The organism is Azorhizobium sp. AG788, assembly GCF_004364705.1.
Classification (GTDB): Bacteria; Pseudomonadota; Alphaproteobacteria; order Rhizobiales; family Xanthobacteraceae; genus Azorhizobium; species Azorhizobium caulinodans.
Window position 1 is genome coordinate 338,998 of record NZ_SOBM01000002.1, and the last position, 54,688, is coordinate 393,685.

At 66.9% G+C, this 54,688-nt stretch carries 57 protein-coding genes, 1 tRNA gene and 1 pseudogene (2 of these 59 running past the window's edge); 28 read left to right on the forward strand and 31 right to left on the reverse strand.

Features of this window, described 5'->3' with window-relative positions; genetic code table 11:
- The 3 genes from DFO45_RS05570 to DFO45_RS05580 all read left to right on the forward strand — a co-directional run.
- Positions 1–228 carry the 3' end of an NAD-dependent epimerase/dehydratase family protein gene (locus tag DFO45_RS05570; RefSeq protein ID WP_133864103.1) on the forward strand. The gene continues 780 nt to the left of window position 1, outside the view, so 228 of the gene's 1,008 nt are visible here — the last part of the coding sequence; its start codon lies off the left edge, out of view; it ends in the stop codon at positions 226–228.
- 499 nt (positions 229–727) lie between these two features.
- Entirely contained in the window at positions 728–1,576 is an 849-nt protein-coding gene (locus DFO45_RS05575) for a VOC family protein (protein ID WP_133864104.1), read from the forward strand.
- 111 nt (positions 1,577–1,687) lie between these two features.
- Positions 1,688–2,128, forward strand: coding sequence for a YqaA family protein (locus DFO45_RS05580; protein WP_133864105.1), 441 nt, complete (start codon positions 1,688–1,690; stop codon positions 2,126–2,128).
- A gap of 81 nt (positions 2,129–2,209) precedes the next feature.
- Here DFO45_RS05580 and DFO45_RS05585 read toward each other — a convergent pair whose 3' ends face one another.
- Positions 2,210–3,004 carry an MBL fold metallo-hydrolase gene (locus tag DFO45_RS05585; RefSeq protein ID WP_133864106.1) on the reverse strand — a complete coding sequence of 265 codons (795 nt, stop codon included), beginning with the start codon at positions 3,002–3,004 and terminating at the stop codon, positions 2,210–2,212.
- A gap of 194 nt (positions 3,005–3,198) precedes the next feature.
- On the opposite strand from DFO45_RS05585, the gene DFO45_RS05590 reads away from it, so the two are divergent.
- Together DFO45_RS05590 and DFO45_RS05595 are read left to right on the forward strand one after the other, a co-directional pair.
- A complete protein-coding gene (locus tag DFO45_RS05590; RefSeq protein ID WP_133864107.1) occupies positions 3,199–5,055 on the forward strand; it encodes an AI-2E family transporter in 1,857 nt (618 codons plus the stop codon).
- 66 nt (positions 5,056–5,121) lie between these two features.
- A complete protein-coding gene (locus DFO45_RS05595; RefSeq protein WP_133864108.1) occupies positions 5,122–5,748 on the forward strand; it encodes a LysE family translocator in 627 nt (208 codons plus the stop codon).
- A gap of 10 nt (positions 5,749–5,758) precedes the next feature.
- Here the strand turns inward: DFO45_RS05595 and DFO45_RS05600 are convergent, their stop codons facing one another.
- From DFO45_RS05600 to DFO45_RS05625, 6 genes are all read right to left on the reverse strand, one after another.
- Positions 5,759–6,907 carry an alpha-hydroxy acid oxidase gene (locus tag DFO45_RS05600; protein ID WP_133864109.1) on the reverse strand — a complete coding sequence of 383 codons (1,149 nt, stop codon included), beginning with the start codon at positions 6,905–6,907 and terminating at the stop codon, positions 5,759–5,761.
- A gap of 118 nt (positions 6,908–7,025) precedes the next feature.
- Positions 7,026–8,333 (reverse strand): MFS transporter, encoded by a 1,308-nt coding sequence (locus DFO45_RS05605; protein ID WP_133864415.1) that lies wholly within the window; start codon positions 8,331–8,333, stop codon positions 7,026–7,028.
- Positions 8,334–8,441: 108 nt separating this feature from the next.
- On the reverse strand, positions 8,442–9,191 hold the full coding sequence (locus DFO45_RS05610) for an SDR family NAD(P)-dependent oxidoreductase (RefSeq protein ID WP_012170796.1): 750 nt from the start codon (positions 9,189–9,191) through the stop codon (positions 8,442–8,444).
- A complete protein-coding gene (locus DFO45_RS05615; RefSeq protein WP_133864110.1) occupies positions 9,191–10,045 on the reverse strand; it encodes a fumarylacetoacetate hydrolase family protein in 855 nt (284 codons plus the stop codon). The genes DFO45_RS05610 and DFO45_RS05615 overlap by 1 nt, the downstream gene beginning before the upstream one ends.
- A 15-nt stretch (positions 10,046–10,060) precedes the next feature.
- Positions 10,061–11,242 carry an L-rhamnonate dehydratase gene (gene rhmD / locus DFO45_RS05620; protein ID WP_012170798.1) on the reverse strand — a complete coding sequence of 394 codons (1,182 nt, stop codon included), beginning with the start codon at positions 11,240–11,242 and terminating at the stop codon, positions 10,061–10,063.
- On the reverse strand, positions 11,242–12,555 hold the full coding sequence (locus tag DFO45_RS05625; protein WP_133864111.1) for an MFS transporter: 1,314 nt from the start codon (positions 12,553–12,555) through the stop codon (positions 11,242–11,244). The genes rhmD and DFO45_RS05625 overlap by 1 nt, the downstream gene beginning before the upstream one ends.
- Positions 12,556–12,663: 108 nt before the next feature.
- Here DFO45_RS05625 and DFO45_RS05630 point away from each other — a divergent pair, with 108 nt between their 5' ends.
- The 6 genes from DFO45_RS05630 (at position 12,664) to DFO45_RS05655 (ending at position 18,049) form a co-directional block, all read left to right on the forward strand.
- Positions 12,664–13,485 carry an IclR family transcriptional regulator gene (locus DFO45_RS05630; RefSeq protein ID WP_133864112.1) on the forward strand — a complete coding sequence of 274 codons (822 nt, stop codon included), beginning with the start codon at positions 12,664–12,666 and terminating at the stop codon, positions 13,483–13,485.
- Between the two features lie 122 nt (positions 13,486–13,607).
- The gene (locus DFO45_RS05635; RefSeq protein WP_133864113.1) at positions 13,608–14,180 is read left to right on the forward strand and encodes a carboxymuconolactone decarboxylase family protein; all 573 of its coding nucleotides are present in this window, start codon (positions 13,608–13,610) and stop codon (positions 14,178–14,180) included.
- Positions 14,177–15,265, forward strand: coding sequence for an acyl-CoA dehydrogenase family protein (locus DFO45_RS05640; RefSeq protein ID WP_133864114.1), 1,089 nt, complete (start codon positions 14,177–14,179; stop codon positions 15,263–15,265). Before DFO45_RS05635 ends, DFO45_RS05640 begins: the two co-directional genes overlap by 4 nt.
- Positions 15,262–16,029 carry an ABC transporter ATP-binding protein gene (locus DFO45_RS05645; protein WP_133864115.1) on the forward strand — a complete coding sequence of 256 codons (768 nt, stop codon included), beginning with the start codon at positions 15,262–15,264 and terminating at the stop codon, positions 16,027–16,029. The genes DFO45_RS05640 and DFO45_RS05645 overlap by 4 nt, the downstream gene beginning before the upstream one ends.
- 11 nt (positions 16,030–16,040) lie before the next feature.
- The gene (locus tag DFO45_RS05650; RefSeq protein ID WP_133864116.1) at positions 16,041–17,231 is read left to right on the forward strand and encodes an ABC transporter substrate-binding protein; all 1,191 of its coding nucleotides are present in this window, start codon (positions 16,041–16,043) and stop codon (positions 17,229–17,231) included.
- The gene (locus tag DFO45_RS05655) at positions 17,228–18,049 is read left to right on the forward strand and encodes an ABC transporter permease (RefSeq protein ID WP_133864117.1); all 822 of its coding nucleotides are present in this window, start codon (positions 17,228–17,230) and stop codon (positions 18,047–18,049) included. The genes DFO45_RS05650 and DFO45_RS05655 overlap by 4 nt, the downstream gene beginning before the upstream one ends.
- 58 nt (positions 18,050–18,107) lie before the next feature.
- Here the strand turns inward: DFO45_RS05655 and DFO45_RS05660 are convergent, their stop codons facing one another.
- On the reverse strand, positions 18,108–18,872 hold the full coding sequence (locus tag DFO45_RS05660) for an AraC family transcriptional regulator (RefSeq protein ID WP_133864118.1): 765 nt from the start codon (positions 18,870–18,872) through the stop codon (positions 18,108–18,110).
- A 290-nt stretch (positions 18,873–19,162) separates the two neighbouring features.
- Between DFO45_RS05660 and DFO45_RS05665 the strand changes: the two genes are divergently transcribed.
- The 3 genes from DFO45_RS05665 (at position 19,163) to DFO45_RS05675 (ending at position 21,770) form a co-directional block, all read left to right on the forward strand.
- Positions 19,163–20,629, forward strand: coding sequence for an ATP-binding protein (locus DFO45_RS05665; protein ID WP_133864119.1), 1,467 nt, complete (start codon positions 19,163–19,165; stop codon positions 20,627–20,629).
- Positions 20,629–21,282: a response regulator transcription factor gene (locus DFO45_RS05670; RefSeq protein WP_133864120.1), complete on the forward strand. Its 654-nt coding sequence runs from the start codon at positions 20,629–20,631 to the stop codon at positions 21,280–21,282. Before DFO45_RS05665 ends, DFO45_RS05670 begins: the two co-directional genes overlap by 1 nt.
- 104 nt (positions 21,283–21,386) lie before the next feature.
- Entirely contained in the window at positions 21,387–21,770 is a 384-nt protein-coding gene (locus tag DFO45_RS05675) for a response regulator (RefSeq protein ID WP_133864121.1), read from the forward strand.
- A 12-nt stretch (positions 21,771–21,782) separates the two neighbouring features.
- Here DFO45_RS05675 and DFO45_RS05680 read toward each other — a convergent pair whose 3' ends face one another.
- Positions 21,783–22,100, reverse strand: coding sequence for a hypothetical protein (locus DFO45_RS05680; protein ID WP_133864122.1), 318 nt, complete (start codon positions 22,098–22,100; stop codon positions 21,783–21,785).
- 149 nt (positions 22,101–22,249) lie between these two features.
- On the opposite strand from DFO45_RS05680, the gene DFO45_RS05685 reads away from it, so the two are divergent.
- From DFO45_RS05685 to DFO45_RS05705, 5 genes are all read left to right on the forward strand, one after another.
- Positions 22,250–22,789 carry a DUF4142 domain-containing protein gene (locus DFO45_RS05685; protein WP_133864123.1) on the forward strand — a complete coding sequence of 180 codons (540 nt, stop codon included), beginning with the start codon at positions 22,250–22,252 and terminating at the stop codon, positions 22,787–22,789.
- Positions 22,786–23,931 (forward strand): DNA topoisomerase IB, encoded by a 1,146-nt coding sequence (locus DFO45_RS05690; protein ID WP_133864124.1) that lies wholly within the window; start codon positions 22,786–22,788, stop codon positions 23,929–23,931. The genes DFO45_RS05685 and DFO45_RS05690 overlap by 4 nt, the downstream gene beginning before the upstream one ends.
- Positions 23,932–24,043: 112 nt before the next feature.
- Entirely contained in the window at positions 24,044–24,535 is a 492-nt protein-coding gene (locus DFO45_RS05695) for a ferritin-like domain-containing protein (RefSeq protein WP_012170812.1), read from the forward strand.
- A gap of 72 nt (positions 24,536–24,607) precedes the next feature.
- A complete protein-coding gene (locus tag DFO45_RS05700; protein ID WP_133864125.1) occupies positions 24,608–24,814 on the forward strand; it encodes a hypothetical protein in 207 nt (68 codons plus the stop codon).
- A 3-nt stretch (positions 24,815–24,817) separates the two neighbouring features.
- Positions 24,818–25,435 carry an isochorismatase family cysteine hydrolase gene (locus DFO45_RS05705; protein ID WP_133864126.1) on the forward strand — a complete coding sequence of 206 codons (618 nt, stop codon included), beginning with the start codon at positions 24,818–24,820 and terminating at the stop codon, positions 25,433–25,435.
- Positions 25,436–25,691: 256 nt separating this feature from the next.
- Here the strand turns inward: DFO45_RS05705 and DFO45_RS05710 are convergent, their stop codons facing one another.
- Both DFO45_RS05710 and DFO45_RS05715 read right to left on the reverse strand, forming a co-directional pair.
- Entirely contained in the window at positions 25,692–25,928 is a 237-nt protein-coding gene (locus DFO45_RS05710) for a helix-turn-helix transcriptional regulator (RefSeq protein ID WP_133864127.1), read from the reverse strand.
- A gap of 9 nt (positions 25,929–25,937) precedes the next feature.
- Positions 25,938–26,492 carry a DUF2975 domain-containing protein gene (locus tag DFO45_RS05715; protein WP_133864128.1) on the reverse strand — a complete coding sequence of 185 codons (555 nt, stop codon included), beginning with the start codon at positions 26,490–26,492 and terminating at the stop codon, positions 25,938–25,940.
- Between the two features lie 132 nt (positions 26,493–26,624).
- Here DFO45_RS05715 and DFO45_RS24890 point away from each other — a divergent pair, with 132 nt between their 5' ends.
- Positions 26,625–27,002 carry a chlorophyllide reductase gene (locus tag DFO45_RS24890; RefSeq protein WP_166657053.1) on the forward strand — a complete coding sequence of 126 codons (378 nt, stop codon included), beginning with the start codon at positions 26,625–26,627 and terminating at the stop codon, positions 27,000–27,002.
- Entirely contained in the window at positions 26,999–28,210 is a 1,212-nt protein-coding gene (locus DFO45_RS05720) for a serine hydrolase domain-containing protein (protein ID WP_166657054.1), read from the forward strand. Before DFO45_RS24890 ends, DFO45_RS05720 begins: the two co-directional genes overlap by 4 nt.
- 144 nt (positions 28,211–28,354) lie before the next feature.
- On the opposite strand, the gene DFO45_RS05725 is transcribed toward DFO45_RS05720, so the two are convergent.
- A tRNA-Pro gene (locus tag DFO45_RS05725) sits at positions 28,355–28,432 on the reverse strand.
- A 297-nt stretch (positions 28,433–28,729) separates the two neighbouring features.
- On the opposite strand from DFO45_RS05725, the gene DFO45_RS05730 reads away from it, so the two are divergent.
- Both DFO45_RS05730 and DFO45_RS05735 read left to right on the forward strand, forming a co-directional pair.
- Positions 28,730–30,391 (forward strand): Na/Pi cotransporter family protein, encoded by a 1,662-nt coding sequence (locus tag DFO45_RS05730; protein ID WP_133864130.1) that lies wholly within the window; start codon positions 28,730–28,732, stop codon positions 30,389–30,391.
- 330 nt (positions 30,392–30,721) lie between these two features.
- Complete coding sequence (locus DFO45_RS05735) at positions 30,722–31,108, forward strand: septal ring lytic transglycosylase RlpA family protein (protein ID WP_043879272.1); 387 nt, start codon at positions 30,722–30,724, stop codon at positions 31,106–31,108.
- A 1,973-nt stretch (positions 31,109–33,081) separates the two neighbouring features.
- On the opposite strand, the pseudogene DFO45_RS05740 reads toward DFO45_RS05735, so the two are convergent.
- From DFO45_RS05740 to DFO45_RS05765, 6 genes and pseudogenes are all read right to left on the reverse strand, one after another.
- Positions 33,082–33,354 (reverse strand): annotated as a pseudogene (locus DFO45_RS05740) (MerR family transcriptional regulator); the annotation flags it as partial.
- Between the two features lie 15 nt (positions 33,355–33,369).
- Positions 33,370–33,687: an integration host factor subunit alpha gene (locus DFO45_RS05745; protein ID WP_133864131.1), complete on the reverse strand. Its 318-nt coding sequence runs from the start codon at positions 33,685–33,687 to the stop codon at positions 33,370–33,372.
- 102 nt (positions 33,688–33,789) lie between these two features.
- Positions 33,790–34,764, reverse strand: a complete 975-nt coding sequence (locus DFO45_RS05750; RefSeq protein WP_133864132.1) for a beta-ketoacyl-ACP synthase III — start codon at positions 34,762–34,764, stop codon at positions 33,790–33,792.
- Positions 34,761–35,828 carry a phosphate acyltransferase PlsX gene (gene plsX / locus DFO45_RS05755; RefSeq protein WP_012170822.1) on the reverse strand — a complete coding sequence of 356 codons (1,068 nt, stop codon included), beginning with the start codon at positions 35,826–35,828 and terminating at the stop codon, positions 34,761–34,763. Before plsX ends, DFO45_RS05750 begins: the two co-directional genes overlap by 4 nt.
- Positions 35,829–35,925: 97 nt before the next feature.
- Complete coding sequence (locus DFO45_RS05760; protein WP_133864133.1) at positions 35,926–36,450, reverse strand: DUF177 domain-containing protein; 525 nt, start codon at positions 36,448–36,450, stop codon at positions 35,926–35,928.
- Complete coding sequence (locus tag DFO45_RS05765; RefSeq protein WP_133864134.1) at positions 36,447–37,004, reverse strand: ubiquinol-cytochrome C chaperone family protein; 558 nt, start codon at positions 37,002–37,004, stop codon at positions 36,447–36,449. The genes DFO45_RS05760 and DFO45_RS05765 overlap by 4 nt, the downstream gene beginning before the upstream one ends.
- 284 nt (positions 37,005–37,288) lie before the next feature.
- Here DFO45_RS05765 and DFO45_RS05770 point away from each other — a divergent pair, with 284 nt between their 5' ends.
- Entirely contained in the window at positions 37,289–37,741 is a 453-nt protein-coding gene (locus DFO45_RS05770) for an outer membrane protein assembly factor BamE (protein ID WP_052286083.1), read from the forward strand.
- Positions 37,742–37,817: 76 nt separating this feature from the next.
- Here the strand turns inward: DFO45_RS05770 and DFO45_RS05775 are convergent, their stop codons facing one another.
- Genes DFO45_RS05775 through DFO45_RS05785 form a run of 3 tightly spaced genes read right to left on the reverse strand, consistent with a single transcriptional unit; the run spans position 37,818 to position 40,680 of the window.
- Positions 37,818–38,810 carry a threonine/serine dehydratase gene (locus DFO45_RS05775; protein ID WP_133864135.1) on the reverse strand — a complete coding sequence of 331 codons (993 nt, stop codon included), beginning with the start codon at positions 38,808–38,810 and terminating at the stop codon, positions 37,818–37,820.
- Positions 38,807–39,874 (reverse strand): glycosyltransferase family 1 protein, encoded by a 1,068-nt coding sequence (locus DFO45_RS05780; protein WP_012170827.1) that lies wholly within the window; start codon positions 39,872–39,874, stop codon positions 38,807–38,809. The genes DFO45_RS05775 and DFO45_RS05780 overlap by 4 nt, the downstream gene beginning before the upstream one ends.
- Complete coding sequence (locus DFO45_RS05785) at positions 39,874–40,680, reverse strand: UDP-2,3-diacylglucosamine diphosphatase (RefSeq protein ID WP_012170828.1); 807 nt, start codon at positions 40,678–40,680, stop codon at positions 39,874–39,876. The genes DFO45_RS05780 and DFO45_RS05785 overlap by 1 nt, the downstream gene beginning before the upstream one ends.
- 231 nt (positions 40,681–40,911) lie before the next feature.
- Between DFO45_RS05785 and DFO45_RS05790 the strand changes: the two genes are divergently transcribed.
- Entirely contained in the window at positions 40,912–41,760 is an 849-nt protein-coding gene (locus DFO45_RS05790; RefSeq protein WP_133864136.1) for a fumarylacetoacetate hydrolase family protein, read from the forward strand.
- Between the two features lie 69 nt (positions 41,761–41,829).
- Here DFO45_RS05790 and DFO45_RS05795 read toward each other — a convergent pair whose 3' ends face one another.
- The 8 genes from DFO45_RS05795 to DFO45_RS05830 all read right to left on the reverse strand — a co-directional run bounded on the left by DFO45_RS05795 (position 41,830) and on the right by DFO45_RS05830 (position 49,152).
- Complete coding sequence (locus DFO45_RS05795; protein WP_043879273.1) at positions 41,830–42,951, reverse strand: carboxylate-amine ligase; 1,122 nt, start codon at positions 42,949–42,951, stop codon at positions 41,830–41,832.
- A gap of 234 nt (positions 42,952–43,185) precedes the next feature.
- Complete coding sequence (locus tag DFO45_RS05800; RefSeq protein WP_133864137.1) at positions 43,186–43,938, reverse strand: 16S rRNA (uracil(1498)-N(3))-methyltransferase; 753 nt, start codon at positions 43,936–43,938, stop codon at positions 43,186–43,188.
- A gap of 328 nt (positions 43,939–44,266) precedes the next feature.
- Positions 44,267–44,662, reverse strand: a complete 396-nt coding sequence (locus tag DFO45_RS05805) for a c-type cytochrome (protein ID WP_133864138.1) — start codon at positions 44,660–44,662, stop codon at positions 44,267–44,269.
- 144 nt (positions 44,663–44,806) lie between these two features.
- Complete coding sequence (gene folD / locus DFO45_RS05810) at positions 44,807–45,676, reverse strand: bifunctional methylenetetrahydrofolate dehydrogenase/methenyltetrahydrofolate cyclohydrolase FolD (RefSeq protein WP_208299756.1); 870 nt, start codon at positions 45,674–45,676, stop codon at positions 44,807–44,809.
- A 147-nt stretch (positions 45,677–45,823) separates the two neighbouring features.
- Positions 45,824–46,960, reverse strand: a complete 1,137-nt coding sequence (tgt, locus tag DFO45_RS05815; protein ID WP_133864140.1) for a tRNA guanosine(34) transglycosylase Tgt — start codon at positions 46,958–46,960, stop codon at positions 45,824–45,826.
- A gap of 60 nt (positions 46,961–47,020) precedes the next feature.
- Positions 47,021–48,085, reverse strand: coding sequence for a tRNA preQ1(34) S-adenosylmethionine ribosyltransferase-isomerase QueA (gene queA, locus DFO45_RS05820; protein WP_133864141.1), 1,065 nt, complete (start codon positions 48,083–48,085; stop codon positions 47,021–47,023).
- 82 nt (positions 48,086–48,167) lie between these two features.
- The gene (locus tag DFO45_RS05825) at positions 48,168–48,785 is read right to left on the reverse strand and encodes an exopolysaccharide biosynthesis protein (protein ID WP_012170836.1); all 618 of its coding nucleotides are present in this window, start codon (positions 48,783–48,785) and stop codon (positions 48,168–48,170) included.
- Positions 48,786–48,882: 97 nt separating this feature from the next.
- On the reverse strand, positions 48,883–49,152 hold the full coding sequence (locus DFO45_RS05830) for an usg protein (RefSeq protein ID WP_012170837.1): 270 nt from the start codon (positions 49,150–49,152) through the stop codon (positions 48,883–48,885).
- A 374-nt stretch (positions 49,153–49,526) separates the two neighbouring features.
- Between DFO45_RS05830 and groES the strand changes: the two genes are divergently transcribed.
- The 3 genes from groES (at position 49,527) to DFO45_RS05845 (ending at position 52,451) form a co-directional block, all read left to right on the forward strand.
- Positions 49,527–49,841, forward strand: coding sequence for a co-chaperone GroES (gene groES, locus DFO45_RS05835; protein ID WP_012170838.1), 315 nt, complete (start codon positions 49,527–49,529; stop codon positions 49,839–49,841).
- Between the two features lie 53 nt (positions 49,842–49,894).
- On the forward strand, positions 49,895–51,523 hold the full coding sequence (groL, locus tag DFO45_RS05840) for a chaperonin GroEL (protein WP_133864142.1): 1,629 nt from the start codon (positions 49,895–49,897) through the stop codon (positions 51,521–51,523).
- 211 nt (positions 51,524–51,734) lie between these two features.
- Positions 51,735–52,451, forward strand: a complete 717-nt coding sequence (locus tag DFO45_RS05845; protein ID WP_012170840.1) for an MgtC/SapB family protein — start codon at positions 51,735–51,737, stop codon at positions 52,449–52,451.
- A gap of 24 nt (positions 52,452–52,475) precedes the next feature.
- Here DFO45_RS05845 and DFO45_RS05850 read toward each other — a convergent pair whose 3' ends face one another.
- Both DFO45_RS05850 and DFO45_RS05855 read right to left on the reverse strand, forming a co-directional pair.
- Positions 52,476–53,912 carry an SMI1/KNR4 family protein gene (locus tag DFO45_RS05850; protein WP_166657055.1) on the reverse strand — a complete coding sequence of 479 codons (1,437 nt, stop codon included), beginning with the start codon at positions 53,910–53,912 and terminating at the stop codon, positions 52,476–52,478.
- 144 nt (positions 53,913–54,056) lie between these two features.
- Positions 54,057–54,688, reverse strand: the 3' end of a protein-coding gene (locus DFO45_RS05855) for a glycosyltransferase family 39 protein (protein WP_012170842.1). Its footprint extends 919 nt past the window's final position; only the last 632 of its 1,551 coding nucleotides appear in the window; its start codon lies off the right edge, out of view; its stop codon occupies positions 54,057–54,059.

The following is a 54,688-nucleotide window of genomic DNA, read 5'->3' on the forward strand; positions in this document are numbered from 1 at the left end:
ATCGCCGGCGGCCAGCCTGTGGGGCTTCTCGATTTCGTCGAGACGGTAGAGCAGGCGGTCGGGCGCACTGCCATCCGCAACTTGCTGCCGATGCAGGCCGGAGACGTGCCCCGTACCTATGCCTCGGCGGCACTCCTTGAGGCCCTGACCGGCTATCGTCCGGACACGCCGCTCGGCGTCGGCGTCCCGGCCTTCGTCGAATGGTACCGGAGCTATTACGGCATCTGACGCCGCAGCCACAGGATCGGAGGCCGGGCTGTTTCTGCCGAGCTCGGCGAAGGTCGCGAGCGTGCCGTTGGCCCTTGGCACCGCAACCGCGGCACCCGCCAGAACTGGAAGCGTCCTCTGCAGATGCAGATGATCGGCGGCTTCGGCACGCGGGCGCGAAATTTGTGGTTTTCAGGGCCTTGGCCATGCCAATACGCGAACGGACCCCGCCGTTTGCGCGTGAGACCCAATTTCAAGGGGCAGGGCACCAGTGTTGCAATACGGCTTGTTCACCACCGGCGGAGCAATGGGCGCATCCGCCAGCCATGGATGCCCGAACGGCAGCTTTCATGATCCATGATGCGTAGAAGATATATTATGGAACCTATTTTGAAAATCCGTTGAAGGGCATTTCAGGCTTGGCGCCGACGGGCACCGTTTCGGCGTCCATGCTGGGCGGATTGGTGCTAAGGCGGTATGTGCCGGCTGCGTCCGCGTCCGCCCGTAAGGAGTTCCTGACATGTCCGAGACTGCCGTGCCGCCGCCGATGCTCGACCACGTGGTGGTGAATGTCAGAGGCGCGCTGGATGAGGCCTTCGCCGCTTATGAGCGGCTCGGCTTCCAACTGACGGTGCGCGGACATCACACGCTTGGCTCTGCCAACCATCTGGCCATCTTCGACACGGCCTATCTGGAGTTGCTCGGCTATGAGCCGGGCAAAGGCGGCGGTCGCGCTGATCTCTGGGAGCACCCCGCGGGCCTTACCGGCCTGGCCTTCAAGGATGACGACGGGCGTTACGCCGATCTCGTCGCGCGGGGCGTGCCCGTGACACCGTCGGCCGAATTTTCGCGCCCTGTGCTGCTCGCCGACGGACCGCACGACGCCCGTTTCCGCGTGGTTCGCCTGTCACCCGGGGAGGTCCAGAACGGGCGCACCTTCTTCTGCCATCACTATACGCCCGATCTCGTCTGGCGGCCGGAATGGCAGCGTCACCCCAATACCGCGGTGTCGGTGCGTGACTTCGTCATTGCCACACGCGATCCCGCCCGTACCGCCTCTCTCTACGAGCTCATGTTCGGCCCGGGTGCGCTTCGATCCGAAGGCGGAAATCTCTCCTTCGCCGCAGGCGCGACGACTATCCATATCCTCACGCCGGACGCAGCCGAGGCACGCCTCGGGACGCCCGTGGAACTGGGGCCGGGCGGTACGGACCGCATGGTCGCGCTGGTCCTTCGCGTGAGCGACATCGCGGCGACCGGGCGCGTCCTGACCGGCAATGGCGTGACTGTAGAGGCTCTGCCGGGCAGCGGCCTCGTGGTGCCCGCATCCGAGGCGGCCGGGGCCGTGCTCGGCTTTGTGCCCCTCTGAGGGGTAGGGCTCCGTGGCCGTCGCCCTGCCCTGCCCTTCACGCGGCCGCCCAGCCGCCATCCCGCGGCTCGAAGACCTCGGAGCGCAGCCTTCGCACCTGCCGGCGCGCTTATGACCGGGCTCGCGATCTATGGCGGGCTGTTTGTCACCGCCTTCATCGCCGCGACCATCCTGCCGCTGCAATCGGAGGCGGCGCTCGTGGCCCTGCTTCTGACCGGCGATCGGCCGTGGTGGGCACTGGTGGCCGCGGCGAGCGCCGGCAATGTGCTGGGGTCGCTCACCAATTGGATGCTTGGGCGCGGGATCGAGCGCTATCGCGATAGCAAATGGTTTCCCGCAGATGGCAAGGCGCTTGATCGCGCGCAGCGCTGGTATCGCCGCTATGGCAAGTGGTCGCTGCTGCTGAGTTGGGCTCCGGTGGTGGGCGATCCGCTGACCGTGGTGGCGGGCGTGCTCCGGGAGCCGCTTGCCAGTTTCCTGCTTCTGGTGGGCATCGCCAAGGTTGCGCGCTACCTGATTCTGACGGCACTCACGCTCAATCTCTTCACGTGATGTGGAGCGTGAGGATGCGCCGAAAATCTGCTGCGCGAGCAGATGGTTGGTTCCATCTTCTCATGTGGAGAAGCGGTGGAATCAGGCCTCGAAAATCATTCCGTCGAACGCGGGAATGATGCGTTCCGGCAGGCGTGCCTTCAGCTTCCCATAGTCCAGATCGGTATGGAGGTTCGTGAGGATGGTGCGGGCAGGGCGCATGCGCTCCTCATGCTCCAGCGCCTCCGAAAGGCTGAAATGGCTTGGGTGGGGCGTTTCACGCAGTGCATCAAGAATCCAGACGTCAAGATTCTCCAAGGCTTTCAGACTGTTTTGCGGAAAAGCGCTGACGTCGCTTGAATAGGCAACGCCACCAAATCTGAAGCCGAACGAATCGATGTCGCCATGGTGCTGGCGGAACGGCAAGGCAGTGATGGGACCGCCCTGCCCCGTCACGGTGATCTCGCGGCCCTCATGGAAACGGTGCTCGGTGAGGATGGGCGGATAGTTGCTGCCCGGCGGCGTCACGAAGCAGTAGCCGAAGCGCGCATGCATGGCGCGGGCGGTCTCCTCGTCCATATACACGTCCATGCGGCGGCGGTTGTGGATGACCAGCGGGCGCACGTCGTCGATGCCGTGGGTGTGGTCGGCATGCTCATGGGTGATGAGAAGGGCATCCACATGGGTGACGCCCACGTCCAGCAACTGTTCGCGCAGATCCGGGGAGGCGTCGACGAGCACGGTGGTCACGCCGTCGGGGCCGGTGCGTTGGACAAGCAGGGAGCAGCGGCGGCGGCGGTTGCGTGGCTCGTTCGGATCGCAGGCGCCCCAGCCCTGCCCCACGCGGGGAACGCCGCCGGAAGAGCCACAGCCCAGAATGGTGAATTTGAGCGTCATGGGAAGCCCGCCTGCACCGCCTTCGCGCGGCCTTTCGACCCTTAGGCCGTGTCAGGGGATTCTCCAAGCCTTCCCCTCCCTCCGCCGAAAGCTGCGGCGGGGCGGCAGGCGCCCGCAACATTTTGCTTAACGCAGCGTTGAGCACGCGAAACGGGCGTCCCGTTCGCGCGGTGCCCTGGCGGGGGTGAGAGAGAATGTTCAACGATCCGGGCCTCGCCCGTGTCACGAGGCCGGTTCACCGGGAAAGCCGCACGCTGGTTTTTCTTGGCGCGCTCGCGCTCATCGCGGTGGTCTACATCGGGCGCGAGGTGTTCGTGCCCGTCGCCCTGGCCGTGCTGCTCAGCTTCGTTCTTTCTCCCGTTCTGCTGGTGCTGCGCCGGCTCCGCATCCCGCGCACGTTGGGGGTGGCCGGCGTCGTCATGCTCACGTTCATCGGACTTCTCGCCCTCGGCGCGGTCGTCGCCACGCAGGTCGGACAGTTGGCCAGTGATCTACCGCACTATCAGGCGAACGTACGCGACAAGATCCGGGATCTGAAAAGCACGGCGTCGGGCTCGGCCACCATGGAGCGCGTGGCGGGCATGCTCCAGGACCTCTCGAGCGAGCTCGACCGGCCCGACCCGCAGCCGAAGCTCCAGCTCGATGCCGCCGCTGCGGTCCAGCGCCCCATCCCGGTGGAAATACGGGCGCCGGAACTCGGCACGCTCGCCATGTTGCGCTCGCTGGGCGAGCCGCTGCTACATCCGTTGGCGACCACCGGCATCATCTTCATCTTCCTCATCTTCATCCTTCTCCAGCGGGAGGACCTGAGGAACCGCTTCATCCGTCTGGCCGGGGCGCATGACATCCAGCGCACGACGGCGGCGCTGGATGATGCGGGAGCCCGTCTCTCGCGTTTCCTGCTGACGCAGGTGGTGCTCAATGCGGGGTTCGGCTGTGTCATCGGGCTCGGGCTCGGCCTCATCGGCGTGCCGAGTGCCATGCTGTGGGGGCTGCTCGCCGCCGTCCTGCGCTTTGTGCCCTACATCGGCGCGATCATCGCGGCGCTGTTGCCCTCCGCGCTCGCACTGGCGGTGGATCCTGGCTGGTCCATGGTGCTGTGGTGCATCGTCCTGTTCGCGGTGGTGGAGCCCGTGGTGGGGCACATCATCGAGCCGCTCCTCTACGGACGCAGCACCGGGCTCTCGCCCGTCGCCGTCATCGCCTCCGCCACCTTCTGGACCTGGCTCTGGGGGCCCATCGGCCTTGTGCTCGCAACACCGCTGACGCTGTGCCTCGTGGTGCTGGGCCGGCATGTGGACCAGCTCGAATTTCTTGACGTGATGCTGGGTGACAGTCCGCCCCTGAGCGCACCGGAACTGTTCTACCAGCGCATGCTGGCCGGGGACCCGGTCGAGGCGTCAGGCACGGCGGAGGATTTCCTGAAAGACCACGCTTTGTGCGCCTATGTGGACGAGGTCGCCCTGCCCGCGCTGCGTCTCGCGCAGGCCGATTTCGAGCGCGGGGCCCTCGATCTGGAGCGTATCGAGCGGATAAGGCTCAGCGTGCAGGAACTCGTCTATACGCTCGGCCCCGGCGAGGACGAGGCTGTCGCCGCGACCGAGAGCACACCGACGGCCGATCGGCCCATCCTGTGCATCGGCGCGCGCACCGGCCTTGATGAAGCGGCGGCCATGCTCGCCGCCATGGTGCTGGGCGCCAACGGCCTGACCGCTCAGGTGGAGGGGCCGAGCCGGCTCCAGCGGGCGAGCCTCATCAGCCTTGATGCCACGCAGGCGGCGATGATCCTCGTCTCCGCCATGGACAGCAACAGCACCGCGCTGCTCCGCTACGCAGTCCGGCGCCTGCGCCGCCGCCTGCCGCATGCGGTGATCCTGCTGGGCGCGTGGGGACTTTCGGACGACCGCAGCCTGCGCAACAGCCTGGAGGAGCATGGCGATCCGGTTTCGGCGCGCATGTGCGACGCGCTGTCCGCGGCGCGTCGGCTGGTGCCGCCGTCTCCGCCGGACAAGACCCTGCCCCGCCTTGAACGGAGCGCGGCAGCGAGCTGACGCGACCGGCAGGGCTTGCGGCGTACGCCGCCCTGTGGATGGCTAGGCCTCCAACGGGAGGCAACAATGACACTTGAGACATGGGCCGCGTTCGCACTGGCGTCGGCCATTCTTCTCGCCATTCCCGGTCCGACGATCCTGCTCGTCATCTCCTATGCGCTCGGTCATGGCCGCCGTCCGGCGGCCGCCATCGTCGCCGGCGTCGCGCTCGGCGACCTGACGGCCATGACCGCGTCGATGCTGGGTCTCGGGGCGGTACTGGCCGCCTCCGCGGCGCTCTTCACGGGGCTCCGCTGGATCGGCGGCGCCTATCTCGTCTATCTCGGCATCAAGCTCTGGCGTGCACCGGTGCAGCCGCTTGTGGCCGCGCCCGTGCAGAACGATCGGCTGGCGCGCATCGGCTTCCACGCCTTCGCGGTGACGGCGCTGAACCCGAAGAGCATCGTCTTCTTCGTCGCCTTCGTGCCGCAGTTTATCGAGGCATCAGCGCCGCTGCTGCCGCAGGTGGCGGTAATGGAGCTGACCTTCGTCACGCTCGCTGCCCTCAATGCCGCGCTCTATGGCTGGCTCGCGGCGTCGGCCCGCGCACGGTTCGCCAGCGTTACCGCCCGGCGCGCCATCAATCGCGTCGGGGGCGGGTTATTGATGGGGGCCGGCCTGCTCGCCGCCGGTTGGCGCAAGGCCGCGGCCTAAAGGCGGCGGCTCAGACCCGGCGCGGCGTGTGGAGCGCGGCGGGAGTGACGCTGCGCACGTCCGTGAGGCCGGCGAGGGCCATGCTGGTGTCGAGTTCCTTGCGCAGGATTTCAAGCACCTGCGTCACGCCCCCCTGCCCTCCGGCGGCGAGGCCATAAAGCCACGAGCGGCCGATCAGGCAGCCGCGCGCGCCGAGCGCCAGCGCCTTGAGCACGTCCTGCCCGGTGCGAATGCCACCATCGAGCAGGATTTCCGTGCGCGAGCCCACCGCCGAGGCGATCTCCGGCAGCACGCTGATGCTGGCGGGAGCGCTGTCAAGCTGGCGTCCGCCATGGTTCGACACGACGATGGCATCCGCGCCATGGTCGGCGGCGATGCGGGCGTCCTCGGGATCAAGGATGCCCTTCAGCACCAGCTTGCCGGGCCACAGGCTCCGGATCCAGGCCACATCCTTCCAGCTCAGCGAAGGGTCGAACTGCTGGGCCACCCACTGGGCCATGGCGTTGAGATTCTTGCCCGCTGGCATCCAGCCCTGAAGATTGCCGAAGCTGCGGCGCTGGCCGCGCAACACGTTCAGCGCCCAGCCGGGCTTGGTGGCGATGTCGAGCGCATTGGCGAGGGTGAGGCGCGGCGGCACGCTGAGGCCGTTCTTGATGTCCCGGTGGCGCTGGCCGTGAGCCGCAAGGTCCAGCGTCAGCACCAGCACCGGACAACCGGCGGTCCGCGCCCGCTCCACCAGCGACTGGGTGAAGGCCCGGTCCCGCATCACATAGAGCTGGAACCAGAAGGGCTTTTCCACGGCCCCCGCCACATCCTCGATGGAGCAGATGGACATGGTGCTGAGCGTGAAGGGCACGCCGAACGCCTGCGCGGCCCGCGCGCCGAGGATCTCGCCATCGGCGTGGAACAGCCCGGTGAGGCCAGTGGGCGCGATGCCCACCGGGATGGTGACGTCCTGTCCCAGGAAGGTGGTCGTAACATTGCGCTTCGAGACGTCCACCATCACACGCTGGCGCAGGCGGAGCGCATCGAGTTCGGCGTAATTGGCCGCGAGCGTGCGCTCGTCATAGGAGCCGCGCTGGGCGTATTCGAACATGGAACGCGGAATGCGGCGGCGCGCGATGTCGCGCAGATCGGCAATATTGGTGACGGGCGCCACGGCAGGCCTCATCGAAACGCAAAACGCGCGCACCGGATGGCGCGCGCGTCGAAGCTCTTAGACCCGGCGAGCCGGCAACGGAAGCGCCGGCGCTGCCGCAGGCGCTTCCTCCTTCGGCCTATCGGCCCCGGCCGGCCGGGGCCTTCACCTTAATGGCGAGGCAGAGGATGGCGGCGATCACCGGGCCGGCGGCCAGCGTCAGCAGGGCCGGCGTGAAGCTCTGGGTGGTGTCCTTGATCCAGCCCACGAGATAGGGACCGGCGAAGCCGCCGATCTGGGCAAAGCCGTTGATGGCGGCCAGCCCCGCCGCAGCGGCAGCGCCGGTGAGGAACTGCGTCGGCAGCGACCAGAATACGCCCAGCACCGCCCACACACCGAAGGCAGCCGCGCTGATCAGCATCAGCCCGACCAGCGGAGTCGGCGCCACGGCACTCGCCGCGAGAAACAGGCCGCCGAAGAGCGCCGCGAGAGCCGTGTGCCACTTGCGCTCGCCGGTGCGGTCCGAACTGCGGGCCACCAGCACGAGGCCGATGGCGGCGAAGACGAAGGGCACGGCGGTGACAAAGCCCGTCTGGATGTCGGACAACCCGCCGATGGAACGCACGATCTGCGGCAGCCAGAGCACCACGCCATACACCGCCATGGCGTTGAACATGTAGATGAGGGTGAGCAGCCACACACGCGGATCGCGGAAGATCGCGCCATATTCGTGCGCGCCGGTGTTGGCGACCTCCCGGTTCTCGCGCTCCAGTTCGGCGATGAGCCACTTGCGTTCCGCTTCGTCCAGCCAGCGGCCATCCTGCGGACGGTCCACGAGATAGAAGAAGGTGAAGACACCGAGGATCACCGCCGGCAGGCCCTCGAGGATGAAGAGCCACTGCCAGTTGGCGAGCCCGTGCCAGTTGGGCACGGTGGCGAGGATCCAGCCGGAGATGGGGGCGCCGATCACGGTCGACAGGACGGTGGCCGTCATGAAGCCGGCGGTCGCCTTGGCGCGGTCGCGGGCCGGGAACCAGTAGGTCAGATAGAGCAGGATGCCGGGCACGAAGCCGGCCTCCGCAGCGCCCAGCAGGAAGCGAAGGATATAAAAGCTGGTCTCGCCCTGGATGAAGGCCATGGCACAGGAGATGAGGCCCCACGTCACCATGATGCGGGCGATCCAGATGCGGGCGCCCACCTTGTGCATCATCATGTTGCTGGGGATCTCGAAGGCGATGTAGCCGAGGAAGAAGACGCCGGCGCCGAACCCGTAGGCGGTCGCCGAAAGCCCGAGATCCTTGTTCATGTGCGTGGCGGCAAAGCCTACGTTCACACGGTCGAGGTAATTCACGATGAACAGGACGAAGCAGTAAAAGACGATCCGCCAGCGCAGCTTGGAAGCGATGCGCTTGCGCATGGCTTCGCCGTCGGCAGCAGATGCATCCATGGCGATGGATGGCATGGCCGTTTCTCCCAGCATGAATATTGGCGTTTTTTATTGGTCGCCGGCGGAAACACGTCCGCCAGCGACAAAGGGCACCAGAAGGGTCGGTGCTCAGTATGTGGCGCGGCCGCCCGAGACGTCGAAGACGCCGCCGGTGGAGAAGGAGCATTCTTCCGAGGCGAGCCAGCACACCAGCGCCGCGACTTCCTCGATCTGGCCGAAGCGGCCCATCGGGATCTTCGACAGCATGAAGTCGATGTGCGCCTGGGTCATCTGGTCGAAGATGGCGGTGCGCACCGCTGCGGGGGTAACGCAGTTCACCGTGATCTTGTTCTTCGCCAGCTCCTTGCCGAGCGACTTGGTGAGGCCGATCACGCCCGCCTTGGAGGCGCTGTAGGCCGGGGCGTTCGGATTGCCTTCCTTGCCGGCGATGGAGGCGATGTTGACGATGCGCCCGTAGTCCTTCTCCAGCATGTAAGGCACCACGGCCTTGTCGCAGTAGAAGACGCCGTTGAGGTTGATGTCGATCACCTTGCGCCAGTCCTCGACCGGATAGGTCCAGGTGGTGGTGTTGGGGCCGGTGATGCCGGCGCTCGCGACCAGGATGTCGATCTGCCCGAAGGTGTCGGCCACCGTCTTGGCGGCGGCTTCCACCGCCGGCCAGTCGGACACGTCGAGGGCGACGCCGATGGCGTTGGCGCCGAGCCCGGCCTTGGCGGTCTCGATGGCGGCGGGATCGCGATCCCAGATCGCCACCTTGCCACCCTCGGCGATGATGCGCTGGGCGATGGCGAGGCCGATGCCGGCCGCACCGCCGGTGACGACCGCGACGCGGCCCGAAAAGCGAGTGCTATCAACCATTACTTCTTCTCCCAGGCGACGCAGGTCTGCTTCTGACGGCCGAGCTTGTCGATACCCAGCTCAATGACGTCGCCGGCCTGGAGATAGACCGCCTCGGGCTTGATGCCCATGCCGACGCCCGGAGGGGTGCCGGTGGTGATGATGTCGCCCGGCAGCAGGGTCATGAATTCCGACAGGTAGCTCACGATGGTCTTCACATCGAAGATCATGGTGGCGGTGTTGCCGGTCTGGCGGCGCTGGCCGTTCACGTCCAGCCACATGCCGAGCTGCTGCACGTCGCCCACCTCGTCGGAGGTGACGAGCCACGGGCCGATGGGGCCGAAGGTGTCGCAGCCCTTGCCCTTGTCCCAGGTGCCGCCGCGCTCGATCTGGTACTCGCGCTCGGACACGTCATTGATGAGGACGTAGCCGGCCACGTGATCGAGCGCCTCGTCCTTCGAGACGTAGGAGGCGCGCTTGCCGATGACGATGCCGAGTTCCACTTCCCAGTCGGTCTTCTTCGAGCCGCGCGGGATTACCACGGCGTCGTTCGGACCCTGGATGCAGGAGGTGGCCTTCATGAAGACCACCGGCTCGGACGGGATCGGCAGGTTCGATTCCGCCGCATGGTCGGTGAAGTTCAGGCCGATGGCGATGAACTTGGCCACGTTGGCAACCGGCGCGCCATGACGCGGCGTGCCCTCCACCACCGGCAGGGACGACACGTCGAGCGCCTTCAGCTTGGCCAGCCCCTCGGGGGTGATGGCCTCACCGGTGAGATCGGGAATGACGCCCGACAGGTCGCGGATCTTGCCGGCCTCATCGAGGAGGCCGGGCTTTTCCTGGCCCGCGGGGCCGTAACGCAGAAGCTTCATGGAATTTCATCCGCCTCAGTGGGTGTAGGGGCGCGAGAGCTTGCACTCGGGGTTCAGGCGCACGCCGAAGCCGGGGGTGTCGTCGAGCTTCAGGCGGCCGTTCACCGGCACGGGCTCGTCGAGCAGGAGCGGGGTGAACATGGGCACCACCTGATCCGGCACCGGGTGCATCATCAGGAACTCGGCAAACGGGCTGTTATGCCGGGTGATGACGAAGTGATAGCTGTAGACCGAGGAGCCGTGCGGCACCACGAGCACGCCGGCCGCATCCGCGAGCGCCGTGATCTTGATGAGCTCGGTGATGCCGCCGCACCAGCCCACGTCCGGCTGGATGATGTCGCAGCATTCCATGTCCAGCAGCATCTTGAAGCCCCAGCGGGTGGCCTCGTGCTCGCCGGTGGTGATGAGGTGGCCCTTCGGCGCGTTCTTCTTGAGCGCCGCATAGCCCCAGTAATCATCCGGCGGCAGGGCTTCCTCGGTCCACTTCAGGCCCATCTCGTTCCAGGCGATGGTGGAGAAGCGCGTGGCATATTCCACATCCAGCGCCATCCAGCAGTCCTGCATGAGCCAGAAGTCCTTGCCGACCTTGTTCCGCATGTCGTTGAGGATGTCGAGGTTCTTGCGAAGCCCCTCCTCGCCCTCTGCCGGACCATGGTGCAGGGCCATCTTGCCGCCGATGAAGCCCATCTCCTTGGCGAGATCGGGCCGGGCGCCTGTGGCATAGAACTGGAGTTCGTCGCGCACCGCGCCACCGAGCAGGTGGTACACCGGCTCCTTGCGCCACTTGGCGAGCAGGTCCCAGAGCGCCAGGTCCACGCCCGAGATGGTGTTCACCACCAGACCCTTGCGCCCATAATAGAGCGTCGAGCGGTACATCTGGTCCCACATCAGCTCGATGTCGGTGATCTTGGCGCCTTCGATGAAGCGGGCGAGGTGCTTCTCGACGATCCAGGCGGCGGGCTCGCCGCCGGTGGTCACCGCGAAGCCGACCGTGCCGTCGGAGGCCTCCACCTCGACCACCAGCGTGCCGAGCACGTTGATGCCGAAGGTGCGCCGGCTCTGGCGATAGGCCGGATACTTGGACATGGGGGTTGCGATATGGTCGTCGATCCAGTGGGTGCCCTGCTGGTCGTGATAATCGCCGCCCCCGCCGCGCACCACATAGGCGCGCACTTCACGAATGGTAGGCACGGACATCAACGGTCTCCTCGAGCAGTCACAGGGGTGGCGCCGGCCGCGGGCTGGCGGGCTGCGCCCAGCGCCAGGATGGCGAGGACGCCGATGAAGGTGGTGGCGGCGAGCACATAGAGGCCGGCCGGGGCGCCGAAGGTCGCATCGGCCCAGTTCTTCACATTGGGGGCGAAGAAGCCGCCGAGGGCGCCCATGGCGTTCACGAGGGCGATGCCGGCGGCCGCCGCCACGCCACCAAGATAGCGGGTGGGGAAGGTCCAGAACATCGGCTGCACGGCGATGAAGCCGGCGGCGGCGAAGCACAGGGCGACCAGCGCGACGGCGGGCGGTGTGCCGGCGGAAACCGCGATGCCGGCACCCGAGACGGCGAGGGTCAGGGCCGCGAGGCTGCGGTGTTTGCCGGTCTGGTCCGCGAGGCGCGGAATGAAATAGGTCGCGGCCATGGCGCAGATCCACGGGATCGCAGCGACGAGACCCACTTCAAGGCCCACCTTCTTGCCGAGCAGCGCGGCCACCTGCGTCGGCAGGTAGAAGACGACGCCATACACGCTCATCTGGATCAGGAAGTAGATCACCACGAAGTGGAGAATGCGCGGATTGGCGAACGCCGCCTTGAGGCCGGCATGGCCGTGGCTTTCCTTGGCCTTCTCCTCCGTGGCGATGGCCGCCACCAGGGCCTTGCGCTCGTCGGCGGGCAGCCATTTGGCATCGGCGGGCTTGTCGTCGAGATACCAGAAGGCCCAGATGCCGACGATGCTGGCCAGCAGGCCCTCGATGAGGAACATCCACTGCCATCCTTCAAGGCCCCACGCGCCGTGGAACTCCAGCAGCAGGCCGCTGAGCGGGCTGCCTAGGATGAAGGAGATGGGCGCGCCGAAATAGAACAGGCCGAGGATCTGGCCGCGCTTTTCCTGCGGGAACCAGTAGGTGACGTAGAGGATCACGCCCGGAAAGAAGCCGGCCTCCGCCGCGCCGAGCAGCAGGCGCAGGGCATAGAAGGACATCTCGCCTTGGGTGAACATCATGGCGGCCGAGACGAGGCCCCAGGTGACCATGATGCGGCACATCCAGATCTTGGCACCGACCCGGTGCATGATCAGGTTGCTGGGCACTTCAAAAGCCGCATAGGTCAGGAAGAAGAGACCGGCGCCGAGCGCATAGGCGGCAGCCGAAATGCCGGCGGACGCCTGGAAGGCATCCTTGGCAAAACCGATGTTCGCGCGGTCAAGAAACGCCAGCACGTACATGAGCAGCAGAAAGGGCACGAGGCGAAGGCGCGCGCGCGCGACCGCCCGTTCGAGCGTCGGGTTGGACACCATGATGGCGTTTCCTCAGGGACTGAAGTTTGGGGGATTGGCGCATCCCATATTGTGGGATGTCATCTTATTATGTAGGATGATGATTAGGAGAGGTTTCGGAGGGTGTCAATGTCCGTTGCTAGCGTTGGAAACGGTCCGGACGAGAGCGGCCCCGAAGGCAAGGCGGCAGGTCCCGCAGGCAGCCAGGCCGTGATGCGCGCGCTTGACGTGCTCGAGGCCGCCGCATCCGACCCCATCGATCTCGGCACCCTCGCCTCGAGCCTCGGCCTCACCCGCAGCACGGCGCACCGTCTTGCCAGCGGTCTGGCTGCGCGTGGCTATCTGAGGCTTGCGCCCGGCGAGGGCTATTCGCTCGGCCCGAAGGTCATGGAACTCGGGGCACGGGCGCGGGCCCAGCGACCCCTCGCCCGCATCGCCCGTCCGCATCTGGAAGCGCTGGCGGCCGAGACCGAGGACACGGTTCATCTCGGCGTGCTGGAAGGCGACTGGGCGCTCTATCTCGACAAGCTGCCTGGACGTCGGCGTTTCGAGATTTCCTCCCGCGTGGGTGAGCGCCACCCGGTCTGGTCCACGGGCCTTGGCAAGGCGCTGATTCTCGACGGGGATGCGGCGACCTGGGAGCGCTTCTTCGAGATCGGCTCCGCACGCGGCCCGAACCGCGAGCAGGCGCGCACCGCCTGGCTCGGGCGCATGAGCAATTATGCCGACTGGGGCTACGCCTTCGACCTGGAGGAAAACGAGCCGCGCGTGCGCTGCGTGGCGGCGCCTATCCGCGATGCCTCGGGCCTCACGGTCGGCGCCATCAGCGTCTCCAGTGCCTCCCATTACATGGACGATGCCCGGATGAAGGCGCTGTCGCAGACGGTGACCGGAACGGCGGACCGGATCAGCGGCGAGCTTGGCTGGCGGCGCAGGCCGTCGGGCCAATAGGAAAGCAGCGCTCAGCGGGGCTGCGGCATAAGGACCGGCGTCGCGCCGCTCACCTCCCTGCCAGCGGGCTTGATCCGCCCATAATTTAATCTATCTGTGCAGTGGAAATGAGGAGACAGACCATGTCCCGACTGCCCCTGCGCACCGTTGCCGATGCCCCCGAAGCCGCCCGCCCCTTCCTCGAGACGGCCGAGAAGAACAACGGCTATCTGCCCAACCTGCTGCGCGTGCTCGCCAACGCGCCGGTGGCGCTTGAAACCTATCTGACGGTCTCCGGCATCAACGCACGCGCCTCGCTGAACCTCTCCGAGCGCGAGGCGGTCCAGATCACCGCCGCCGCCACCCACGGCTGCGGCTTCTGCGTCGCGGGCCACACCGCCATCGCCGAGAAGAAGGCGCATCTGCCGGCGGAAACCATCACCGCCCTGCGCGGCAAGGCGGAAGTGCCGGATGCCAAGCTCGATGCCGTGGCCCGCTTCACCGAATCCGTGATCGCCCATCGTGGCGCGGTGCCGGAAGCCGACCTTGCGACGTTCAAGGCGGCCGGCTTCAGCGACCAGCAGGCGCTGGAAGTGGTGCTCGGCGTCAGCCTCGCGACACTCTGCAACTTCGCCAACAACCTCGGCCAGCCGCCGCTGAATGAACAGCTCGCCGCCTATCGCTGGGAGCCTGCCAAGCCGGTGGCCGCCGAATGAGCCCCCTCCCCGCGCGCCCATTGGCCGATCCGCGCTGCGACGGCTGGCTCACAGAGGCGGCCGACGCGCTCGATACCGGTGCCACGCTCTGCCAGGACCTGCTCCCGCGCCTTGCGGCGGCCGGGCTTCCGGCCGTCGGTGTGCCGCAGGCCCGAGGCGGCGCGGGTGGCACGGTGATCGACGCGCTCGAGGCGCTTTCGGAGGTGGCGAGCCATTCGCTCGCCGCCGCCTTCGTTCTGTGGGGCCACCGGACCTACATCGAATATCTGCTGCAAAGCCCCAACCTCGCGCTGGCAGACGCGTTGCTACCGGACCTCTTGACCGGCACTCAGGCGGGTGCAACGGGCCTGTCCAACGCCATGAAGCATCTTGCTGGCATGGAACCGCTGCAGGTGACCGCGGTGACGGACGGATCGGCCCTGAAGGTGAACGGCGCCCTGCCCTGGGTGACCAACCTGCGGCCGCAGGGGTTCCACGTGGCGGCGGCGGTGGACGGGCCGGACGGCGTGCCTTTCGTTGCCAGCTTCGCCGGGACGGACGGCGGTGTCTCCCGCTCGGACGATCTCGAACTCATCGGCCTGCGCGGCACCAACACCGCAGCCATCAGTCTGTCCGACGTGCGCCTCCCGGCCGACCGCATCATCGCCGTGAATGCGCGCGAATGGCTGCCGCGCGTCCGGCCGGCTTTTGCCGGTCTGCAATGCGGCATGTCCATCGGGCTCGCGCGCCGGGCCCTTGCGGAAGCGCGGGATGCTGGCGGCGCGGGCCGCGGCATCCTCGCCCAGCCGCTCTCCGAGACGACGCAGCGGCTGGAAGCGGCCCAGTCGGCCCTTTTTGCGGGGCTGCGCAGCCGCGCCTTCGAGGCGGACGTGGGACCGCTGTTCGAGATCCGCATCGCGCTCGCCGAAGTGGTGGCCGAGGCGGTGGCGCTGGAGCTTCAGGCGCTGGGCGGCAAGGCCTATCTCGCCGGACCGGGGCGGGGCTTTGCCCGCCGCAGCCGCGAGGCCGCCTTTATCCCGGTCATCACGCCCAGTCTCGTGCAGCTCAAGACGGCTCTGGCCAAGCGCCGCGAGCAGGCGGCATGACATCGCCCGCTCTCGTGGCGGACGGCATCAGCCTGCGCTATCCCGGCGCCGAGCGCCGGGTTCTGGCCGACTTTTCGCTCAGCCTCGACGCGGGTGAGGTGGTGGCTCTGCTCGGCCCCTCTGGCGTCGGCAAGTCGAGCTTACTGCGGGTGCTGGCGGGTCTTCAGCCGCCCGATGGCGGGCGCATCGTCATGGATGGCGCGCCGGTGACGACCGTCCATCCCCGCCTTGCCCTCGCCTTCCAGAGCCCCGGCCTGCTGCCCTGGCTCGATCTGGAGCACAACGTCGCCTTCGGCCTCGACTTCAAGCGCCAGCCGAAACTCTCCCGCGCCGAGCGGCGGGCGCGGGTGGAGCATGCCATCGCCGAAGTGGGCTTGAGCCACGCCCGCCGCCTCAAGCCGGCGGCGCTCTCTGGCGGCATGGCCCAGCGGGCGGCGCTCGCCCGCTGCCTCGCCCGCAAGCCGCAGGTGCTGCTGCTGGACGAGCCCTTCGGCGCGCTGGACGAGGTAACGCGGGCCGAGATGCAGGACCTGCTGCTGAAGGTCGTGCGCGATTACGGCACGGCCGCGGTACTCGTGACCCACGACATCGACGAAGCGCTGCTGGTGGCCGACCGCGTGGTGCTGCTCGGCGGCGCGCCCGGCCGGGAGATCGGCCAGTGGCGCATCGACCTGCCAAAGCCGCGCGGCGCCTTCATTTCCGAACTCGGGGCCCTGCGGGTGGAGATCCTGACCACCCTGCGCAACGCCATCCGCGAACAGTGAACGGGGACAATATGCTCACCGACGATTTCTTCTCGCGCCGCGATGTCATGCGGCTTTCAGCGCTGCTCACCGCCGCCGGTGCCGCTCCCTTCCTGCAGGCCGGCGCTGCCCGCGCGCAGGAGAAGGATGCACCCGTGCGGGTCGGCTATCTGCCGATCACAGACGCAACCCCGCTCCTCGTCGCGCACGGCAAGGGCTTCTACGAGGCCGAGGGCCTGAAGGCGGAAAAGCCGGTGCTGTTCCGCAGTTGGTCGCAGATCGTGGAGGCCTTCCTCTCGGGACAGGTGAACGTGGTGCACCTGCTGTCGCCCATCACAGTGTGGGCGCGCTACGGCAGCAAGGCGCCGGCCAAGGTGGTGGCGTGGAATCACACCTCCGGCTCGGGCCTCTCCGTTGGCCCGGACATTCAGTCGGTGAAGGATCTCGGCGGCAAGACCGTCGCCATTCCCTTCTGGTACTCGATCCACAATGTGGTGCTTCAGGCGCTGCTGAAGGAGAACGGTCTCACCCCCGTCTCCAAGAAGACAGGCACGCCGGCTGCCAATGAGGTGAACCTCCTCATCATGGCGCCGTCGGACATGGTTCCCGCGCTCGCTGCCAACCAGATCGCCGGCTACATCGTCGCCGAGCCCTTCAATGCCGCCGCGGAGGTGCTGAAGGTGGGCCGCGTGCTGCGCTTCACCGGCGATGTCTGGAAGGACCACGCCTGCTGCGTGGTCTTCATGCAGGAGAAGGATCTGGCCGAGCGGCCGGAATGGTCGCAGAAGGTGGTGAACGCCATCGTCAAGGCGCAGGCGTGGACCCGCGCCAACCGGGGCGAGACGGCTGAGCTGCTCTCCAAGGACAATCCCAACAAATACACGCCGCACAGTCTCGAAGTGCTGAAGCGCGTTCTGGATCCGGCGGCCGCCGACGAGAGCTCCTATGTGGCCTCCGGCGCCATCCGTCACCCGGACTGGCGCGAGAAGCGCATCGACTTCCAGCCCTATCCCTTCCCGAGCTACACCGAGGAACTGGTAACGCGCCTCAAGGGCACGCTGGTGGAAGGCGATCGCGGCTTCCTTGATGCGCTCGATCCCGCCTTCGCGGCGAAGGATCTGGTGGACGACCGCTTCGTGAAGGCGGCGCTCGCAAACTCCGGAGGCCTTGCCGCATTCGGCCTGCCGGAGAGCTTCACACGCACCGAGGTCGTCTCGGCGTGAACCCGCGTCCGGAGATCGTCCAACCGCCCGCGCCGGTGGCGAAAGCCGCCGCAGCCAAGCGTGGGCGGGTCGGGCGTGCGCTGCTTGGTCTGGCGGGGCTCGCCCTGCTGCTGGTGCTGTGGTGGCTGGCCTCGGACGTGCTCGCGCGTCCGGGCAGCTTCGCGCAGAAGTTCTCACCCACCACCGCTCTGCCCGCGCTCTGGCGGCTGCTGCTGCATTCGGACCTGCCGCTGAACATCCTCGTCAGCCTCAAGCGGGTGCTGGTGGGCCTTGGCATTGCGCTGGCCGTGGGCGTGCCGGTCGGGCTCTTGGTGGGCAGTTCGCGGCAGGCGGAGGCGGCGACGACGCCGGCCTTCCAGTTCCTGCGGATGATCTCGCCCCTGTCCTGGATGCCCATCGCCGTGATGGTGTTCGGGGTGGGCGACGCGCCCATCTATTTCCTGCTCGCCTTCGCCACCGTCTGGCCCATCCTGCTGGCCACGGCGGCGGGCGTGCGGCAGATCGATCCACAATGGCTGCTGGTGTCCCGCAGCCTTGCGGCCACGGGTTGGGAGACGCTGTCACGCGTCATCCTGCCGGCCATTCTCGGCCATGTGCTCACCGGCGTGCGGCTGGCCATCGGCATCGCCTGGATCGTGCTCGTTCCCTGCGAAATGCTCGGCGTTTCGGCCGGGCTCGGCTACTTCATCCTCGATACGCGGGATCGCCTCGCCTATCCCGAGCTGATGGCCACCATCCTCGTCATCGGCATCATCGGCTTCGCCCTTGATGCCTGTGCGCGTGCCCTCGTGGAGCGTCTGGCCCCCGGACGGGGCTGAGCGGGAAGGGCGGCCCAACGCCGTCCGTCCCTCTCCGCCGGGCCGGACCATCCACGCCTCATCCCTGCATGCTGCGCCAGCGGTGCGGGGTGGTGCCGGCGAAGCGCCGGAAGACGGTGGTGAAATGCGCCTGCGTCTGGAAACCCACCGACAGCGCGATCTGGACCAGCGGCTCGGTGCTCTCGCGCATGAGCTGCTGCGCCCGCTCGACGCGGCACTTCAGCAGATACTCGTGCGGGCGAAGGCCCGTCGCGATGCGGAACTGGGCGGCAAAATGCATGCGGCTGAGGCCCGCCGCCGCGGCCATGTCGGCGAGGGTCACCGTCTCGCAGAGACGCTCCTGCACATGCGCCATGACACGCTTCAGGCGCCACTTCGGCAGGCCGGGCCGAACCCGCGCGGGAGCCGGTGCCGGCAAAGCCTCGTCCACCTGCGGCGCATGGGACTGGCCGTCGAGAGTGAGGATGCGGGCGACGATGGCGAGGCGCAGCGCATCCGCATGGAGTCCGCCGGCCGAATCCACCTCCGCGCTCTGGAGCGCCTGAGAGAGTTGCGCAACCACACGGTCGTCCACGAGGGTGCGGCGGTGGTCGGCGGGACGCGCCAGCAGGCTGTCCAGACCGACAAGGGTCTGGCCCGCCGCCCGCGCCTGGGAAATGGCCAGCACGAGACCCATGTGGGGCAGGTGCACCGACAGGACATCGCCGCGTTCCTCGCCCGCCGGACGCGGTAGGGCATCGGCGCCGGACTGGTCACCGGCGAGCAGTGCGATGACCCCACCCGCGCGGAGGTCCGGGAGATACGGTGCGACATGGAAAGACATGCGAATACCCCACGTGCTTGAAGGTGGATCACGTTCGGGCCGGATCAGCGGCTCGGTGACATCAGCATGGGGAAACGGCGCTCACCCCTCCATCCTACGTCATGGTCGGGGACACAGCAGATGGGCGGTTGAGACCATACCTTCGTATATTCCGGATCCTCGCCCCGGACGGTAGCGTGGCCTCGCGCGGCTACCAGAACGTGAAAGACGGGACAGGTATTGGACAAGACGGCGCCTCGCGCGCTGCTAGTTTTGATGTCTGATGCGTCACGCGGGGGCGGGAGAGGATATTGTCGAGGTCATCGGCCGAGCGGCCGTCCCAGTGCTGGATGCGCCTGCTCATGATAGGCGGCCTCTGCGCCGTCATCTTTCTCATCGACACCCTGTCGCCGATGGATATGGCCATTGCCGTGCTGTACGGCGCCGTGGTCCTTTTCGCCTCTGCCGAACTCGACCGCCGCGGCCTCCTTCTGGTCAGCGGCGGGTGCGTCCTCCTCACGGTCCTGAGCTTCATCATCACCCACGGCGAGGCCTATACGCTCGCGGCGACCATGCGCGCCGTGGTGGCCATTGCCGCCATCGCCATCACCACGCTCCTCGCGCGGCGAAACCAGGATGCCACCGCCTCCCTGCGGGATCAGGCCGCCCTGCTCGACCTGTCGCACGACGCCATCTTCGTGCGCGACCTCGGCGGGGTCATCACCTACTGGAGCCGGGGGGCGCATCAGCTCTACGGCTGGAGCGCCTCCGAGGCGGTGGGCCTGCAAACCGAGGCACTGCTGCGGACCCGCTTTCCCTGCCCGCTCGACCACATCATGGCGGAGCTTGAAAGCACGGGGCAGTGGGACGGGGAACTCGTCCACACCACCCGCGATGGCCGCAAGGTGGTGTGCCTCAGTCGCTGGTCGCTCCAGCGGGAGGCACAGGGCCGGCCCGCGCGCATCATGGAGACGAATCACGACATCACGGCCCGCAAGCAGGCCGAGGACGATCTCCATCAGGCGCGCAGCGACATCGCTTATGTGACGCGCCTGAGTACGCTGGGCGAGCTCGCCACCTCCATTGCCCACGAGGTCAACCAGCCGCTCGCCGCCATCGTGACCAATGGCGAGGCGGGCCTGCGATGGCTGCAGCGGGACGTGCCGGATCTCGGCGAGGTCCAGCTGAGCATGAGCCGCATGATCTCGAACGCCCAGCGCGCGAGCAACGTGGTGGGACGCCTGCGCGCGCTGGTGCGCCGGGACGCGCCCGACCATCTGCCGCTCGATGGCGGTGAACTGGTCGAGGACTGCCTGCTGCTGCTGGAGCGCGAGCTGGCGAACAACCGGGTGAAGGTCTGCCCCTCCTTCCCGCCCGACCTGCCACGGGTGCGCGGCGACCGGGTGCAGCTTCAGCAGGTGGTGATCAACCTTGTCCTCAATGCCGCTCAGGCCATGCAGGCGGTGCCCGAGGAGGAGCGCGTGCTGCGCATCAGCGTCCACTGCGGCGGGGCGCCGCCGGCCCCCTGCCTGCTCATCGAGGTGGAGGACAGCGGACCGGGCGCGCCGCCGCAGGTGCTGAACGCGCTTTTCACCCCTTTCTTCACCACCAAGAAGGACGGCATCGGGATCGGCCTCTCCATCTCGCGCTCCATCGTGGAGGCCCATGAGGGCCGCATCCTCGCAACGCCGGCCGAGCCGCGGGGGCTGCGCATGACCGTTCAGCTCCCGATCATCGGCGACATGGCAGCGCCCGGTCTGCAGGAGAAGGCCTCGTGATGAAGGTCCAGAAATCCCGCAAGGAAACGGCGCCCCCGACCCCTGTGGTGATCGTGGTGGACGACGACGCAGGTCTGCGCGAGGCCCTGTCCAGCCTGTTCCGTTCGGTTGGCCTTGAAGTGGCGCTCTTCGCCTCGGCGCTCGAGATGCTCGCCGCCCCCCTGCCGGACGCGCCCCGCTGCCTCGTGCTCGACATCCGCCTGCCCGGCGTCAGCGGGCTCGACTTCCAGCAGCAGTTGACGCGGCAGGACGTGGACATGCCCATCATCTTCATGACCGGACACGGGGATATTCCCATGTCGGTGCGGGCCATGAAGGCGGGCGCTCTCGATTTCCTGACCAAGCCGTTCCGCGATCAGGACATGCTCGACGCGGTGCTGGCGGCCATCGCCATGGATCGCACGCGCCGCGACGAACGGGCCGCGTCCGACCATGTCCGCACGCTCTATGAGAGCCTGACCGAACGCGAGAAGCAGATCATGGGGCTGGTAACCTCCGGCCTCATGAACAAGCAGGTGGCCGCGGAGGTGGGGCTCAGCGAGATCACGGTGAAGATCTATCGGGGCAATGTGATGCGGAAGATGGCCGCACGTTCCTTTGCCGACCTCGTGCGCATGGCGGAGGCGGTGGGCCTCAGCAAGCCGAAGGCCTGACCCGCCAAACGTGTGTATGATACTCCTCGGGCCCTTCGAGGGCCTATGGTGAGCCTCGATGCGGTGCGCATGCCGAACGGCAGCGCGCCCGAAGAGGTGCTGACGTGTCTGTTTCTCCGATGATCACGATCATCGACGACGACGAGTTCGTCCGTCTCGCGACCGAGAGTTTCATGCGGTCGCTGGGTTTCGAGACCCGGACCTTTGCCTGTGCAGAGGACTTCTTCTCGTCGCCGCTCCGACATGCCACGGACTGCATCATCACCGATGTGCAGATGTCGGGCATGAGCGGCGTGGAGCTCCTCGCCCGTCTGCGCGCTGAAGGAAGCGCCGTGCCGGTGATAGTCGTGACGGCCTTTCCCAGCGATCGCATCCGCTCCCGCGCCACCGAGCTAGGGGCGTTGGGTTTCTTTCCGAAGCCCTTCAGCGGCGCCGACATTGTGGCCTGCATCGAGAAGGCCGTCGGGCCCGGACCGGCAGGCCCCTGAAACCGCCTCGTTTCAGCTCGACAGGACTGTTGCGCCGGCGGCCAGCACGATCAAACCAAGGACGATGAAGCCCCAGGTTCGCCAACTCGGTGGTGCGCTGGCGGGCGCGCGGTTGTCTTCCTCACTCCGGGGCCTGTAGAGCTCCCCGACGGCCGGGTCTCCATCGGCAATCCGGTCCCCGCGCTGCGGCGGCTCCCAGGCACTTTGCGGCCGGTTTCCGCTGGCCTCGTCGTCAGTCCCGAGGGGAGCTGCGGCGAGATCGGGATAGCGGATCTTGTCCCGCGTCTGCCCCGCATCCGTGGCATGGCGTACCTTCTGGGCATCGGTCATGGAATGGTCCTCGGCTTGCGGCCGAAACGGCCGGCTCCCCCGGTGAATGCCTGCGGGGCGTCGGCGTTCCCCTCTCCCGATTAATGGCCGCCAGCCGGAACAGCGCAGGCGAGCGCGCGTTGCCTCTAGGACATCCCAAGGAGGCTTCCATGAAAAAATACCTGACCGCTGCCGTGGCAGCGGGCGCGATCCTGTGCGCCGCACCCGTGATGGCCCAGTCGCTCGGGGAGAAGACCGGCGTCAATGCCGCGCTCGGTGTCACGCCCTCCACGCAGGACTTCGCGACACAGGCCGCCGTCAGCGACATGTTCGAGATCGAGAGCGCAAAGCTCGCGGTGGAACGCACGTCAGATGCTCCCACCAAGGCGTTCGCCCAGCAGATGATCACCGATCACACCAAGACATCGCAGGAGCTGAAGGGGCTGGTCTCCTCGGCGAGCCTTCAGGTCAACCTGCCGACCAGCCTCGACAAGAGCCATCAGGACAAACTCGACCGGCTGCGCAGCCTGAACGGCGCGGAATTTACTGACGCCTATCACAAGATGCAGGAAGACGCGCACAAGGACGCCGTATCGCTGTTCAAGCGCTACGCCTCCGGTGGGGAGTCGGCGCCCCTGAAGGACTGGGCGGGCAAGACCCTGCCCGCGCTGGAGCACCACCTGCAGGTCGCGGACGACCTCAACAAGTGAAACCGCTCGACTATAGCGGCCCCGTCGCCCCGTCCCGCCGCGCCCGATCGGGCGGAACGAAGCGGCCGCGCCCGGCCATCGTGAAGGAGATGGCGCGGGCGGCGGGTCTCGTACTGGTCGACCAGTCAGCCCTGCGGCTCACCCGGCGCAAGGCGGGGCGCGGTTACTGCTATTTCGATGCGTCGGGCAGGCTCATCACCGACGAGCCGACGCGGGCCCGCCTCGCGTCGCTCGCCGTTCCTCCGGCGCATACGCAGGTGCGTTACGCGGATGATCCCAGGGCTCATCTTCAGGCGGTCGGCTATGACGCAGCCGGCCGCCTCCAGTATCGCTACCATCCTCGCTGGGAACTGGTGCGTGAGCGGTGCAAGGCGGAGCGCCTCGCGCGCTTCGCCGAAGCCCTGTCCACCATCCGGCGGGCGGTGGCGCGGGACCTCGGCTCACCGCCCGGTTCGCGGACCTTCGCCCTCTCGGCCGTGGTGGAACTCGTGACCCTCACCGCCATCCGCGCCGGGGAGGAAGGCTATGCCCGAGCCCGCGGCACCCGCGGGGCGGCGACCCTCCTGAAGTCCAATCTCCGCAGGGAGGAGGGGCAGCTCATCCTGAGTTTCCGAGCGAAGGGAGGCCGGCGAACCGTCTGCCAGATCACCGATCCCCGTTTCATCACGATCGTCTCGTCTCTCTCCGCCCTGCCCGGCCGGCGGCTGTTCCAGTACCGAGACGACGCCCGAGCCGTTCGGACCGTGCGGGCGGGCGATGTGAACGCTTATCTCAAGGAGGTCGCGAGCGTTCCGGTCTCGCTCAAGGATTTCCGAACGCTTGTGGCATCAGCGAGCGTCCTCGACATCCTCGCCCGTGCGGAGCCCGCGTCCAGCGCCCGCGCGCGCAATGCGCAGGTGGTCGCGGCCATCCGAGTGGCCGCGGAGACGCTGAACAACACGCCCGCCATATGCCGCAAGAGCTATGTGATGCCGGCCGTGGTCGCCGCCTTCGAGGACGGCACCCTGTCCCGCTTCGCCGCAACCCTGAAGCGTTGCCGCTCGCCCATCCGCCGGGCCGGCATCCTGGCCGAACTGATCCGCGAGAGCTGCGGTGCCGGGGCGAGCGTGACGCTCAAGGACGCGCCTCGAGCCTCGCCATAAAGGTCCGACCGAGAAAATCACAAGTCCAGCCAATGTAACGGCTGACCGGAACCTGATCCACCACGGACCGTTTGCCCCATAGCCGTTCGGCTCATAGGAGAGGACCCAAGTCATGGCACAGGCCAAGTCTCTGAATGATCTTTTTCTCGAAACGCTGAAAGACATCTATTACGCCGAAAAGCAGATCCTGCGTGCCCTGCCCAAGATGGCCAAGACGGCCCAGTCGGACGAACTGCGCTCGGCTTTCATGAAGCATCAGGAGCAGACGGAAGGCCAGATCGAGCGTCTGGAGCAGGTGTTCGAGATGCTCGGCAAGAGCGCCCGGGGCAAGCACTGCCCGGCGATCGTCGGCATCGTCGACGAGGGCAAGGAGATCATGGAGGACTTCGCCGGCACCGATGCACTGGACGCCGGCCTTCTCTCCGCCGCCCAGGCCGTGGAGCACTATGAGATATCGCGTTACGGCACGCTGAAGACCTGGGCCGGCCAGCTCGGACTGAAGGATGCGGTACCCCTTCTGGAGGCGACCCTTCAGGAGGAGAAGGAGACCGATGCGCTCCTCACCCGCCTCGCCGGCGCCACGGTGAACAAGAAGGCCGCCTGAACCACCGGTTCGACACGGCTCATACCGGGCAGGCGTCGCAGCCTGCCCGGATCTGTTGCAGGAGACGCGCGCATGTGGCTCAAACCCAAGCTTGTCGGAGACACTGAAGGCACGAGGCTCGGTGTGATGCCGGGCTGGTGGGCGGTGGCGGAAGATGGAACGCCCGTCTCCGGGCCTTATCCCTCCGAGGAAGCGGCCATCGTCAGCATCGGCAAGCGGGGAGCCGACCAGCCCGCCGGCACACCTAACGAATCGGCCCCGCCGCCCAGAGGCACCTGAGGCATGGGAGAAGGCCTGCGGCGCGATCCCATCGGGCCGAACGCCGTGCATGTCTGCCTCGACATGCAGCGCCTGTTCGCTCCCGGCGGGCCGTGGCCCACGCCATGGGCGCTGGACGTCATTCCCGCCATTACGGAACTTGCCGCCCGTGCACCGGCGCGCACCGTGTTTACGCGCTTCCTTCCGCCCGAGGCGCCGGACGGACCTCCAGGCACGTGGCAGCGCTTCTACCGCAAGTGGCACGATCTCACCCGGAGCGAGCTCGACCCCGGCCTGCTTGATCTCGTGCCGGAGGTCGCACGCTTTGTCCCTCCCGCGCATGTGATGGACAAATCCCGCTATTCCGCCTTTTCCGGAGCGGACCTCCTGCCCCTTCTCACGCGCCTGCGCGCCGACACATTGATCTTTTCCGGCGCGGAGACGGATGTATGCGTGCTCGCCACCCTGTTTGATGCCGTGGATCTCGGGTTCCGCGTCATCCTTGCGGGGGATGCGGTCTGCTCCTCCTCCGACACAGGCCATGACGCCATCATGGCCATGCTCCAGACACGCCTTTCCATTCAGGTCGAGGTCGCGCGGACGGAAAACATTCTCAACCGGTGGGAGCGGCCGGCGCTCTGATCGGCCGCTCCCCTGGCTTCATCGTACGGGCGACGTCTCGGGGCTGGCCGGAGCAGTCGGGCGCTGATGAAAGAACATGAAGCGGCTCCGCTCTGGCTCGGACGCTGCCCCTTGCAGCGTCATGAAGCCAACAGGAGACGGCTCAACCTGTTCCGGTGATCGTAATATAAAGGTACAAGCGCCAGCTTTACGTTTCGTATTATTGTGCCGTTCGTGGCCTTGGCCATTCGAAATGCACTATTCACTCCGGCGACAATTATCCGTCCCCTATGTCCGAACCAGGCGATCCGTCCTCCTCATACCTCAGAAGATCACCCGGCTGGCAGCGGAGGAACTGGCAGATCTTCTCTAACGTCTCAAACCGGACGCCCTTTACCTTGCCCTGTTTCAGAAGAGAGAGATTGGCCTCGGTGATCCCGACATGTTCGGCCAGGTCTTTGGACTTCACGTTGCGTTCCGCGAGCATCACGCCCAAGCGCACCCGGATAGACATTCAGCGCCCCTAGACGAACTGCTTGTTCTCATCGGCGATCTCCATCGCCTCCGCCATGACCCAGGCCACGGCGGCGACCGTCCCTGCGAAAATCAGGGCGATGAGCGTATCCGATCCGATGTTCAGCATGAGCGCCCTTGTGCCCGCCGGATCATGCAGGCTCAGAAGGACCGAGAGCGCCGCGCCCGCGAGGGGCTTCAGAACAGCCGAAGCCGCGACGCCGACCGAAAAATCCCTGAGCCCGTTGATCGGCTCGCGAGCGAAGATGACGCCGGCCGCGAAGGCGGTGAAGCAACGGCGGGCCCTGAGGAGCCCATAGACCAGCGCTGCGAGGGGCAGCATCGAAATGCCGAACGCCAAGGCCCGGACGGCGAGACCGATCTCCGCAACCGGCGCATTCGCAAGTCCCGCCTGGCCGAACAGGGTGCGCGTCGGCGTCGTCGTCCAATAGAGGAGCATCGCCGTCACCAGCATGAAGGAGGTGGCGAGACAGCCTGCCGCCATCAGCCGGCTGAGGTGCCGGATGCGATCGCAACGCCGCTCCCGATCGTGCCCAGAGGTCATGTCGAGCCCTCTCGATGATGGATCCATGGCTGCACGCCTCCTCTGCCCGCCGGGTCAACATGGGAGAAAAATTATCGTTTGCCAATAATTTTTTGTCGTGAGACAGATTTCCTGTCTTCAGGGAGTCGCCCCATGCCCCAATGCCCGGCCAAACGGCCCATCGCCTTTCTCGTCTTTGCAACCGCGCTTGCCACTGCCGGTCTCGCGATGGCCGCGCCAACCACCTCCCGTGGATTGATCTCGGTCGATCAGGTCGCGGAGATGCTGGAGAAGGCTCCGACGGATCGCACCGCGCAGCAGGTTCTCACCGCCTATCTGGCCGGCGTTGGCGAGGCCGCAAGTGCGGTCGTGACCATGGGAAATGCCGCCTGCCAGAAGCCGTTGAGCCTGAACGCGGCGAATGCCGGCCAAGCCCTCAAGGGTACAGCCTCCGATCGCGGTGCAGAAACACCTGCGACGCCGTTGATTGTCAGCGATATGCTTCATCGCGCCGGGTGCCGGCGCCCGTGAGCCGTCCCGCCCGCCGGATCGCTGACCTCGATTGGCAGCGCAACCAGGCCGGGGCCGTGATCCGGCAGGCGGGCCTGATCCTCGCGCTGGTCGGGCTCATGAGCCTGGCGGGGGGCTCATCCGCCAATTCCGCCGACTTTGGCCCCGTTCAATGCACCGTTCGGGCCAGCTATGTCGGCGCCGCGATGCATCCCGCCTTCGCCATCACAAAGATGGCCCCGGTGCCCGAGCAGGCGCTGCCGCCGGGCGTCAGCCGTCGCCTCGACGGCATTTACAAGCGGATCGAAGAATTCACGGCCGCATCGGCGCTCACGGCAGCGGTCGCTGTTCCGGGAAAGGGCCTGTGGCAGAAGACCCATGCGCCGACGGATGCGCCGCGCCTTTTCTGGGCGAGTGCCGGGAAGACCTTTACGGCGGTCGTTGTCCTGCAACTCGCCGAAGAGGGGAAACTGTCGCTCGATGATCCGGTTTCGCGATGGATCGCGGGTGTGCCGAACGGCGAGATCGCGACGCTCCGCGATCTGCTCGCCCACACCAGCGGCTTGTTCAGCGCCAATGAGGATGTCGGGGCCCACGCCGATCCCCGCTATCGCGATCCGGCAACCAACCTTGAGATCGTGCGCCGTCACGGAGCTCTGTTCCGCCCCGGCGCAAACTGGCGCTATTCCAACACGGGATACGATCTGCTCGGAGAAGTCGTCCGCAAGGCCGATCACCGTTCCATTGATGAGGCGATCACGGCGCGGATCATCACGCCATTGGAACTCACCTCGCTGCGTGCGCTCGTGCCGGGCGGCGGATCGGAGGGTGTTGCGCCACTTGTGACGGCGCGCGAACAGCCCATCGATCCAAGCTGGGCTGGCGCTGCCGGACCCGTCGTCGGCGATGCCGCCGATATGGCCCGCTTCTGGGCGGCCCTGCTCGGTGGACGGCTGCTTCCGAAACGGACGGTGCGCGCGATGGCTCAAACGCTATACCCCATGTACGACAGGGGTACCTATTACGGGGTCGGAATCATGGTGTTCGACGTGAACGACGGTGCCCGTTCGATTCGATGGATCGGGCACGCGGGCGGAACACCCGGCGCCAGCGCCATCGTCGCCTTCTCGCCCGCGGACAACGCGATCGTCGCTGTCGCCCTCACCGGCGACAGCGCGACCGAGCCGGCCGCCAACATGCTTCTGAAGGCCCTTGCAGGACCGGAATGAGGCGCTGCGAGGGGCGCCGTGCCTACCGGTTCGGAAGGCCGGCCGCCTGCGGAAAGAGAAAGGGCCGGAGTGCCTGTCAGCACTCCGGCCCTTTTATCAGAGCAGCGATCTCAAGCTTATCGCCTGAGATCATTGACGATTGACTGGTCGGGCAGGCGGGATTTGAACCCACGACCCCTAGTCCCCCAGACTAGTGCGCTAACCGGGCTGCGCTACTGCCCGTCATGCCACTGCTCTGGTCTCCGCTGCGAACTCCCGGACGGTCGGTTCGTGAAGAACGTCCCGTGTGCGTCGCCGCGTCAACGTGGGGCGGAGAGTTAGACCATCGGATCGGCTGCGACAAGCCTCGAATGACATTTGTCCCCTGCCCCGCATGCAGAACGACCACGCGGGATGTGGATCGCTGCTCGCGGCCGTGCAGGACATGGGACGGCGCCTGCTTTGCCGGCTTGCGTCACTTGACCGAGCGGCGGTGCGTGCCATGGTGCCCGCCCAGTGGTCGCAAGGGGCGGTGCCGTCTTGACCTTTCCCGTCACGCTTCTTGATCTCGCCGGCTGCGTGGCCCTGCTGCTGTGGGGCACGCACATGGTCCAGAGCGGCGTCCAGAGCGCCTTCGGGCCGCGCCTGCGCACCTTTCTCTCCGGCGCGCTCAAGACACGGCTGCACGCTTTCCTCGCCGGGCTCGGCGTCACGGCGATTCTCCAGAGCAGCACCGCCACGGGGCTGATGGTGGCGGGTTTCGCCGCCTCCGGCCTCGTGGAGCTTGCCCCCGCGCTCGCTGTCATGCTGGGCGCGAACGTCGGCACGACGCTGGTCGTGCAACTCCTGTCCTTTGATATCTCACCCCTGTCGCCGGCCCTCATCCTGCTCGGCGTGATGGTCTATCGGCGCTCCAACACCCAGCCGCCGCGGGATCTGGGGAAGGTGGCCATCGGCCTTGGCCTGATGCTGCTGGCGCTGCACCAGCTCATCGAATTCATCACGCCTTATGAGGATGCGCCGAACCTGCGCCTGCTGATGGGCGCGGTTTCGACCCTGCCGACCGTGGCCGTCGCCGTGGCGGCGGTGCTCACCTGGGTGGCCCATTCCAGCGTCGCGGTGGTGCTGCTGGCCATGTCGCTCGCCGCCAAGGGCGTCGTCTCGCCGGAAGCCGCCATGGCGCTGGTGATCGGCGCCAATCTCGGCAGCGCGCTGAACCCGCTGCTGGAGGCAAGTTCCGCCAGTGATCCCGCCTCCCGCCGTGTCCCATTCGGCAATCTGCTGAACCGGCTTGTGGGCGTCGTGGTCGGGCTGGCGCTGCTGGGGCCCGTGTCGGTGGCTCTGGTGGAACTCGAGCCGTCCGTCACCCGCGCCGTCGCGGACTATCACACGCTCTTCAACCTCATCCTGGCGGTGGTCTTCCTGCCGCTGCTGAAGCCCTTCTCCGCCCTGCTGTGCCGGCTCTTCCCGCTGAAGGCATTGCCGCCGGACCCCGCCCGCCCGCTCTATCTCGATGCGGCCGCCCTCGACACGCCGGTGGTCGCCCTTGGGAACGCCGCACGCGAGGCCCTGCGGCTCGCGGACATTCTGGAGACCATGCTCTCCTGCACTCGCGATGCGCTCGACAAGGACCAGGGGCAGCGTGTGGCCGAAGCCCAGAAGCTCGACGACGTGCTCGATCGGCTCAATGCCGCCATCCAGGCCTATCTCATGCGCCTCGACCACGAGACGCTGGGGCCGGAGGACCGGGAGAGGTTCGACGAGATTCTCGCCTTCGCGACGAATCTGGAACATGCCGGCGACGTCCTCGACAATTCCCTGCTGCCGCTGGCCGCCAAGCGCTTGAAGCGCGGGCTCGCCTTCTCGCCCGAGGGCAAGGCCGAGATCGCCACCATCATTGATCGTGTCATCGGAAACCTGCACACCGCCGGTGCGCTCTTCATGACCAATGATGCGCGCACCGCCCGCATCCTTGCGGCCGAGAAGGCCGTGTTCCGGGATCTCGAAACCCGCGCGACCCAGAATCACTTCGAGCGGATGCGCGGCGGCGTGGTCGAATCGGCGGAGACCAGTTCGCTACAGCTGGATGTCGTCCGCGACCTCAAACGCATCAATGCGCATCTGGTCGCCGGCACCGCCTATCCGGTGCTGGAACGGGAAGGAGAACTGCTGCCAAGCCGGATTGCCGGAGAACTTGGTTAGCAGACCATGTTTTTCCACAGGCGCGAGCGGCACGTGCGTTAAGACTTATGGTGCCGAGGGGCTGAAAAGCCCGGCGCTCTGGCCCTTAGTCGACTGATTTTGAAGCCTAAAACAGATTCATAAGGCAGACTTTCCAAGATCAGAGATCCCGGAAAGGTCAAGAAAAAGTCGCTACAATTCTGCAACGGTCCTGTGGATAAACATTTCCAGCGCCGACCTAGATACCTCTCAGGTTGTGTTTTGCGTTGTAGCGCCTCAGGCGCGTGACATTCTCGCCCCATTCCGTGGCCATTGGCGACACTTCCATCAACAACAATGGAGGTTGCGGGAATGGAGATCCGAAAAGGGGTTCTGATTGGATCGCTTGCTCTGACGATGTCGGGCTTGGCGACTGCCGCTTCGGCGGAGCCCAAGCAGACGGGTGTCGCGTCCTACTATTGGCAGGGTCGCGGCACAGCCAGCGGTGAGCGGTTCAACCCCAACGCCCTGACGGCAGCCCATCGCTCGCTTCCCTTCGGTACGAAGGTTCGCGTCACCAATCTCAAGAACGGACGCACGGTCGTGGTCCGCATCAACGACCGGGGCCCGTTCGTCCGCGGTCGCATCATCGACGTTTCCAAGGCCGCAGCCGGTGAACTCGGGTTCAAGGGCTCCGGCACCACCAAGGTCGCCCTCTCCGTCGTCGAAGACGAGGGCGGGTTCTTCGCGAGCCGCTGATCGCGGATCGCACGCGGCTCTCGCCGCCACCCCACACGTCAACGGACCATCGCCTGAACGCGCGCGATCTGCGTGCGAATGCGATGTCCTGCCTGCCCCGCCGTGGCACGAGATTGCCGCGGGGCGGATGATGTTCACGAAACGCCGGAGTGCGAGGCAGGTTCCCCGCTCCGGCGTTCTCCTTTTCTGGCACCGAACGAAGCTCAGGTCTCGCTGTCCGCTACTCCGCGGGGAACGCCGAGGCTGCCGATGATGCGGCGGCATTCGGTCAATTCGAACAGCGCCGACTGAAGGCGGCTGATGTCCTCCCGCGTCAGAACAGGCGCCGGCGGCTGCGGCGTGCCGGCCATGCGCGGCTCGGATCGCAGGTGCGGCGGCAGATACTGCTCCGGCGGGCCCGGCCGGTTCGGCTCGGGCGGCGCATAGCCATCGTCCTCGTCCGCCCAGGTCTCCGGCCGATGGGGGCGGACATGTTCGCTGGCAGCCCCCCGGCGCTCGGTCACGGGACGCGCTGGCGAAGGGCCATCCGGCACGAAATCCTCCGGCTCATATTCCTCGAGCGGCCCCAGCAGAGGCCCGACCCGGCGTGCGCCACCGAGCGGCGGCGCCGGCATGTCCGGAGGATCGAAGAAGGGATCCTGCGGCTCCGCGCGATGGGCGCGCAACGGGGCGGGCTGGGGGCGCTCGCGCGGCGCCGACCGGCCGTAGGCGCCGTCATCCTCCACCTGTTGCCAGTCGCTCCCCCGCATGTCGCGGGGCGCGCGGTCCCCCGGTCGCGGCTCATAGGGGTCGTGCCGCACGGGCTCCTGACGGCGGGCGGGCTGGGTCGCCACGGAGGGACGCGGCATCCGCGGGGGCGGCTCGAAGCGCTCGGGCTGGGGAGCATGGCGCTGCCAGCCGCGCTCCTCGAAATCGCGCTGCCCGTCGTCCGGTTCCCAGTTCCCCTCGTCCATGTCCTCGTCGTCCAGGGAGGCAGGCCCGCGCGCCGCAAGCGGCGGCTCGGGCCGATAGCGCGGGTCCGGACGTGCCGGGGGCTCGTCCAGCGGACGGCGCAGAACCGGTTCGGAACGGGGCGGCTGGCGATCGAAAGACATGGGCGGCTCTTGCGGCGGCTCGGCCCGTCGCGCGGCGCGCGCGGGCGCGCCGAAGGGCAACTGATCGTGCATGTCGGCCGGATGCGGACGCGCCTCGGGCGGGCGGGCGGCGCGGGGCGGCGGGACGGCGTGATAATCGTCGAGGATGTCCTCATCCTCAGGCTCGGGCTGCGGCTCCACGGGGCGGCGCGCCCGCTTGGGCACGAACTCCGAAGGCGGACCGGAATCGAACGGCACCGCCGGGGGCGTGCCTTCCCTCAGGCGGCGGATGCGCGCATCCAGCGGCTCGGAGACCGGGTCTTCCGCATCGCGATCATCGAAGAAGGGCAGCAGCGGATCGTCCATCTCCGGCGCATGGGAGCGATCGGGGATGCGCGAGGCGGGCCCGCGTGACGGGCGCTGCATGGGGCGGGGTTCCGGACGGGGCGGCGGCGCGTCGAAGACGGGATCGACGCGCGGCTCGTAGCTCTCCGGTTCCTCTTCCACCATCTGCGGTCGTGGCCGGGCGGCCGCGCGCGGCGGCTCCGGCGCACGGGCCGGAGGCTCGCGCGGCACTTCGAAGGCCGGCTCGCTGCGCTCCACTTTGGGACGCGGTTCCGGCGCGCGGGGCTGCGCCCGCTGGCGCGGCGGCGGAACCGGTTCTTCCGTCCGGGGCGTGAAATTGGCGAAGTCGGGAAATGGCAGCGGCGGCTCGTCATGGCCGGGCACGTCCCGCATTTCGTCGGCCGCGGCACGGCTCTTCCGGCGGGGCAGAAAACCGCCGAGCAGACCACCGAAGCCGGACCCCTCGTCCGTGTGCATGGGCGCTGTGTCGGGCTCGTTGCGCCGGGGCGCAGGCGGGGCGCCGAATTCAGCCGGACCGTCGTCGAAGCCAACGGCCTGCACGTGGCGAACACCCTGCTCCTTCAGGATCTTCTGCACACCCTTGATGGTGTAGCCTTCGCTGTAGAGGAGCCGGCGGATGCCGCGCAGCAGGTCCACATCCTCGCGGCGGTAATAGCGCCGGCCGCCGGCCCGCTTGACGGGGCGGATGTGGGTGAACTTGGTTTCCCAGAAGCGCAGGACGTGCTGCGGCAGCTCAAGTTCGTCTGCCACCTCGCTGATGGTGCGGAAGGCGTCCGGGGCTTTGTCGGGATGCCTCGCCTCAACCACGTGCCTCGCGGCTCCTTATTCGCATCCAGCCGCCTTTCCAGTGCGCCCGTTGATGCGATTCTTCAAGATGCTGGACGGCTTGAAAACCATGACCCGGCGGGGCTCGATCGGCACTTCCTCGCCGGTCTTCGGATTGCGCCCCACCCGCTGGCCCTTGTCCCGCACGACAAAGGACCCGAACGAGGACAGCTTGACCGTTTCCCCCTTGGCCAGGCAGTCCGCGATCTCCCGCAGCACCATTTCCACAAGCGCGGCGGATTCCGTGCGAGACAGGCCCACCTGCTGGTAGACCGCCTCACACAAATCGGCGCGCGTTATCGTGCGTCCAGCCATGTGTCTTCCCGACCCCTCGAGGACACCCCCACTGCCGCGACCCTAGCCAGTGGACCGCAGCAAGGTCAATGTTCTTAACGCTTTATTTGCGTCAGGAACAAATTACCAGCGCAGAAGAGCGGAACCCCAGGTGAAGCCGCCGCCCATCGCCTCGAGCAGAACGAGGTCCCCCGGCTTGATGCGCCCGTCCTTCCGGGCGACGTCGAGCGCGAGCGGAATCGAGGCGGCAGAGGTATTTCCGTGCGACTGAACGGTGGTGACCACTTTTTCCGGCGCAATCCCGAGCTTCTGCGCGCTGGCGTCGATGATGCGACGATTGGCCTGATGGGGGACGAACCAGTCGATGGTCTCCGCGCTCTCGCCGGTGGCGGCAAAGGCGTCCACGATCACGTCCGTGATCATGCCGACGGCGTGCTTGAAGACCTCGCGGCCTTCCATCCGCAGGTGACCGACGGTGCCGGTGCTGGAGGGCCCGCCGTCCACGAAGAGCTTGGAGCGGTGGCGGCCGTCGGAGCGCAGGTGGGAGGTGAGAACGCCCCTGCCCTTCGCCTCGTCCGCCGGCACACCTTCGAGCACGATGGCACCGGCCCCGTCGCCGAACAGCACGCAGGTGCCGCGGTCATTCCAGTCGAGGATGCGCGAGAAAGTCTCCGCGCCGATCACCAGCGCACGCCTGAAGGCGCCGGTGCGCAGATGGGCATCCGCCGTCGCGATCGCGAAGACGAAGCCCGAGCACACGGCCTGGAGGTCGAAGGCCGCACCGCGCGTGATGCCGAGCTCGCTCTGGATGGTGACCGCGGTCGCCGGGAAGGTCTGGTCGGGCGTCGACGTGGCAAGGATGATGAGGTCTATGTCGTCGGCCACAAGGCCCGCGTCAGCGAGTGCCGCCTGCGCCGCCTTCAGCCCCAGGGCGGAGGTGAACTCGCCCTCGGCCGCGACGTGCCGTTCCTTGATGCCGGTGCGCTGGACGATCCACTCGTCAGAGGTGTCCACCATTTCGGCCAGATCGGCATTGGTGAGAACCTTCTGCGGAAGATAGGACCCCACGCCGCGAACCACAGAATGAATGCCGATCACGATGAACCTTCCGCCTCCACCGGCTCGCTCCCCCGGCCTGCCGCAGGCAGGCGCGTCACGATGCTTTTTTCGATCCGTTCCAGAAGCCGGTGACGGACCATGTCGTAGCCGAGATCGACCGCCGCCGCGAATCCTTCCGCGTCCGTACCACCATGGCTCTTGATCACGACCCCGTTGAGGCCGAGGAACACGCCGCCGTTGGAGCGGCGTGGATCCAGCTTCTCACGCAGCGCCGCAAAGGCGTCGCGCGCGAGCAGATAGCCGAGCTTCGCCCGCCAGGTGCGGCTCAGCGCCGCGCGAAGATAGCTGGCGATCTGCTTGGCCGTGCCTTCGGCGGTCTTGAGCGCGATGTTGCCGGAGAAGCCCTCCGTCACCACCACATCCACGGTGCCGGAGCCGATGTCGTTACCCTCGACGAAGCCGAAATAGTTCACTCCGGCGACGCCCTCCTCGCGCAGGATGCGGCCGGCTTCCTTGACCTCCTCGACGCCCTTCACCTCCTCGACGCCCACATTCAGCAGGCCGACGGTGGGGCGCTCGATGTCGAAGACGGTGCTGGCCATGGCCGAGCCCATGATCGCCATCTCGATGAGGCTCTGCGACGTCGCGCCGATGGAGGCGCCGACGTCCAGCACGATGCTTTCCCCGCGCAGGGTCGGCCAGATGGCGGCGATGGCCGGGCGGCCGATGCCGGGCATGGTGCGCAGGTTCACCTTGGCCATGGCCATGAGCGCGCCGGTGTTGCCGGCGGATACGGCGGCATCCGCCTCGCCCGCCTTCACCGCATCAATGCAGCGCCACATGGAGGATTTGTAGCGCCCCCGACGCAGTGCCTGGCTGGGCTTGTCGTCCATCCCCACCACCACATCGGTGTGGATGATCCGGGAGGCGGTCGACAGGGCGGGATAGCGGGCGAGAATCGGACGGATGGCCGCTTCGTCGCCGAACAGAAGGAAAGAGGTGTCGGGATGGCGCACGCGCGCGAGTTCGACGCCGGGCAGCACGACCTCGGGGCCGTGGTCGCCGCCCATGGCGTCAATGGCAATGCGAACGGGTGCGCTCATCAGCCCTGAATTCCTGAAACAATCCGCGCAGCGACGCAACAGACGCCGGCGGGCGGAAAATAGCCACTCGCCCGCACATCGCAACTCCGGTGGAAAATCACGGCTTGTCCTTCAGCCGCGCGAGCGCCGCGAAAGGCGACACCGGGGCCTCGGCAGGATCGGATTCCTGATAGGCCTTGAACACCTCACCGTCCTTGCGCGGATAGGGATCGAGCCCGAGTGCGAGGAACTCGGTCACGAGCAGCCCGAGGTCGATGCTGCCGTTCTCGATGAGGTCGGGCGGATCGAAATCGCTCTCATCCGGCGCATCCGCCACTTCCCGGGCGATGATGTCGGCGGTGGCGAAGCGCACGTCCAGTTCCTCGGAAAAGGAAGACTCGAAGGGTTCGAGGGAGACGACGGAAATCTGTGTCACTTTCGCGCTGACACGCCCGGTGACGCGGGCGCCATCCGCCTTCTCCTGCGTCAGGCGCAGTTTCGCCACCACCTCGCTCACGGCCGGAATATCGAGGTGGCGGGCCATCGCCGCGCAGACGTCCGCATCCGGCTTCAGGGTCAGTTCGAGGCCCTGCGGCGGGATGTCCGCAACGGCGAGGATCTGGGAATAGGGAAGATCGGTCACGGCTGTGTGGCCTCCTCGGCCCTCGGGAGCGGGAACGCAATGCGGCCCCGCGCGAAATCGGAATCAGCCTGCGCGCCGAGCGCAGCAAGGCAGTCCCGGACATAGGCGGCGAGCGCCGAAGAGCGGCCGGACAGGCCAGCCTCCTGATAGCGCTCGAAGAGGTTGCGCGACAAGGCTTCGGCGAGCGTCGGACCGGTCTCTGCCAGGGCCGCATCATAGGCGGCCGCCCGGTCATAGAAGGCGTTGCCGATCTTCTTCATCTTCTTGGGGACGGAGAGATCGCCGATGCCCATCTCGCGCAGGGTGCTGTCCATATCGGCCAGGAAGGCGTCGAATACCTCCTGCGACAGCGCCCGCACCTCACCCTCGGCCGCGCCGAGGCGGCGGCAGGCGAGATGGACGTGCAGCATCAGCAGTTCCAGCCGCCCTTCGGCGGTGTCGGGAACATGGAAGTCGGTGTAGAACACCGGCTGCCGCGCCTGCGCCACGATCGCGCCATACAGGCGCTCAATGGTCTCGCGCGTCTGGGATCGACGGAACAGGTTCAGAATCATGACTTGCGGTTCTGTGGGCCGGCCGGGTACCTGACGCGAACGGTGTCGAGCGGCGTAACCCGCGTTGGGCGCGGTGGCAAGGGCGGGTCTGGGCGCTCGTGCCTCGGGGTTCTGTGGTAATCACGGAACCGATCGTGCACGAACGGGCGCTCGCGGCGCCGATTCGGATGATGTGGCGCATATTTAAGAGGTACAGCGTGGCACCAGGACGGTCTGCACAGAGGTCTGCCTCCTCCCTTCCGGTCCGGCGGGTCTCCGCGGCGACGACCGCCGCCGCGCTCGCGCTGGCCGGGCTCTCGCTTGCGGCCTGCGGCAGCCTTCCGCCCATGGGCGTCGCCGCGGGCAACCCGCCCACCGGCATCGTGCGCACCTACCAGCGGGGCTATGTGCTCAGCGACGGCGCGCTGGAGCAGGTGCCGGTCGGCTCCAGCCGCGAGCAGGTGCTGCTGGTGCTCGGCACGCCCTCCACCGTGTCCACCCTCAATGGCGATGTCTTCTATTACATCTCCCAGACCGAGAAGCGCGTCGCCTTCCTGAAGCCGGAGATCACCGACCAGAAGGTGCTGGCGGTCTATTTCGGCAAGGACAAGCGGGTGACACGCATCGCCAATTACGGTTTGCAGGACGGCAAGGTCTTCGACTTCGTCTCCCAGACCACCCCGACCGGCGGCGAAGAGCTCAGCATCATCAAGCAACTCATCAGCGCCACGGACTTCTCGCCGGGCTTCGCCCGCTGAGCGAAGCCTCCCGCAGAACGACAAAGGCCCGGAACGGATCGTTCCGGGCCTTTTTGTTGGGGTGCCGAAGGTTCGTTCAGAGCGTCTTGAGGCAGGTCTCGAAGGTCTCTGGATCCACATTGCCGCCGGATAGGACGATGGCCACCGTCTTGTCCCTGGCGGGGATGCGGCCTTCCAGCAGGGCCGCCAGCGCGACTGCGCCGCCCGGCTCCACCACCAGCTTCAGTTCCAGGAAGGCAAAGGCGACGGCCCGTGCCACCTCCGCGTCGGTCGCCGAGACCGCGCCGCCCGTGAGCTTGCTGTTGACCGCGAATGTGATCTCACCGGGCGTCGGCGCCAGCAGCGCATCGCAGAAGGAGCCCGCCGGCCTCGCATTACGCTCGCGAATGCCGGACTTGTAGGAGCGGGCGTGGTCGTCGAAGTCCGCCGGCTCCGCCGTCAGCGGCAGAGCGTCCGGGAAGCGGGCCTTCACCGCCAGGGAGATGCCCGCCATGAGGCCGCCGCCGGACGCGTTGGCCGAGACGATATCGAGGGAAAGGCCGAGCGCCGCGAGATCCTCGCAGATCTCGCGTCCCACCGTCCCCTGCCCGGCGATCACGTCCGGATCGTCGTAGGGCGGCACGAAGACGGCGCCGCGCTCGGCGGCGATGGCATTGGCGATGGCGTCGCGATCCTCGGTCACGCGGTCATAGCCGACCACCTGCGCGCCCAGGGCCTTGGTGCGCTCGCGCTTCAGCGCGGGGGCATCGTTGGGCATGACGATGACGGCAGGCATGCCGAGCAGCTTGGCGGCAGCGGCCAGGCCCTGCGCGTGATTGCCCGACGAGCAGGCCACCACGCCGGCGGCGCGGCGCTCTTCCGGGATCTGCACAGCGCGATTGTAGGCGCCGCGGAACTTGAAGGAACCGGTGCGCTGGAGCGTCTCGGGCTTCAGGAAGATGCGGCCGCCCGTCATGTCGCTGAGCAGCGGCGAATAGACGAGTGGGGTGCGGACGGCCACGCCCTTGAGGCGTTTGGCGGCGGCATCCACATCGGCGGCGGTCGGAATCGGACGAGCGTGCGCGTTCATGCGCGCGACAATATCCGAGGCCGCCGCAGCAGGCGATAGCGCCGCGCGATCGGGCCGATGTCGTGCGCGATCAGCACGTTGTCGAGGAACTGGCGGGCACTCTCCCGCCAGGTGTGGCGCAGAGCGAATTCCCGCGCCGCAAGCGGCGAAAGTTCCAGCGCCTTGAGGCAGGCGGTGCGCAGGTCCTCGTCGAGGATGCCGATGGTCCCCTGCTCCGGGCCGATGACGTCGAGCGGCCCGGTGACGGGATAGGCCGCGACCGGCAGCCCGCTGGCCAGCGCTTCCAGAAGCACGATTCCGTAGGTGTCGGTGCGGCTCGGGAAGACGAAGACATCGCTCGCCGAATAGACGTAGGCGAGATCCTCGCCCTCCTTCGGCCCGAGGAAATGCGCCTGCGGGAAACGCTCCTTCAGGCTCGCCAGCGCCGGACCGCCGCCCACCACCACCTTCGAGCCAGGCAGGTCGAGGGCGAGGAAGGCCTCGATGTTCTTCTCGACCGCCACCCGGCCGACGAAGGTGAAGATGGGACGCGGCAGGTTCAGCGTCGCCTCGGGGCGCGGGCGGAACAGCTCGGCATCGACGCCGCGGGTCCAGCGCATCAGCCGCTTGAAGCCGCGGGCCTCAAGATCGCGCTCCAGCGTCGCGGTGGAGACCATGACGCCGCCGCCCGCATTGTGGAAGGAGCGCAGCCAAGCATAGGTCAGGCGCTCCGGCACGGGGGCGCGGGCGCGCAGATATTCCGGAAATTTCGTGTGATACGAGGTGGTGAAGGTGCGCTTGGTGGCGATGCAGGCGCGGCGCACCAGAATGCCGATCGGCCCTTCGGTGGCCACATGCACGAAATCCGGCTTCATGGCCTCGATGCGGCGCATGATCATGCGCGGCGTCGCCAGCGACAGGCGGATTTCGTTGTAGGAGGGCAAGGGAATGGTCCGGAACCCTTGGGGGGTCAGGAATTCCAGCTCCGCTCCGAGATTGGATGCCTCGTGTGCGGTCTGCTCCAGCGATCGCACCACGCCGTTGATTTGCGGATGCCACGCATCCGTCGCCACCAATACCCGCATCAGGCCGCCGCGCGCGCTCCCTGGAGCGGTTCGCCGGAGAGTTCCGCGGCCCGCACCTGCTTCGCCCAATAGATGATTTCAAGCCGGCCGTCTTCATGCTCCGCAATAGCGGTGCAGCTCTCCACCCAATCGCCGCAGTTGACGTAATGGACGCCGTGGGTGTCGTGCTCGATGGCGTGATGGATGTGGCCGCAGATGACGCCATCCACCTTCTGGCGGCGGGCCTCCTCGGCGAGCGCTTCCTCGAACTTGCCGATGAAGTTCACCGCATTCTTCACCTTGAGCTTCGCCCACTGGCTGAGCGACCAATAGGTGAGGCCAAGCTTGCGGCGCACGAGATTGACGTAGGTGTTCACCAGCAGGGCGAACGAATAGGCGCCGTCGCCCAGGAAGGCGAGCCACTTTGCGTGGCGCACCACCACGTCGAACACGTCGCCATGGATGACGAGGTAACGCTTGCCCGCGGCGGTCTCGTGGATGATGCTTTCCACCACCTCGATGCCGCCGAAGTGCATGCCGTAGTAATCGCGCAGGAACTCATCGTGATTGCCGGGCAGATAGACGATGCGCGCGCCCTTGCGGCCCTTGCGCAGCAGCTTCTGTACGACGTCATTGTGCTTCTGCGGCCAGTACCACGAAGCGCGCAACCGCCATCCATCGACGATATCGCCGACCAGATAGATGGTATCTGCGTCATGATACTTGAGAAAATCGAGAAAGAGATCCGCCTGACATCCCTTCGTCCCAAGATGGACGTCGGAGATGAACAGCGCACGGAACCGGCGTTCTTCAGGGCTGTCGCTCACGCGGATGGCCTCATTCCGGTTATGCTACGGGATAGCATGATGCCGGACTTAGCCGGAGTCGTGTATCCCTTTTATGACGCACCCGCGAAGGAAGGGCCAGCGGCAGGCGGTTTCAAGGCGACGGCGCGGCGCTGCCGTGGCCGAGCCCATTGACCAAACGGGCGCTCCGGGCCAGCTTGCCGCCCCTGCGCCCGTCCGCGGTGCGGCATAATTCCCAAGGGAGAAACATCCATGAAGCTCGTCCGCTTCGGCGCCCCAGGTCAGGAAAAGCCGGGTCTAATCGATTCAAGCGGAAAGATCCGCGACCTGTCCGGCGTCGTCTCCGACATTGGCGGCGAGGTTCTCACCCGCGCCGGTCTTGCCAAGATCGCGGCCGTCGATCCCGCCAGCCTGCCGCTGGCGCCCGAAGGCGTGCGCCTCGGCTCCTGCGTGGCGCGGCCGGGCAACTTCATCGCCGTGGGCCTCAATTATGCGGACCACGCGGCTGAAACGAACAATCCGATTCCCGAAGAGCCGGTGCTGTTCAACAAGGCACCGAACTGCGTAGTCGGCCCCAATGACGACGTGATGGTCCCCAAGAACTCCCAGAAACTCGACTGGGAAGTGGAACTGGTCATCGTCATCGGCGACCGCGCCCGCTATGTGGACGAGAAGGACGCCCTCAAGCACGTCGCCGGCTACACGATCTGCAACGACGTGTCCGAGCGTCACTTCCAGATCGAGCGCGCCGGCCAGTGGACCAAGGGCAAGGGCAGCGAGACCTTCGGCCCGCTCGGCCCCTGGATGGTCACCACGGACGAACTGACCGACACCTCCAGCCTCGGCATGTGGCTCGAGGTGAATGGCGAACGGGTGCAGAACGGCTCGACGAAGACGATGATCTTCAACGTCGCCTATCTCGTCTCCTACATCAGCCAGTTCATGGTGCTCGATCCCGGCGACATCATCACCACCGGCACCCCGCCCGGCGTCGGCCTCGGCTTCAAGCCGCCGCGCTATCTGAAGGCGGGCGACGTGGTGCGCCTTGGCATCGACGGCCTCGGCGAGCAGCAGCAGACCATCGTGCCGTTCAAGCTCTGAGCTTGTCCTGGACTAGTGAAAATGAGGGCCGCCGGCATCCCGGCGGCCCTTTTTATTTGGCGGCCTGCGTTACTGGAGCGTCGCGTGGGCGAGCCAGGTCTTCACCGCCTGGAGGGCCTCACCGCGGTTGCCCGTGCGGTGGTGGGCCTCCTGATAGACGGCGATCTGCATGTCGGCGCTGGTGCCGGCGTCCGGAATGGTGCGCAGGTGGAGCAGTGCATCGAGGCAGCCGAGGTCCTCGGCATCATCGGCCACGAGGGCGATGAGCTGGTCGAGGGCATCGCGCACCTGGATTGCGCGCTGTTCCGCGAGGTCCACGAACGAGCCGTGGATGCCGTAGCGCTGGGCTCGCCATTTGTTCTCGTTGGCGATGGCTCGGTCCACCGCGCCGATATGCCGGTGGTGCTCGGGATGGCGCACGAGGAAGCGCACGAGCGAACGATAGAGGGCGGCGAGCGCCACCGCATCCTCCACCCGCGTGCAGGCGTCGGGCGCCCTCAGCTCCAGGGTCGGATGCTTCTGCGAGGGGCGGATCGCCCACCACACGTAGCTCGAATCGCTGATGGCCCGCGCGCCCACGAGCGCCGCAACGTATTCCTCATAGGCCGCATTGTCCTCGAACAGTTCCGGCAGGCCCGTGCGAGGCAGCTCGTCATAGGCCGCGAGGCGATAGCCCATCAGGCCGGTCTGCCGCGAGCCCCAGAAGGGCGAGGAGGTGGACAGGGCGATGAAGTGGGGCAGATAGGGCGTGATCCGCCGCATGACGTCCACGCGCAGGTCCGGATCGGGCAGTTCCACATGGACGTGCAGCCCGCACACCATGTTGCGCTCGCCGAGCATCTGCAGATCCTGCATCAACCCGTCGTAGCGGTTGGCCTTGGTGGCGCGCACATTGTCCCAGCTCGCGGTGGGATGGGTGCCGGCGGCGATGAAGCCAAGGCCGTGTTCGGCTGCGACGCGCCCGGCAATGTGGCGCAGGTCGCGCAGCTCATCGAGCGCGTCGCCGATGCGGTCCGTCGGAGCGGTGGCCATTTCGAGCTGCGACTGGAGCAGTTCGACTGTGATGGAGTCGCCGAGGCGATCGCGCAGCGCATCGAAGAAGCCGGATGGCATCCGGCGCAGCGCCGCTTTGGTCTCGGCATCCACGACGAAGAACTCTTCCTCGATGCCGAAGCGATAATCATTGGACATGCGTACCTCCCGGCTCGCCAGCGAGCCAAGTCGAAGCACTAACGCTTCGACCGGCGCGAAGTTGCGCTGAGGGTGATCGCAAATCCGTCAGCAATGGGGCACGCCCAAAAGACTGGAATCAAACCAGTCCACGTCGCTGATCTTCTGCCTCAAAACACAATGTGAACGCTGGCGTTGCCGTGGGATCGAAAATATTTCCAGAAATCCACACGGCGAGGGGGAACTTTTTCGACTTCAGCCGGAAGTGGGTCCCCAGTCGCCGCACACCGCCTGAACGAGCGCGAGTGCTGCGACCCCTGCCGTGTCGGCGCGCAGGATTCGCGGCCCGAGTGCGATGACGATCACACGCTCCTGCCGATGCAGAAGCGTCCGCTCATCCGCGGAGAAGCCGCCTTCCGGACCGATCAGGACGGTGATGGGCCGGCCCGCCGCAGGCCGCAGCGCCACGAGCGGGTCGGCGACGGGCGCGGCCTCGTCGCAGAACACGAGCATGTCGTCGGCCGAACGGGCACCGAGGAAGGCGGAAAGCCCCTGAGGAGTGCGCACTGACGGTATGGTGAGGATGCCGCATTGTTCGGCCGCCTCGATGGCGTTCGCCTCCATGCGCTCGCCGTTCACCCGGGGAATCTGCGTGTGCTGGGTCAGCACCGGTGCCAGCACGCCGGCGCCCATCTCCACGGCCTTCTGGACCATGTAATCGAGGCGGGCGTGCTTCAGCGGCGCGAAGGCGTAGGTGAGGCCGGCGGCAGCCGGCTGGGGTCGGGTCTGGCCGCCGATGGACAGGCGTACCTCTTTCTTGCCGCCCTCGATGCGGGTCGCCCGCCACTCCCCGTCCCGCCCGTTGAAGACCAGCAGACCGCCGCCCACGGGCAGGCGAATCACGTTCGCAACGTAATGGGCCTGCTCCGACGGCAGCGAGAAGGTGGTGTCCGCAGCAAGGTCCTCGCGAACGAACAGGCGCTGGGCGCGGAAATCATGATCGGGCATCGGCCTCTCCCCGGCCGTGGCAGGACGGCCCAAAGCGATCGCGCGGCGCGGCACGCGCCATCTGTCCCGCCCTTCACCACGGCGGGTCGAGACGCGCAAGAGAGGATGTCGAGAGAAAGTGGGAGGTCAGGGCCAGCGTGCGAGCGGCCTGAAATGACAAAGGTGCTGTGATCGTGCGGGGGCGCCATGCCGACGACCCCCGCCACGGCGCCAGGCGGTGAATGCCTCACCGCCGGGGCGCCCCCCGCACGACCTACGCGCCTGACCGGCTTTAGAAGCATTGCAAATCAGCGCCGGTCGCACATCACCCGTATGGGTGACGCAAGGATCACTTCTTCGAGCCGTCGGCGTTGAACTGCGCCAGATAGGCGATGAGGTCGGCGCGCTCGGCTTCGTTCTTGATGCCGATGAACGCCATCTTGCCCTTGGGAGCGAGAACCTTGGGATTGGTCAGGTAGTCGTTGAGGGTCGCCTCGTCCCACACCTTGCCCGCGGCAGCGCCAGCCTTGATGTCCTCGGAATAGGCATAACCCTCGAAATGGGCCCACTTGGCGCCAACGATGCCGTTCAGAGGCGGGCCGACCTTGGTCTTGGCATCGGGGCCGACGGCATGGCAAGCCATGCACTTCTTGAACGCCTGTTCGCCCTTGGCCACGTCCGCATCGGCGGACGCCAGCGCCGTGGAGGCCGCAAGGGCCAGAACAGCAAGCAGAATACGAGTCATGTGCGGTCCTTCTGAGCATGCGGCACGAGCCGCAGCGAAGGCGCACGATATAGCCCCGTTTGGATCTCTTCCAAGTGGCAGAGGGCCGCGCCTTGGCCGCGCGGCCCTGCGACATGCGCGCCCTGCCGAGGCCTGAGCTCCGGCTCAGAGGCCTTTCTGGCGGCGGGCGGCGGTGAGGGTGTTCTGGAGAAGGCAGGCGATGGTCATGGGGCCGACGCCGCCGGGCACGGGCGTGATGAGGCCGGCGACGCCCAGCGCCTCCTCATAGGCCACATCGCCCACGAGGCGCGTCTTGCCGTCCGCCTTCGGCACGCGGTTGATGCCGACGTCGATGACCGTGGCGCCGGGCTTGATCCAGTCGCCGCGCACCATCTCGGGCCGGCCGACGGCCGCCACCAGAATGTCCGCCTGCCGGCAGACGCCGGGCAGATCGCGGGTGCGCGAATGGGCGATGGTGACCGTGCAATCCTCCCGGAGCAGGAGCTGCGCCGCCGGCTTGCCGACGATGTTGGAGCGCCCCACCACCACGGCATTGAGCCCGGAGAGATTGCCCAGGTGATGCTTCAGCAGCATCACGCAGCCGAGCGGCGTGCAGGGCACGAGGGTGTCGAGGCCCACCGCGAGGCGGCCGGCATTCACCACATGGAAGCCGTCCACATCTTTTGCCGGATCGATGGCGGCCAGCACCTTCATGGAATCGAGATGGGCTGGCAGCGGAAGCTGCACGAGAATGCCGTTCACCGCCGGATCGGCGTTGAGCTTTTCCACCAACGCCAGAAGGTCGGCTTCCGCCGTGTCGGCCGGCAGCTTGTACTCGAATGAGGCCATGCCGGCCTCCGCCGTCTGGGCGGCCTTGTTGCGCACATAGACCTGGCTCGCCGGGTCCTCGCCCACCAGCACCACCGCGAGACCGGGCTTCAGGTCATGGTCCCGCACCAGTGCGGCGACCTCTTCGGCAATGCGGGCGCGCAGGCCGGCGGCGAACGCCTTTCCGTCGATGGGCTTGGTCTCGATCACGGAGCGATCCTCGGGGCTTGTGAAGGCGAGCGTGTTCTGGGCGGCAAGGCGGAACGGTGCAACCCCAAAAGGCGCGCCCCTCCCCTGCGCTCAGGTAACGCACCTTACGAAGAAACTAATTTTCGTTCCAGGAATATCTCCGATTCAGGTCAGGCGTGGAATATCACCGCGCGCCCAGCCTTCCTTCGTCTCCCTGCGGAAATCCTCGAACCGCCCTTCGGCGATGGCCCCGCGGATGCCGCGCATGAGGTCCTGGTAATAATGGAGGTTCGCCCAGGAGATCAGCATGGCCCCCAGCATCTCCTCGCAGCGCACAAGGTGGTGCAGATAGGCGCGGGAATAATCCCGCAGCGCCGGACAATCGCTCTCTTCGTCGAGCGGGCGGGGATCTTCCGCATGACGGGCGTTCTTGAGGTTGATGCGGCCGAAGCGGGTGAAGGCCAGCGCATGGCGGCCCGAGCGGGTGGGCATCACGCAGTCGAACATGTCGATGCCCCGCGCTACTGCCTCCAGCATGTCGTCCGGCGTGCCGACCCCCATGAGATAGCGGGGCTTTTCCTTTGGCAGGTGCGGCTCGACCGTCTCGATCATGTCCAGCATGACCTCTTGCGGCTCGCCCACCGCGAGGCCGCCGATGGAATAGCCGGGGAAGTCCATGGCCGCGAGCTCGCGGGCGGATTCGATGCGCAGGCGCGGCACCGCCCCGCCCTGCACGATGCCGTACAGCGCCCGCCCCTTGGGCTGAAGCTCGAACGCCTTCTTGGAACGCTCCGCCCAGCGCAGCGACAGGCGCATGGCGCGCTCGGCCTCGGCTTCCTCGCAGGGCAGGCTGACGCATTCATCGAGCTGCATCTGGATGTCGGCGCCAAGCAGGCCCTGGATCTCGATGGAGCGCTCCGGGGTCATCTCGTGCAGTGCGCCGTCCACGTGCGAACGGAAGGTGACGCCCTTCTCGGTGATCTTGCGCAGGCCGGACAGGGACATGACCTGGAAACCGCCGGAATCGGTGAGGATCGGCCGCTCCCAGCGCATGAATTTATGCAGCCCGCCGAGCTTGGCCACCCGCTCCGCGCTCGGGCGCAGCATCAGGTGATAGGTGTTACCCAGCAGGATGTCGGCGCCGGTGGCCCGCACCTGTTCGGGATAGATGCCCTTGACGGTGGCCACTGTGCCGACCGGCATGAAGGCGGGCGTGCGGATCTCGCCGCGCGGCGTGGAAATGGCGCCCGTGCGGGCGGTGCCGTCGGTCGCGTGGACCTTGAAGGAGAAGGTGTCGGTCATTTCGGCTGCTCTAGAGCACGGGCCGGCCCGAATGAAAAGCGCGCCGCACGTATGGCAACCTCACCGCTCCAGCAGGCAGGCGTCGCCATAGGAATAGAAGCGATAGCCGGAGGCGATGGCGTGGGCGTAAGCGCGCTTCTGGGTCTCGTGTCCCACGAAGGCGGCCACCAGCATCACCAAGGTCGATTTGGGCAGGTGGAAATTGGTGAGCATCACGTCGGAGGCACGGAAGGCATAGCCGGGCGTGATGAAGATGTCCGTCTCGCCCAAATAGGGACGGATGAGGCCCTCCGGTGTCGCCGCGGTCTCGATGAGGCGGGTGGCGGTTGAGCCCGCAGTGATGATGCGCCCGCCCCGGGCCTTCACCGCATTGAGCTCCGCCGCCGTTTCGGGGCTCACCTCGCCCCATTCCGCATGCATCTGGTGGTCGGCAGTGTCCTCGGCCTTCACCGGCAGGAAGGTGCCCGCCCCCACATGCAGCGTGACCGTGTGGCGGGAGACGCCGCGCGCCGCGATCTTCGCCAGCAGGTCGGGCGTGAAATGCAGGCTCGCCGTCGGCGCAGCGACCGAGCCCTCCACGCGGGCGAACACCGGCTGGTAGTCGGTGCGGTCGCGTTCGTCCTCGGGCCGCTTGGCGGCGATGTAAGGCGGCAGCGGCATGTGGCCGATGGCGTCGATGGCCGCATCCAGCTCCGGGCCGGATAGGGCGAAGGCGAAATGCACCTCGCCGCTCTCCAGCTTGTCGAGAACGCGGGCCTCCAAAGTGCCGCCGCTCGCGCCCGCGAAGACCACCGTCTCACCCATAGCCAGACGCTTTGCGGGCTTGGCGAAAGCGGCCCAGGCCGCACCCGAGAGGCGGCGGATGAGGGTCGCCTCTATGGCGACGGTATTGCCGCCGGCGCGGGTGCGCGTGCCATCGAGCCGGGCCGGGATCACTTTCGTGTCATTGACCACCAGCGCATCGCCGGGCTGGAGCAGGTCCGGCAGGTCGGCGATGGTGCGGTCTTCCAGTTCCGGCGCTGCGCCGGGACGCACGTGCAGCAGGCGCGCGCTCTCCCGCGGTTCGGCGGGGCGCAAAGCGATGCGTTCGGGCGGAAGGTCGAAATCGAAGGCGTCGACGCGCATGGGTCCTCGAGGGGCCTCGCCAGAGGCCCGGCTGCGTTGGGCGCCCGCTCTTAGCGGGCATGCGCGCGAAGGAAAAGGGCCGTCAGAAGATGGCGACCGCGCCCTGCCAGATGGCCCAGGTCATGGCGAACGCCACCAGCGTGCCGATGGCGGTGGCGAAGAAGCCGCCAAGGATCACCGCGCCGTCCCGCTCCACGAGACCAAGGCCGAGGATGCACACCGCGATGCCGGGCGGCATGTTGCCGAGGAAGGGGATGGGCAGCAGCAGGACGAAGCCGAGGAGCACCACCAGCGCCCCGACGACCCGGCGCGAGGTCGGCCCGGCGAACACCTCCATGCGCGGCCGCGACCAGCGCTCGAACCAGAGGATCCAGGACCGCGAGCGGTTGACGATGGTCTCCAGCACCGAGCGGGAGAAGGTGCGCTTGGAAATCGCCTGCGGCAGCCACAGCTCCTGCCGGCCCATGGCCATCTGGAGGCCGATGAGCGCGAGAATGATGCCGCAGATCACCGGAATGCCGGGCGGCATGGGAATGCAGTTGGGCAGGCCGAACAGCAGGAAGCTGATGCCGAACGCGCGATTGCGCAGCGCGTCCAGAAGATCGCCCACCGAAACGCGCTCGCTTGTGTGCGCGGCTAGGACGGCGGCGAGCAGTTCGGACGTGCGGGGAGTGCGATGGTCCACCGGGGCCTCGTTCATGACGGCCCCCTCTTTAACACTGATAAAGCGGCGGTGTCAGGGCGCCCGGAGCGAAACCGGGCGCCCTGCCCCCAGACACATTCCCATAGGGAACAGATCAGTGGATCTGGAAAATGCCGCCCACGGCCCGCAGCTCGGCGGGCTTGATGAGGCTCTGATGCACCACGCGCACCTCGTGCAGCGGACCTTCCAGTTCGCGCTGCCAGAATTCGAGAAAGCGGTTCAGCTCGGGGAAGCGGGGCGAGAGATCGTAATTCTGCCAGATGTAGGTCTGGAGGAAGCTCGGGTGATCGGGCATCCGGTAAAGGATGTGGGCGGTCACCAGCCCGTAGCCGGCCATCTGCTTGGCAAAATCGGAAGACGCCATCGAACACCTCCGTATGAGCTGAACCCTCGTGGTTGAGACAGGTGAATTGTCGGCTACGGAGCTTGCGCGAGGCAAGCCTAAAGAATGGTTTCCATTTTGGTATCAATATCTTCGCAGCATCGGTTGCGGTCTGCTAACAGTGCTCGCGGCGACAGCGCTGTCGCGGGTGGCTGCCCATGAGCCGGGCGGCTTGGCACTCATGGGAGAGGAGTGCTAATTTTTTCTCGCGCCCCCCTTGTCGGTCTTGCGGGGCGCTCTTAGATGGCAACTGGGACTGGGCGGGCGTGCCGTGTGGGCGCCTCAACGACAGTCCCGGCACGGGCGCCGGGCTTGCCAGCAGGCGCACGGCCCAACCGTCAACATGGAGGTTCCCGATGGGTTTCCGCCCCCTGCACGACCGCGTGGTCGTGAAGCGCATCGAAGCTGAGCAGAAGACTGCCGGCGGCATCATCATCCCTGACACCGCCAAGGAAAAGCCGCAGGAAGGCGAAGTCGTCGCCGTCGGCGCCGGCGTGCGGAACGAAAAGGGTGAGCTCGTTGCCCTCGACGTGAAGGCGGGTGATCGCGTGCTGTTCGGCAAGTGGTCCGGCACCGAGGTGAAGATCGACGGCCAGGACCTGCTCATCATGAAGGAGAGCGACATCCTCGGCGTGGTCGAGGCGTCCGCCTCCGCCAAGAAGGCCGCGTGACGCTTTCCTCGCACGCTTCGTGAACAACGTCACAACCTGAAGGAACAGGCACAATGGCTGCCAAGGACGTAAAATTCGCCGGTGATGCCCGCGAGAAGATGCTGCGTGGCGTGGACATCCTCGCCAACGCGGTGAAGGTCACGCTCGGCCCCAAGGGCCGCAACGTCGTGATCGAGAAGAGCTTCGGCGCTCCGCGCATCACCAAGGACGGCGTTTCCGTCGCCAAGGAGATCGAGCTCGAGGACCGCTTCGAGAACCTCGGCGCCCAGCTGGTGCGCGAAGTCGCCTCCAAGACCAATGACCTCGCCGGCGACGGCACCACCACCGCCACGGTGCTGGCCCAGGCCATCGTCAAGGAAGGCTCCAAGGCGGTTGCCGCCGGCATGAACCCGATGGACCTGAAGCGCGGCATCGACCTTGCGGTCGACGCGATTGTGAAGGACCTCGCCGCCAAGGCCAAGAAGGTGACCTCGAACGCCGAGATCGCCCAGGTCGGTACCATCTCCGCCAATGGCGATGCCGACGTCGGCAAGTTCCTCGCCGAGGCCATGCAGAAGGTCGGCAACGAGGGTGTCATCACCGTCGAGGAAGCCAAGACCGCCGAGACCGAGCTCGAAGTGGTCGAGGGCATGCAGTTCGACCGCGGCTACCTCTCCCCCTATTTCGTGACCAACGCCGAGAAGATGCGCGTTGAGTTCGAGGATCCCTACATCCTCATCCACGAGAAGAAGCTCTCCAACCTGCAGGAACTCCTCCCGGTCCTCGAGGCCGTGGTGCAGTCCGGCAAGCCGCTGGTGATCGTCGCCGAGGACGTCGAGGGCGAGGCTCTGGCCACCCTCGTGGTCAACAAGCTGCGCGGCGGCCTCAAGGTTGCGGCCGTGAAGGCTCCGGGCTTCGGCGACCGCCGCAAGGCCATGCTGCAGGACATCGCGATCCTGACCGGCGGCCAGGCGATCTCGGAAGACCTCGGCATCAAGCTCGAGAACGTGAACCTCTCCATGCTCGGCCGCGCCAAGAAGGTGGTGATCGAGAAGGAGAACACCACGATCGTCGACGGCAATGGCGAGAAGGCCGACATCGAGGCCCGCGTCGCCCAGATCAAGGCGCAGATCGAGGAGACCACCTCGGACTACGACCGTGAGAAGCTCCAGGAGCGTCTGGCCAAGCTCGCGGGCGGCGTCGCGGTGATCCGCGTCGGCGGCGCGACCGAGGTCGAGGTGAAGGAGAAGAAGGACCGCGTTGACGACGCCCTGCACGCCACCCGCGCTGCGGTGGAAGAAGGCATTGTCCCCGGCGGTGGCGTTGCCCTGCTCCGCGCCATCAAGGTGCTGGAAGGCCTGAAGGTCGAGAACACCGACCAGAAGACCGGCATCGACATCGTGCGTCGCGCCATCCAGGCTCCGGCCCGCCAGATCGTCGCCAATGCCGGCGATGACGGCTCGGTCGTGGTCGGCAAGATCCTCGAGAACGAGACCTACACCTTCGGCTACAACGCCCAGACGGGCGAGTATGTGGACATGGTGGCTTCGGGCATCATCGACCCGGCCAAGGTCGTGCGCACGGCTCTCCAGGACGCGGCCTCCATCTCGGCGCTGATCATCACCACCGAGGCCCTCGTGGTCGAGCTGCCGAAGAAGGCTGCTGCGGCTCCGGCCATGCCGGGCGGCGGCATGGACTTCTGATCCAGGAGCAACCGTTGGCGCCGCCCGGCGTCCTTAAAAGACAATGCCGGCACAGCCGGCACGGGCGGCGGCATGGACTTCTGATCCTCTCGATCAGGTTTCGAGTACGGGAAGGGCGTCGCGCGAGCGGCGCTCTTTTCGTTTGTGCAGGCTTGAGCCTGACTGCGGGTGGCCGTCATCTCCCGGTCATGAAGCGTGGCTATCGGGCGGCATGAAGTTCATCGAAAGCTTTCACCTCCTGCCTTTCCTCGACACGGTGGTCAGCTATGTGGCGGCCTTCGTGTGCGGCGCGCTGATCGGTGCGGAACGGCAGTATCGCCAGCGCACTGCCGGCCTGCGCACCAATGTCCTCGTGGCCATCGGCGCTGCGGGCTTCACGGATCTTGCGCAGGGCATTGCGGGGGACGTGGAGGCGGTCCGCGTCATCTCCTATGTGGTTTCGGGCATCGGCTTTCTGGGTGCCGGCGTGATCATGAAGGAGGGGCTGAACGTGCGCGGCCTCAACACGGCGGCAACGCTCTGGTGCTCGGCCGCCGTGGGCGCCTGCGCAGGCGTGGACCGGCTGGCCGAAGCCTTCCTCCTGACGGTCTTTGTCATCGCCGGCAACACGCTGCTGCGGCCGCTGGTGAACGCCATCAACCGCATTCCCATCAAGGCGGAGAGCATCGAGGCGACCTATACGGTCAGCCTCACCACGGCGGTGGAGCAGGCGGGCGTGATGCGCGACCTGCTGGAGGAGCGGCTGGAGGCCGCGAGCTATCCGGTGGCCGAGCTGGAGGTGGTGGAGCGCGGCGAGGAGCAGGTGGAGATCGTCGCCACCCTCACCTCTACGGAGGTGGAGGGCGAGGAACTCGACGCCGTGGTGGAGGGCCTCCTCACCCGTCCCCACGTGGACCACGCCACGTGGAGCGCCAATACGCAGTCCTGAACGCGTCTGCCTTCTCCGCCGGGATCAGGCGGCGATGCGCCAATCGGTCACGCGCAGCGACAGGCCGTGCTCCGGGTCCCAGTTTGCGGGTACGGAGAGGGCGAAGGTGTGGTCGCTCTCGATGGTCAGGGTCAGCGTCTTGCCGAGCAGCCGCCAGATCTCATCGGGCCGCGTGAGGCGGGGATAGCTGTCTGCCCAGTGCCGCTGCTCGTCCGGGCCCATGGCGGCGAACTCCGGATAAAAGCGATCCCGGTAAAGCGCGAAGACGAAGGATTCGAAATCCGGCCGGAAATCGGCACGATCGACGACCTGCGCGACGAAGGCCGTCCGAGCCGGAGTGAGCGCATCTTCTTCTCCGAGCACGCAGATGTCGGCCGGCCGTTCACTCCAGGCGGGCGTCACCTTCTTCTTGAGCGACCATTTGTAGGTCGCGTCGAACGCGAAGGTGCCGACATCCCTGATCTTCACGTCGGCGATGCGCGCATCCTCCCGGCGCAGCAGGGTCCAGCCGTCCTTGCCCTGGTGGACGAGATAGTCCTCGGTGAGGCGATGCCCCTCCCCGACCTCGCTCTGCACCCGCACGACCCGGAAGCCATGGGTCTTGCGCAGGACCGTATCCATGCGGTCGAAGGCGACCGGCTGGTCGAAGCGGATCCGCGCGCGCCGTAACGGCGGGGGAAGCAGGCCGGTCTCAACGGCCGCCTCCGTCGTGAACCGGTGTGCCTCGGCTGCAAAGCGTTGCGCGCTCTCCACCCGCTGGGCGAGCACCCGCGCCAGAACCTCCACATTGCGCGCCGCATCGATGGTGACATCCCCCGGTGTCTCGAAGAAGCGCGAGATCAGATTTTCCGGCTCCGGCGCCCGCGTCGGCACCACTTCAGGTGCCGCGAGCGCCTCCGCCAGCAGACGGTCAAAGAGAGCGCCGTTCGCCTTTTCCGCAGCAGCCTCGAGCTTGCGCCGGGGCCCGACCGTGGCGAGGAAATCGGTGAAGCTCGCGGCGACGCGCACCGGCGCGGCAAACTCGTCGTCCGCCGACGAGCCCTGCGCGCGCACGGCCCAGACGGCGCCAGCATCGGCGCCACGCAAGGCGATGGCGAGGGTCAGGATGATCTGCGGACTGCCGCCGCGCATCTGGCCGAACGGGAAATAGGCGGACGCGCCGTCCGGCAGATCCGCCGCCTGGCGCTCGAAATCGCGATAGGCGCGCTGCGCGAACGCGCCGTGCTCCACCGCCCGGAACTCCAGCGCATAGACATGGGCGACCGGGCGCAGGAGGAGCGTCGCATGGTCATAATCGAGCTTCCGCCAGCCCACATGCGCCAGATACCAGCGGAAATCCTCCGGGAAGCGCACCCCTGTCAGCGTTTCGAGAGCGTCGATTTCCTCGGGCGAATAGGTGAAAGGCTCGCTCGGATCCTTTTCCAGACGCAAGGCGGAAACGGCAGTCTCGATCGACGTCATGCAGGGGGCCTCCGTTGTCATCATCGAAGGAGCCGGCACGCGGCGCACGCACCACGAACCGGCCCTTCCGCAACGGTGAGAGGCAAACCCGGCGGTTTTGCGGGGTGTCGGCAACGCCCGTTTCAGAACCTCAACTTGCCCGCCCTACCTGCACAGCGGATCATCGAGCTTCAGCGGGATGACCTGCCACAGGCTCTGGCGGCGGGGGCGGAGCAGCGGACCCCACCATTTGTACCAGATCTCGATGGTCGAGCCGTCCGACTTCGGCAGCGGCAGGTTGCCGATGCCGTTGGAGATGCCGGCGATGCGGGCGCAGCCCGTCGCCGCACGGGCCGGCGGGCGGTAGGTATCCGGCGGGATCAGCACCACGCGGGCATTGGGGATGGCGGCCTTGAGGCGGCCGGCCGACATGCGGTCGTCGGCGACCAGCGTCGGCGCATCGCCGAACTGGAGATCGATCACCGGCCGCAGCGCCTTCAGGGGCTCGGCGGCGACGCAGCGGCCGCACAGGCGCGGATCGGGCCAGAGCGTGATGGCCGCGCGCACCAGCAGCACGCCGAAAGCGACGATGGCCAGCGCCCACAGATAGAGCTTAACCCGGTCGCGCCAGCCGCCGAGCCGCTCCAGTTCGGCAAAGACATAGACGGTGGAGAGCAGAAAGAAGACGTGGAAATAGCGGTCGCGCAGGCTGGTGGAGCCCACCGCCAGCGCGCCGATGAGCGTGCCCACGGTGCCGAGGATGATGATGGTGCGGATCACCCGGCGCGGGGCCGCGC

Bases quoted from the DNA above. Each gene is read 5' to 3' on its own strand.
- DFO45_RS05575 (WP_133864104.1), top strand. From the start codon at position 728: ATGTCCGAGACTGCCGTGCCGCCGCCGATGCTCGACCACGTGGTGGTG.
- DFO45_RS05580 (WP_133864105.1), top strand. From the start codon at position 1,688: ATGACCGGGCTCGCGATCTATGGCGGGCTGTTTGTCACCGCCTTCATC.
- DFO45_RS05585 (WP_133864106.1), bottom strand. From the start codon at position 3,004: ATGACGCTCAAATTCACCATTCTGGGCTGTGGCTCTTCCGGCGGCGTT.
- DFO45_RS05590 (WP_133864107.1), top strand. From the start codon at position 3,199: ATGTTCAACGATCCGGGCCTCGCCCGTGTCACGAGGCCGGTTCACCGG.
- DFO45_RS05595 (WP_133864108.1), top strand. From the start codon at position 5,122: ATGACACTTGAGACATGGGCCGCGTTCGCACTGGCGTCGGCCATTCTT.
- DFO45_RS05605 (WP_133864415.1), bottom strand. From the start codon at position 8,333: ATGGATGCATCTGCTGCCGACGGCGAAGCCATGCGCAAGCGCATCGCT.
- DFO45_RS05610 (WP_012170796.1), bottom strand. From the start codon at position 9,191: ATGGTTGATAGCACTCGCTTTTCGGGCCGCGTCGCGGTCGTCACCGGC.
- DFO45_RS05615 (WP_133864110.1), bottom strand. From the start codon at position 10,045: ATGAAGCTTCTGCGTTACGGCCCCGCGGGCCAGGAAAAGCCCGGCCTC.
- rhmD (WP_012170798.1), bottom strand. From the start codon at position 11,242: ATGTCCGTGCCTACCATTCGTGAAGTGCGCGCCTATGTGGTGCGCGGC.
- DFO45_RS05625 (WP_133864111.1), bottom strand. From the start codon at position 12,555: ATGGTGTCCAACCCGACGCTCGAACGGGCGGTCGCGCGCGCGCGCCTT.
- DFO45_RS05630 (WP_133864112.1), top strand. From the start codon at position 12,664: ATGTCCGTTGCTAGCGTTGGAAACGGTCCGGACGAGAGCGGCCCCGAA.
- DFO45_RS05635 (WP_133864113.1), top strand. From the start codon at position 13,608: ATGTCCCGACTGCCCCTGCGCACCGTTGCCGATGCCCCCGAAGCCGCC.
- DFO45_RS05640 (WP_133864114.1), top strand. From the start codon at position 14,177: ATGAGCCCCCTCCCCGCGCGCCCATTGGCCGATCCGCGCTGCGACGGC.
- DFO45_RS05645 (WP_133864115.1), top strand. From the start codon at position 15,262: ATGACATCGCCCGCTCTCGTGGCGGACGGCATCAGCCTGCGCTATCCC.
- DFO45_RS05650 (WP_133864116.1), top strand. From the start codon at position 16,041: ATGCTCACCGACGATTTCTTCTCGCGCCGCGATGTCATGCGGCTTTCA.
- DFO45_RS05660 (WP_133864118.1), bottom strand. From the start codon at position 18,872: ATGTCTTTCCATGTCGCACCGTATCTCCCGGACCTCCGCGCGGGTGGG.
- DFO45_RS05670 (WP_133864120.1), top strand. From the start codon at position 20,629: ATGAAGGTCCAGAAATCCCGCAAGGAAACGGCGCCCCCGACCCCTGTG.
- DFO45_RS05680 (WP_133864122.1), bottom strand. From the start codon at position 22,100: ATGACCGATGCCCAGAAGGTACGCCATGCCACGGATGCGGGGCAGACG.
- DFO45_RS05685 (WP_133864123.1), top strand. From the start codon at position 22,250: ATGAAAAAATACCTGACCGCTGCCGTGGCAGCGGGCGCGATCCTGTGC.
- DFO45_RS05695 (WP_012170812.1), top strand. From the start codon at position 24,044: ATGGCACAGGCCAAGTCTCTGAATGATCTTTTTCTCGAAACGCTGAAA.
- DFO45_RS05700 (WP_133864125.1), top strand. From the start codon at position 24,608: ATGTGGCTCAAACCCAAGCTTGTCGGAGACACTGAAGGCACGAGGCTC.
- DFO45_RS05705 (WP_133864126.1), top strand. From the start codon at position 24,818: ATGGGAGAAGGCCTGCGGCGCGATCCCATCGGGCCGAACGCCGTGCAT.
- DFO45_RS05710 (WP_133864127.1), bottom strand. From the start codon at position 25,928: ATGTCTATCCGGGTGCGCTTGGGCGTGATGCTCGCGGAACGCAACGTG.
- DFO45_RS05715 (WP_133864128.1), bottom strand. From the start codon at position 26,492: ATGACCTCTGGGCACGATCGGGAGCGGCGTTGCGATCGCATCCGGCAC.
- DFO45_RS24890 (WP_166657053.1), top strand. From the start codon at position 26,625: ATGCCCCAATGCCCGGCCAAACGGCCCATCGCCTTTCTCGTCTTTGCA.
- DFO45_RS05735 (WP_043879272.1), top strand. From the start codon at position 30,722: ATGGAGATCCGAAAAGGGGTTCTGATTGGATCGCTTGCTCTGACGATG.
- DFO45_RS05745 (WP_133864131.1), bottom strand. From the start codon at position 33,687: ATGGCTGGACGCACGATAACGCGCGCCGATTTGTGTGAGGCGGTCTAC.
- plsX (WP_012170822.1), bottom strand. From the start codon at position 35,828: ATGAGCGCACCCGTTCGCATTGCCATTGACGCCATGGGCGGCGACCAC.
- DFO45_RS05765 (WP_133864134.1), bottom strand. From the start codon at position 37,004: ATGATTCTGAACCTGTTCCGTCGATCCCAGACGCGCGAGACCATTGAG.
- DFO45_RS05775 (WP_133864135.1), bottom strand. From the start codon at position 38,810: ATGAACGCGCACGCTCGTCCGATTCCGACCGCCGCCGATGTGGATGCC.
- DFO45_RS05780 (WP_012170827.1), bottom strand. From the start codon at position 39,874: ATGCGGGTATTGGTGGCGACGGATGCGTGGCATCCGCAAATCAACGGC.
- DFO45_RS05790 (WP_133864136.1), top strand. From the start codon at position 40,912: ATGAAGCTCGTCCGCTTCGGCGCCCCAGGTCAGGAAAAGCCGGGTCTA.
- DFO45_RS05795 (WP_043879273.1), bottom strand. From the start codon at position 42,951: ATGTCCAATGATTATCGCTTCGGCATCGAGGAAGAGTTCTTCGTCGTG.
- DFO45_RS05800 (WP_133864137.1), bottom strand. From the start codon at position 43,938: ATGCCCGATCATGATTTCCGCGCCCAGCGCCTGTTCGTTCGCGAGGAC.
- DFO45_RS05805 (WP_133864138.1), bottom strand. From the start codon at position 44,662: ATGACTCGTATTCTGCTTGCTGTTCTGGCCCTTGCGGCCTCCACGGCG.
- tgt (WP_133864140.1), bottom strand. From the start codon at position 46,960: ATGACCGACACCTTCTCCTTCAAGGTCCACGCGACCGACGGCACCGCC.
- queA (WP_133864141.1), bottom strand. From the start codon at position 48,085: ATGCGCGTCGACGCCTTCGATTTCGACCTTCCGCCCGAACGCATCGCT.
- DFO45_RS05825 (WP_012170836.1), bottom strand. From the start codon at position 48,785: ATGAACGAGGCCCCGGTGGACCATCGCACTCCCCGCACGTCCGAACTG.
- DFO45_RS05830 (WP_012170837.1), bottom strand. From the start codon at position 49,152: ATGGCGTCTTCCGATTTTGCCAAGCAGATGGCCGGCTACGGGCTGGTG.
- groES (WP_012170838.1), top strand. From the start codon at position 49,527: ATGGGTTTCCGCCCCCTGCACGACCGCGTGGTCGTGAAGCGCATCGAA.
- groL (WP_133864142.1), top strand. From the start codon at position 49,895: ATGGCTGCCAAGGACGTAAAATTCGCCGGTGATGCCCGCGAGAAGATG.
- DFO45_RS05845 (WP_012170840.1), top strand. From the start codon at position 51,735: ATGAAGTTCATCGAAAGCTTTCACCTCCTGCCTTTCCTCGACACGGTG.
- DFO45_RS05850 (WP_166657055.1), bottom strand. From the start codon at position 53,912: ATGACGTCGATCGAGACTGCCGTTTCCGCCTTGCGTCTGGAAAAGGAT.